Source organism: Actinocatenispora comari, assembly GCF_017312725.1.
Classification (GTDB): domain Bacteria; phylum Actinomycetota; class Actinomycetes; order Mycobacteriales; family Micromonosporaceae; genus Actinocatenispora; species Actinocatenispora comari.
On the sequence record NZ_BOPO01000078.1, the window covers coordinates 1 to 57,164 of the forward strand.

General features: G+C 73.5%; 50 protein-coding genes, 1 tRNA gene and 1 pseudogene (1 of these 52 running past the window's edge). 27 read left to right on the forward strand and 25 right to left on the reverse strand.

What is annotated here, in order from left to right; all coding sequences use genetic code 11:
- Positions 1–126: 126 nt before the first annotated feature.
- The 3 genes from NUM_RS20805 to NUM_RS20815 form a co-directional block, all read right to left on the reverse strand.
- Positions 127–546, reverse strand: coding sequence for a type II toxin-antitoxin system VapC family toxin (locus tag NUM_RS20805; RefSeq protein WP_207126584.1), 420 nt, complete (start codon positions 544–546; stop codon positions 127–129).
- 19 nt (positions 547–565) lie between these two features.
- Positions 566–838, reverse strand: a complete 273-nt coding sequence (locus NUM_RS20810; protein ID WP_207126585.1) for a type II toxin-antitoxin system Phd/YefM family antitoxin — start codon at positions 836–838, stop codon at positions 566–568.
- Between the two features lie 108 nt (positions 839–946).
- Positions 947–1,843 carry an ornithine cyclodeaminase family protein gene (locus NUM_RS20815; protein ID WP_207126586.1) on the reverse strand — a complete coding sequence of 299 codons (897 nt, stop codon included), beginning with the start codon at positions 1,841–1,843 and terminating at the stop codon, positions 947–949.
- Between the two features lie 159 nt (positions 1,844–2,002).
- Between NUM_RS20815 and NUM_RS20820 the strand changes: the two genes are divergently transcribed.
- Positions 2,003–2,869, forward strand: coding sequence for an aldo/keto reductase (locus tag NUM_RS20820; protein WP_207126587.1), 867 nt, complete (start codon positions 2,003–2,005; stop codon positions 2,867–2,869).
- Between the two features lie 60 nt (positions 2,870–2,929).
- Here the strand turns inward: NUM_RS20820 and NUM_RS20825 are convergent, their stop codons facing one another.
- Positions 2,930–4,096 (reverse strand): hypothetical protein, encoded by a 1,167-nt coding sequence (locus tag NUM_RS20825; RefSeq protein WP_207126588.1) that lies wholly within the window; start codon positions 4,094–4,096, stop codon positions 2,930–2,932.
- 139 nt (positions 4,097–4,235) lie between these two features.
- Between NUM_RS20825 and metG the strand changes: the two genes are divergently transcribed.
- The 8 genes and pseudogenes from metG (at position 4,236) to NUM_RS20865 (ending at position 14,994) form a co-directional block, all read left to right on the forward strand.
- Positions 4,236–6,014 (forward strand): methionine--tRNA ligase, encoded by a 1,779-nt coding sequence (gene metG / locus NUM_RS20830; RefSeq protein WP_207126589.1) that lies wholly within the window; start codon positions 4,236–4,238, stop codon positions 6,012–6,014.
- Between the two features lie 193 nt (positions 6,015–6,207).
- Positions 6,208–7,533: pseudogene (locus tag NUM_RS20835) on the forward strand (hemolysin family protein); the annotation flags it as partial.
- Positions 7,534–7,811: 278 nt separating this feature from the next.
- Entirely contained in the window at positions 7,812–8,843 is a 1,032-nt protein-coding gene (locus NUM_RS20840; RefSeq protein ID WP_207126591.1) for a hemolysin family protein, read from the forward strand.
- A 12-nt stretch (positions 8,844–8,855) separates the two neighbouring features.
- Complete coding sequence (locus tag NUM_RS20845) at positions 8,856–9,707, forward strand: TatD family hydrolase (protein ID WP_207126592.1); 852 nt, start codon at positions 8,856–8,858, stop codon at positions 9,705–9,707.
- Between the two features lie 71 nt (positions 9,708–9,778).
- On the forward strand, positions 9,779–10,888 hold the full coding sequence (locus tag NUM_RS20850; protein ID WP_207126593.1) for a resuscitation-promoting factor: 1,110 nt from the start codon (positions 9,779–9,781) through the stop codon (positions 10,886–10,888).
- A 167-nt stretch (positions 10,889–11,055) separates the two neighbouring features.
- A complete protein-coding gene (gene rsmA / locus NUM_RS20855; RefSeq protein WP_207126630.1) occupies positions 11,056–11,982 on the forward strand; it encodes a 16S rRNA (adenine(1518)-N(6)/adenine(1519)-N(6))-dimethyltransferase RsmA in 927 nt (308 codons plus the stop codon).
- A gap of 37 nt (positions 11,983–12,019) precedes the next feature.
- Positions 12,020–13,039: a 4-(cytidine 5'-diphospho)-2-C-methyl-D-erythritol kinase gene (locus NUM_RS20860; RefSeq protein ID WP_207126594.1), complete on the forward strand. Its 1,020-nt coding sequence runs from the start codon at positions 12,020–12,022 to the stop codon at positions 13,037–13,039.
- A 140-nt stretch (positions 13,040–13,179) separates the two neighbouring features.
- Positions 13,180–14,994, forward strand: a complete 1,815-nt coding sequence (locus NUM_RS20865; protein ID WP_207126595.1) for an ABC-F family ATP-binding cassette domain-containing protein — start codon at positions 13,180–13,182, stop codon at positions 14,992–14,994.
- 9 nt (positions 14,995–15,003) lie between these two features.
- Here NUM_RS20865 and mgrA read toward each other — a convergent pair whose 3' ends face one another.
- Positions 15,004–16,035: an L-glyceraldehyde 3-phosphate reductase gene (mgrA, locus tag NUM_RS20870; RefSeq protein ID WP_207126596.1), complete on the reverse strand. Its 1,032-nt coding sequence runs from the start codon at positions 16,033–16,035 to the stop codon at positions 15,004–15,006.
- Between the two features lie 203 nt (positions 16,036–16,238).
- On the opposite strand from mgrA, the gene NUM_RS20875 reads away from it, so the two are divergent.
- Positions 16,239–16,691, forward strand: coding sequence for a DUF4383 domain-containing protein (locus NUM_RS20875; protein ID WP_207126597.1), 453 nt, complete (start codon positions 16,239–16,241; stop codon positions 16,689–16,691).
- A gap of 48 nt (positions 16,692–16,739) precedes the next feature.
- On the opposite strand, the gene NUM_RS20880 is transcribed toward NUM_RS20875, so the two are convergent.
- Complete coding sequence (locus NUM_RS20880; protein WP_207126598.1) at positions 16,740–17,384, reverse strand: TetR/AcrR family transcriptional regulator; 645 nt, start codon at positions 17,382–17,384, stop codon at positions 16,740–16,742.
- Between the two features lie 101 nt (positions 17,385–17,485).
- Here NUM_RS20880 and NUM_RS20885 point away from each other — a divergent pair, with 101 nt between their 5' ends.
- The 10 genes from NUM_RS20885 to NUM_RS20930 all read left to right on the forward strand — a co-directional run bounded on the left by NUM_RS20885 (position 17,486) and on the right by NUM_RS20930 (position 27,908).
- Positions 17,486–18,421 (forward strand): helix-turn-helix domain-containing protein, encoded by a 936-nt coding sequence (locus tag NUM_RS20885; RefSeq protein WP_207126599.1) that lies wholly within the window; start codon positions 17,486–17,488, stop codon positions 18,419–18,421.
- 41 nt (positions 18,422–18,462) lie between these two features.
- Positions 18,463–18,534 (forward strand) — tRNA-Gln (locus NUM_RS20890).
- A gap of 130 nt (positions 18,535–18,664) precedes the next feature.
- Positions 18,665–20,296, forward strand: coding sequence for a bifunctional UDP-N-acetylglucosamine diphosphorylase/glucosamine-1-phosphate N-acetyltransferase GlmU (glmU, locus tag NUM_RS20895; RefSeq protein ID WP_308440582.1), 1,632 nt, complete (start codon positions 18,665–18,667; stop codon positions 20,294–20,296).
- A gap of 26 nt (positions 20,297–20,322) precedes the next feature.
- Positions 20,323–21,306: a ribose-phosphate diphosphokinase gene (locus tag NUM_RS20900; protein ID WP_207126601.1), complete on the forward strand. Its 984-nt coding sequence runs from the start codon at positions 20,323–20,325 to the stop codon at positions 21,304–21,306.
- Between the two features lie 402 nt (positions 21,307–21,708).
- Positions 21,709–22,344 carry a 50S ribosomal protein L25/general stress protein Ctc gene (locus tag NUM_RS20905; RefSeq protein WP_207126602.1) on the forward strand — a complete coding sequence of 212 codons (636 nt, stop codon included), beginning with the start codon at positions 21,709–21,711 and terminating at the stop codon, positions 22,342–22,344.
- A gap of 105 nt (positions 22,345–22,449) precedes the next feature.
- Entirely contained in the window at positions 22,450–23,034 is a 585-nt protein-coding gene (pth, locus tag NUM_RS20910) for an aminoacyl-tRNA hydrolase (RefSeq protein ID WP_207126603.1), read from the forward strand.
- Between the two features lie 133 nt (positions 23,035–23,167).
- Positions 23,168–24,622, forward strand: coding sequence for a sugar transferase (locus NUM_RS20915; protein ID WP_225918733.1), 1,455 nt, complete (start codon positions 23,168–23,170; stop codon positions 24,620–24,622).
- 31 nt (positions 24,623–24,653) lie between these two features.
- Positions 24,654–25,505: a 3'(2'),5'-bisphosphate nucleotidase CysQ gene (locus tag NUM_RS20920; protein WP_207126604.1), complete on the forward strand. Its 852-nt coding sequence runs from the start codon at positions 24,654–24,656 to the stop codon at positions 25,503–25,505.
- A gap of 174 nt (positions 25,506–25,679) precedes the next feature.
- The gene (cysD, locus tag NUM_RS20925) at positions 25,680–26,588 is read left to right on the forward strand and encodes a sulfate adenylyltransferase subunit CysD (RefSeq protein ID WP_207126605.1); all 909 of its coding nucleotides are present in this window, start codon (positions 25,680–25,682) and stop codon (positions 26,586–26,588) included.
- Positions 26,589–27,908 carry a sulfate adenylyltransferase subunit 1 gene (locus NUM_RS20930; RefSeq protein WP_370467025.1) on the forward strand — a complete coding sequence of 440 codons (1,320 nt, stop codon included), beginning with the start codon at positions 26,589–26,591 and terminating at the stop codon, positions 27,906–27,908. It begins immediately after the preceding gene.
- 26 nt (positions 27,909–27,934) lie between these two features.
- Here NUM_RS20930 and NUM_RS20935 read toward each other — a convergent pair whose 3' ends face one another.
- Positions 27,935–28,591, reverse strand: coding sequence for a TetR/AcrR family transcriptional regulator (locus NUM_RS20935; protein ID WP_225918734.1), 657 nt, complete (start codon positions 28,589–28,591; stop codon positions 27,935–27,937).
- A 91-nt stretch (positions 28,592–28,682) separates the two neighbouring features.
- On the opposite strand from NUM_RS20935, the gene NUM_RS20940 reads away from it, so the two are divergent.
- On the forward strand, positions 28,683–29,660 hold the full coding sequence (locus NUM_RS20940) for a zinc-binding dehydrogenase (RefSeq protein ID WP_207126606.1): 978 nt from the start codon (positions 28,683–28,685) through the stop codon (positions 29,658–29,660).
- Positions 29,661–29,678: 18 nt separating this feature from the next.
- Here NUM_RS20940 and NUM_RS20945 read toward each other — a convergent pair whose 3' ends face one another.
- Together NUM_RS20945 and NUM_RS20950 are read right to left on the reverse strand one after the other, a co-directional pair.
- Positions 29,679–30,320, reverse strand: a complete 642-nt coding sequence (locus NUM_RS20945; protein WP_207126607.1) for a TNT domain-containing protein — start codon at positions 30,318–30,320, stop codon at positions 29,679–29,681.
- A gap of 297 nt (positions 30,321–30,617) precedes the next feature.
- On the reverse strand, positions 30,618–31,073 hold the full coding sequence (locus tag NUM_RS20950) for a MarR family winged helix-turn-helix transcriptional regulator (RefSeq protein WP_207126608.1): 456 nt from the start codon (positions 31,071–31,073) through the stop codon (positions 30,618–30,620).
- Positions 31,074–31,182: 109 nt separating this feature from the next.
- On the opposite strand from NUM_RS20950, the gene NUM_RS20955 reads away from it, so the two are divergent.
- A complete protein-coding gene (locus tag NUM_RS20955; RefSeq protein ID WP_207126609.1) occupies positions 31,183–32,031 on the forward strand; it encodes an NmrA/HSCARG family protein in 849 nt (282 codons plus the stop codon).
- Between the two features lie 75 nt (positions 32,032–32,106).
- Here NUM_RS20955 and NUM_RS20960 read toward each other — a convergent pair whose 3' ends face one another.
- Together NUM_RS20960 and NUM_RS20965 are read right to left on the reverse strand one after the other, a co-directional pair.
- Positions 32,107–33,081: a glycosyltransferase family 2 protein gene (locus tag NUM_RS20960; protein ID WP_207126610.1), complete on the reverse strand. Its 975-nt coding sequence runs from the start codon at positions 33,079–33,081 to the stop codon at positions 32,107–32,109.
- Positions 33,078–34,040 (reverse strand): sulfotransferase family protein, encoded by a 963-nt coding sequence (locus NUM_RS20965; RefSeq protein WP_207126611.1) that lies wholly within the window; start codon positions 34,038–34,040, stop codon positions 33,078–33,080. The genes NUM_RS20960 and NUM_RS20965 overlap by 4 nt, the downstream gene beginning before the upstream one ends.
- Before the next feature lie 157 nt (positions 34,041–34,197).
- Between NUM_RS20965 and NUM_RS20970 the strand changes: the two genes are divergently transcribed.
- On the forward strand, positions 34,198–35,019 hold the full coding sequence (locus NUM_RS20970; RefSeq protein ID WP_207126612.1) for a WecB/TagA/CpsF family glycosyltransferase: 822 nt from the start codon (positions 34,198–34,200) through the stop codon (positions 35,017–35,019).
- 94 nt (positions 35,020–35,113) lie between these two features.
- Here NUM_RS20970 and NUM_RS20975 read toward each other — a convergent pair whose 3' ends face one another.
- Positions 35,114–36,508: a glycoside hydrolase family 16 protein gene (locus tag NUM_RS20975; RefSeq protein ID WP_225918735.1), complete on the reverse strand. Its 1,395-nt coding sequence runs from the start codon at positions 36,506–36,508 to the stop codon at positions 35,114–35,116.
- 191 nt (positions 36,509–36,699) lie between these two features.
- Positions 36,700–37,569: an SDR family NAD(P)-dependent oxidoreductase gene (locus tag NUM_RS20980; RefSeq protein WP_207126613.1), complete on the reverse strand. Its 870-nt coding sequence runs from the start codon at positions 37,567–37,569 to the stop codon at positions 36,700–36,702.
- Between the two features lie 113 nt (positions 37,570–37,682).
- Between NUM_RS20980 and NUM_RS20985 the strand changes: the two genes are divergently transcribed.
- Positions 37,683–38,321, forward strand: coding sequence for a TetR/AcrR family transcriptional regulator (locus NUM_RS20985; RefSeq protein ID WP_207126614.1), 639 nt, complete (start codon positions 37,683–37,685; stop codon positions 38,319–38,321).
- Positions 38,318–38,755 (forward strand): nuclear transport factor 2 family protein, encoded by a 438-nt coding sequence (locus tag NUM_RS20990; RefSeq protein ID WP_207126615.1) that lies wholly within the window; start codon positions 38,318–38,320, stop codon positions 38,753–38,755. The genes NUM_RS20985 and NUM_RS20990 overlap by 4 nt, the downstream gene beginning before the upstream one ends.
- A 91-nt stretch (positions 38,756–38,846) precedes the next feature.
- Here the strand turns inward: NUM_RS20990 and NUM_RS20995 are convergent, their stop codons facing one another.
- The 7 genes from NUM_RS20995 to NUM_RS21025 all read right to left on the reverse strand — a co-directional run bounded on the left by NUM_RS20995 (position 38,847) and on the right by NUM_RS21025 (position 47,402).
- Complete coding sequence (locus NUM_RS20995; protein ID WP_207126616.1) at positions 38,847–39,641, reverse strand: SGNH/GDSL hydrolase family protein; 795 nt, start codon at positions 39,639–39,641, stop codon at positions 38,847–38,849.
- A gap of 215 nt (positions 39,642–39,856) precedes the next feature.
- Positions 39,857–40,591 carry a methyltransferase domain-containing protein gene (locus tag NUM_RS21000; protein WP_207126617.1) on the reverse strand — a complete coding sequence of 245 codons (735 nt, stop codon included), beginning with the start codon at positions 40,589–40,591 and terminating at the stop codon, positions 39,857–39,859.
- Positions 40,581–42,143, reverse strand: coding sequence for a lipopolysaccharide biosynthesis protein (locus NUM_RS21005; protein WP_207126618.1), 1,563 nt, complete (start codon positions 42,141–42,143; stop codon positions 40,581–40,583). Before NUM_RS21005 ends, NUM_RS21000 begins: the two co-directional genes overlap by 11 nt.
- 1 nt (position 42,144) lies before the next feature.
- On the reverse strand, positions 42,145–43,017 hold the full coding sequence (locus NUM_RS21010) for a sulfotransferase domain-containing protein (RefSeq protein WP_207126619.1): 873 nt from the start codon (positions 43,015–43,017) through the stop codon (positions 42,145–42,147).
- A gap of 1 nt (position 43,018) precedes the next feature.
- Positions 43,019–44,275 (reverse strand): hypothetical protein, encoded by a 1,257-nt coding sequence (locus tag NUM_RS21015; RefSeq protein WP_207126620.1) that lies wholly within the window; start codon positions 44,273–44,275, stop codon positions 43,019–43,021.
- Positions 44,272–45,831 carry a hypothetical protein gene (locus NUM_RS21020; protein ID WP_207126621.1) on the reverse strand — a complete coding sequence of 520 codons (1,560 nt, stop codon included), beginning with the start codon at positions 45,829–45,831 and terminating at the stop codon, positions 44,272–44,274. The genes NUM_RS21015 and NUM_RS21020 overlap by 4 nt, the downstream gene beginning before the upstream one ends.
- Before the next feature lie 5 nt (positions 45,832–45,836).
- Entirely contained in the window at positions 45,837–47,402 is a 1,566-nt protein-coding gene (locus tag NUM_RS21025) for a Wzz/FepE/Etk N-terminal domain-containing protein (protein WP_207126622.1), read from the reverse strand.
- Positions 47,403–47,665: 263 nt separating this feature from the next.
- On the opposite strand from NUM_RS21025, the gene NUM_RS21030 reads away from it, so the two are divergent.
- Positions 47,666–49,105, forward strand: a complete 1,440-nt coding sequence (locus NUM_RS21030) for a glycoside hydrolase family 26 protein (protein WP_207126623.1) — start codon at positions 47,666–47,668, stop codon at positions 49,103–49,105.
- Between the two features lie 41 nt (positions 49,106–49,146).
- Here the strand turns inward: NUM_RS21030 and NUM_RS21035 are convergent, their stop codons facing one another.
- From NUM_RS21035 to wrbA, 5 genes are all read right to left on the reverse strand, one after another.
- Positions 49,147–50,073 carry a sulfite exporter TauE/SafE family protein gene (locus NUM_RS21035; RefSeq protein ID WP_225918736.1) on the reverse strand — a complete coding sequence of 309 codons (927 nt, stop codon included), beginning with the start codon at positions 50,071–50,073 and terminating at the stop codon, positions 49,147–49,149.
- Positions 50,070–51,581, reverse strand: a complete 1,512-nt coding sequence (gene cysC, locus NUM_RS21040) for an adenylyl-sulfate kinase (protein ID WP_207126624.1) — start codon at positions 51,579–51,581, stop codon at positions 50,070–50,072. The genes NUM_RS21035 and cysC overlap by 4 nt, the downstream gene beginning before the upstream one ends.
- A gap of 229 nt (positions 51,582–51,810) precedes the next feature.
- On the reverse strand, positions 51,811–54,555 hold the full coding sequence (gene ppc / locus NUM_RS21045) for a phosphoenolpyruvate carboxylase (RefSeq protein ID WP_207126625.1): 2,745 nt from the start codon (positions 54,553–54,555) through the stop codon (positions 51,811–51,813).
- 197 nt (positions 54,556–54,752) lie between these two features.
- Positions 54,753–56,177 carry an MFS transporter gene (locus tag NUM_RS21050; protein WP_207126626.1) on the reverse strand — a complete coding sequence of 475 codons (1,425 nt, stop codon included), beginning with the start codon at positions 56,175–56,177 and terminating at the stop codon, positions 54,753–54,755.
- A 23-nt stretch (positions 56,178–56,200) separates the two neighbouring features.
- A complete protein-coding gene (gene wrbA / locus NUM_RS21055) occupies positions 56,201–56,842 on the reverse strand; it encodes an NAD(P)H:quinone oxidoreductase (RefSeq protein WP_207126627.1) in 642 nt (213 codons plus the stop codon).
- Positions 56,843–56,920: 78 nt separating this feature from the next.
- Here wrbA and NUM_RS21060 point away from each other — a divergent pair, with 78 nt between their 5' ends.
- On the forward strand, positions 56,921–57,164 hold the 5' portion of the coding sequence (locus tag NUM_RS21060; protein WP_207126628.1) for a MarR family winged helix-turn-helix transcriptional regulator. Its footprint extends 206 nt past the window's final position; the window shows 244 of its 450 coding nt (coding positions 1–244); the start codon lies at positions 56,921–56,923; its stop codon lies beyond the right edge, outside the window.

Below are 57,164 nucleotides of genomic sequence, written 5' to 3' on the forward strand. Positions count from 1 at the left end.
CCCAGGGTGCGGCCCGGCCGCGCCTGGCCGCGTCCGGCCGGGCCGCGATGATCGGCCGGATCGCGCCGTGCGGCCCGGCCAGCCTGGCCGGGTCCGGCCGGGCGCCCGGTGGTCCGGCCGACCGCGTCAGGCCGGCGCGAACTCGAACGGGTTGAGGATCGGGGCTCCGGTGCGGGCCATGTCCCGCACGTTGCGGGTGACCAGGGTCCAGCCGTTCGCCATCGCGGTGGCGGCGATCAGCCCGTCGACCTCCGCTGTCGGGGTCGCTGCGCTGAGTTGCCCCCACAGTTGCGCAACGGCCGGATCCACCGGTGCGATGTGGTCGCCGAAGGTCGCCAGCAGTGCGTCGTGCCAGAGTTCGTACCTGGCGGCCCGACTCGGGTCGCGGAGTGCGAGTCGGGTGATGCCGTGCCGGATCTCCCCGATCGTCAGCACGCTGAGAAACACCTCGGCGGCGGAAACCGAGTCCCACCACGCCAGCACGGCCGCGGCCGGCCGCGGCTTCTGGATCTCGGACACGACGGTGGTGTCGAGCAGATACGCCATCTCAGTCCCCGAAGTCGACTCAGTCTCCGAAGTCGACGGTGCGGGCTGGTTCCGACGAGCGGCGGATGTCGAGCTCGTCGATCGGCGGGCCGGACGCCAGGAACTCCTTGAAATCCGGCCGTGCCTTGTCCTGGTAGTCGTGCCAGGAGTCGATGTCGACGATCACCGCGATCTCCTTCCCGTGCCGGGTGACGAACTGCGGGCCGTCGGCCTCGGCGGCCCGCAGCACCTCGCTGAACCGCTGCTTCGCCTCCTGCGCCTGCCAGTGCCGGGGTTCGGTCGTGTGCGCCATGTCTGGACAGTCCAGACAGATTTCTGGACAGAATCCAGGCCGGCGCGGTACCGATCGCGGTCGCGTGGCTCGGATCGGCGGGCGCCGGCCGGTGCGGGTCGGTGGAGGTCAGTGCGGCTCGGCGAGCAGTGCGCGCAGCAGCGCCGGGCCGGTGCCGGCCAGCCCGACCGAGCAGTACAGCCGGATCGCCGCCGGGTCGGCCGGCAGTGGCCGCTCGCCGGTCAGTACCGCGCCGAGCCCGACCACGCGATCCCGCGCCGGGGTGCCGGCCAGCACGAACGGCGGATCGTAGCCGTCCAGCTGCCGTACCGAGTCGGTGGTGACCAGGCCGGCGGCCTCGGCCAGCGCCGGTTCGAACTCGCTGCGGCCGACCTGCTTCGGCCCGAGCGTGGTGACCGCGGTACCGGGGGACAGCCAGGCCGGGTCGAGCACCGGCGTCGGGCTGTTGGTGGCGAGCACGACGAGGTCGTGGTCGCGTACCGCGTCGGCCGGTGCGGTGGCGGCGATCGCCGGCAGCCCGAGCTCGTCCCGCAGCCGCCGGGCGAAGCCGGCCCGCCGGTCCGGATCCCGGCCGTACACGGTGACCGCGGTCAGCTCGCGCACCGCGCGGATCGCCCAGGCCTGCGCGTACGCCTGCGCACCGGTACCGACGATGCCGAGCCGGTGCGCGTCCGGCCGGGCCAGCGCGTCCGCCGCGACCGCGCCGAGCGCGCCCACCCGGTACTCGCCGAGCCGGTCGCCGACGCCGACCGCGCGCAGCCGGCCGTCCTCGATCAGCACCACGACCTGATCGGCCGGCGCGCCGACCAGGTAGGTGCGGTACCCGTGCCAGCGGTCGGTGCCGCCGGCGGTGACCATCAGTCGCCCGCCGGCCAGGTCCAGCGCGGCGCGTGGCGGGGCGACGAGCTCGCCGCGGTGGGCGGCGAGCACCGCGTCGCGCATCGCGGCGATCGCGGTGGCCGGGGACAGCTGTTCGACCTCGCGGTCGGTGACGATCGTGATCATGCGCTCAGCGTGCACCCTGTACCTGGCTCGACGTCAACGCGCGCGCACCGCTCCGCGGTGCCGGGCCGGCGCGGCGGCGGGCGTGGGCCGGTCCCGGGAGCTGCGCCGCTGTCGCCGATCCTTGACCTGGAGCGCGGTCCAGGTGGCAGGCTCGACGGCATGCAGACACGCACACTGGGCAGCCTCGACCAGCGCAGTTCGGTGCTCGTCTACGGCGCGGCGGCACTGTCCGACGTCGACCAGGACACCGCCGACGCGTCCATCGCCGAGGCGCTAGACGCCGGCATCAACCACTTCGACGTGGCGGCCTCGTACGGCGACGCCGAGCTGCGGCTCGGCCCGGCGATGCCCGCCATCCGGGACCGCATCTTCCTCGCCACCAAGACCGGCGAGCGCTCCGCCGAGGGCGCGTACCGGCAGATCAACGAGTCGCTGGAACGGCTGCGGACCGACCACGTCGACCTGCTGCAGCTGCATGCGGTCGGCGACCTCGCCGAGCTGGACCGGGTCTGCGCGCCGGACGGTGCGCTGGCCGGCGCGGTCCGGGCCCGCGACGAGGGCCTGGTCGGCGCGGTCGGGATCACCGGGCACGGGCACCAGGCGCCGGCGACCCACCTGGAGGCGCTCCGCCGGTACGACTTCGCGACCGTGCTCACGCCGCTCAACTACACGCTCGGCCAGCGCGCCGACTACTACCGCGACTGGCAGGCGCTGGCCACGGAGACGCAGCGCCGCGGCGTCGGGCTGCTGACGATCAAGAGCGGCGCCCGGCGCAACTGGCCGGACGGCGCCGACCAGCGCTACACCACCTGGTACGAGCCGCTCGACGAGCAGGCGTACATCACCGCGTCGGTGTCCTGGGTGCTCTCGCACCCGGAGATCACCGGCATCCCGACCCCGTCGGACGTGCGGCTGCTGCGCTACTTCGTGGCCGCCGAGCGCTCGCTGCAGTCGCGTGCCGAGGCCGAGCAGGTGCTGGCCACCGTGCCGGACTACTCGTCCCCGTTCCTGCGCCAGGTGATCTGACCCGGCGAGGCCGGGCCGCGCGGCCGTCGGCGCCCCGGGCCGAACGGGAGTCGGCGGCGGTCACCAGGCGGCGGCGAGGATGCCGGCGGCGATCACCAGCGGGGCGAGCAGGCTGATCGACACCGCCGCGGCGCGACCCCGGCCGGGCAGCCGCCAGGCGCCGGTGGTCAGCGCGATCAGCAGCCCGCACAGCAGCACCAGCGCCAGCGGTACCGCCCAGCGCAGGGTCAGCCCGGCCCGGTCGCCCAGGTACGCCTTGCCGGCGGTACGCGACACCATCCGGGCTTCGTGGCTGGTGTGCGCCCGCACCGGCGCGCCGAACACGGTCACGTGCCGCGCCGAGTACCGGTGGCCGTCGGCGACGAAGTCACCGACGCAGTGCCGGGACCAGCCGGCGCCGGTACACCAGGTGATGCGTACCGTGCCCTGGTCGCTGTGCCCGGCCGCGAGCCAGGCCGGCTCCGCACCCAGCCACGCGAACAGCGCCGCGAGCAGCGCGAACACCACCAGCAGCGGGATGCCGACCGCCGGCCGGCGGGGTCGCCGGGGCAGCTGCGGGCGGGCCGGCGCGGCCGGCTTGGCCGAGCGGGTACCGGCGGTGTCGGTCGGCCACAGCGGGAAGTTGCTCGCCGGCGCCTCGTCCGCCTCGACGGCGCCGGAGGGCTCCGCCGCGGCGCCCGTCGCCTCGGCCGCGCTGCCGGGAGCGACGTCACCGCGGAGGACCGCGGCGTCGCCGTCGTCGGCGTAGGCGGTCGCCACCGTGCCGCGGATGCCGGCCTCGTCGACCGCCGACCGGTTCGGCATCGCCGGGTCCGCCCCGGCGTGCGTCGCCCGGTCCGCCGCGGCCCGGCCCGGCTCGGCCCGGGCTGCGGCGCGATCGGCCGGGGTCTGGTCCGGCCCGCTCCGGGCTGCGGCGCGATCCGCCGGGGTCTGGTCCGGCCCGCTCCGGGCTGCGGCGCGATCCGCCGCGATCCGGTCCAGCTGGGCCCGGGCTGCCGCCAGGTCCGCCATGGCCCGGTCCGGCCAGTCGGCCGCCGGGTCGATCAGGTCCTCGGCGCCGGCCAGGTCCCCGGCGCTCGCCGCTGCTCCCTTCGCCGCCGGTTCGGCGGGGAGCGCCGGCGACGGCTCGGCCGGGGGTTCGGCCGCGGGCTGGTCGGCCGCGGCAGGCTGGGGCGGCTCCGGCGCGACGGGCGGCGCGGGCTGGCGGTCGGCGTCCTGGGCGGTCACCAGCCCATTCGACACCGCCGGGCCGGTCGGGGCGAGCTGCCACACCGGCCGGGTCGGGACAAATCCCGCGGGGGCGGTGCGCCGGCGCCGGCCGTACGCGGCGAGAAAAGCGCTCGCCGGCCCCGATAGGCTTTCCGGTATGAGCAACGTCTTGACGGCAGTCGCCTGGCCGTATGCGAACGGCCCGCGACACATCGGCCATGTGTCCGGTTTCGGGGTTCCCTCCGATGTCTTCAGCCGGTACATGCGGATGGCCGGCCACGACGTGCTGATGGTCTCCGGCACCGACGAGCACGGCACCCCGATCCTGGTGCAGGCCGAGCAGGAGGGCGTGTCGCCGCGGGAGATCGCCGACCGGTACAACCGGGTCATCGTCGAGGACCTGCAGGCGCTGGGGCTGTCGTACGACCTGTTCACCCGCACCACCACGCGCAACCACGCGGCGGTGGCGCAGGAGCTGTTCCGCACGGTGCACAGGAACGGCTACCTGATCGAGCAGAAGACCTCGGGGGCGATCTCGCCGTCGACCGGCCGCACCCTGCCCGACCGGTACATCGAGGGCACCTGCCCGATCTGCGGGTACGACGGGGCGCGCGGCGACCAGTGCGACAACTGCGGCAACCAGCTCGACCCGACCGACCTGATCAACCCGCGGTCCCGGATCAACGGGGAGAAGCCGAAGTTCATCGAGACCGAGCACTTCTTCCTCGACCTGCCGGCGCTGGCCGACGCGCTCGGCGACTGGCTGCGCAGCCGGCAGGGCTGGCGGCCGAACGTGCTGAAGTTCTCCCTGAACCTGCTCGACGACCTGCGGCCGCGGGCGATGACCCGGGACATCGACTGGGGCATCCCGGTGCCGATGGCGGGCTGGGAGGACAACCCGAACAAGCGGCTGTACGTCTGGTTCGACGCGGTGATCGGCTACCTGTCGGCGGCGATCGAGTGGGCCCGGCGCAGCGACGACCCGGACGCCTGGCAGAAGTGGTGGAGCGACCCGGCGGCGCTGCAGTACTACTTCATGGGCAAGGACAACATCACCTTCCACTCCCAGATCTGGCCGGCGGAGCTGCTGGCGTACGACGGGAAGGGTGCGAAGGGCGGCACGCCGGGGAAGTACGGCGAGCTCAACCTGCCCACCGAGGTGGTCTCCAGCGAGTTCCTGACGATGGAGGGGCGCAAGTTCTCCTCGTCCCGGCAGGTCGTCATCTACGTGCGCGACTTCCTCGCCCGCTACCAGCCCGACGCGCTGCGCTACTTCATCGCGGTGGCCGGGCCGGAGACCCACGACACCGACTTCACCTGGTCGGAGTTCCTCCGCCGCACCAACGACGAGCTGGTCGCCGGCTGGGGCAACCTGGTCAACCGGTCGATCTCGATGGCCGCGAAGAACTTCGGCGCGGTACCGACCCCGGGCGAGCTCACCGAGACCGACCGGGCGCTGCTGGCCAAGTCCGCGGCGGCGTTCGAGCCGATCGGTTCGCTGATCGGTACGCACCGGCAGAAGGCGGCGATCACCGAGGCGATGCGGGTCGTCGCGGAGGCGAACAAGTACATCTCCGAGTCGGCGCCGTGGAAGCTCGGCGAGGACCGGGAGCGGCAGGGCACCGTGCTGCACACCGCGCTGCAGGTGGTCAGCGACTGCAACACGCTGCTGTCGCCGTTCCTGCCGCACTCCGCCCAGCGGGTACACGAGCTGCTCGGTGGGGCCGGGGTGGTGGCGCCGCAGCCGGAGATCCGCGACGTGGACGACCTGGACGGCGGCCCCGGCTACCCGGTGCTGACCGGCGACTACGCGGACGCGCCGGCGTGGGGGTCCACGCCGCTGCCGGCCGGTCGCGAGCTGGCGAAGCCGAAGCCGGTGTTCACCAAGCTCGACCCGTCCATCGTCGACGAGGAGCTGGCCCGGCTCGGCGGCTAGCGGTGTTCGTTCGACGGCCTCCGGCAGCAGTTGCGGGGTGTTTGCCCTGGTATTGGCGGTGAAAATGCCAGGGCACGCCTAGTTGATCTTGTTAATCTTGGCGCATGCAGCCCTGCAGTAGTCAGCCGGGTTCGGCCCGGCTCTCCGCCTTCCCGGCGTCCGTCGTGCGACTACGACGGACGCCCGCCCGCTCATGGTGACCGCGCTCGGCGTCCTGCTGCTGGTGCTGGTCACCGCCGGTACCGGCTACTTCGTCGCGCAGGAGTTCGCCTATCTCGGTGCCGACCGCGGTCGGCTGTCCCGGCTCGCCGCCGAGGGCGACCCGGCCGCCGCCCGCGCGGTCGAGCTGACCGGGCGGCTGTCGTTCGTCCTGTCCGGTGCCCAGCTCGGCATCACCGTCACCGCGCTGCTCGCCGGGTACCTGGCCGAGCCGTTCCTCGGCGGCGGCCTGCGCGACGGGCTCACCGCGATCGGGCTGCCCGCCGCACTGGCCGGGCCGGCCGCCGCGCTGCTCGCCCTGGTACTCGCCACGGTCGTGCAGATGGTGCTCGGTGAGCTGGCGCCGAAGAACCTCGGCATCGCCCGCCCGGACCGGCTCGCGCTCGCCCTGTCCGGCAGCACCCGGGCGTACCTGCGGGTCGTGTCGCCGCTGGTCCGGTTGCTCGACGGGGCCGCGAACCGGCTGCTGCGCCGGCTCGGTATCGAGCCGGCCGAGGAGCTGCCGGTCGGTGTCACCGCCGACGACCTCGGCGGCATCGTCACCGACTCCGCCGCGCAGGGCCGCCTCGCCCCCGACCTGGCCGCGGCGCTCGGCCGCGGGCTGGCGTTCGGCGAACGTACCGCCGGGCAGGTGATGGTGGCCCGGGTCGACGTGCACACGCTGCCCGCCGACGCGCCCGCGAGCGCGGTACTGGACGGGCTGGACACCGGCCACGCCCGGTTCCCGGTGCTGCGCGACGGGGTGGACGACCTGGTCGGCGTCGTCGGCCTGGCCGAGGTACTGGCCGTGCCGGCGCGGCGCCGCGCCGTCGTCCCGGTGGCCGCGCTCGCCGCGCCGCCGCTGCTGGTACCGGCCAGCCTGCCGCTGCCCAAGCTGCTGGAGTCGCTGCGCGCCCAGCGCCGCCAGCTCGCCTGCGTGATCGACGAGTACGGCGGGTTCGCCGGCATCGTGACGCTGGAGGACGTGGTCGAGGAGCTGGTCGGCGACATCCGTGACGAGGACGACACCGAGCTGCCGCAGCCCCGCCGTACCGCGACGGGCTGGCTGGTGCCGGCCCGGCTGCGGCCGGACGAGCTGGCCGCGGTGACCGGCGTCGAGCTGCCCGCGGACGGCCGGTACGACACCCTCGGCGGCTGCGTGCTCGCCGCGCTCGGCCGGCTGCCCCGGCCCGGCGACCGGGTGCGCGTCGGCACCGTCGACGGCGGTGCGGTCGAGCTGACCGTCACCCGCGTCGCCCGCCGGGTACCGGCCGAGCTGGCCCTGGTCCGGCTGGCCGACACCGACACCGGCATCGACGCCGGCAGCGCGACGGACGACCCGGCCACCGGTGCCTCGGCGACGAACGACCCGATGTCGGACGGCTCGACCGTCGGCCATGCGGCATCGAACGGCTCGACCGTCGGCGATGCGGCATCGAACGGCTCGGCGGTCGGTCCGGTGGCGTCGGTCTCGGCGAGCGCGACGGCGGGTGGCCCGGTCGTGTCGGGGTCGGCGAGCGCGACGGCGGGCGGCCCGGTCGCGTCGGGGTCGGCGGGCGCGACGGCGGACCGGTCGGCGCGGCGCGAGCAGGTGTCGGCATGACCGCGCTGCTGCTGTCGCTGCTGCTGCTCGCCGGCAACGCGTTCTTCGTGGCGGCCGAGTTCGCGTTGACCGCGAGCCGGGCGCACCGGCTGACCCAGCAGGCCGAGCAGGGCAGCCGGGCGGCCCGGGCCGCGCTGACCGGTACCCGGCAGCTGACGCTGATGCTGGCCGGCGCGCAGCTGGGCATCACACTGTGCTCGCTGGGGCTCGGTGCGCTGGCCGAGCCGACCATCGCGCACGCGCTGGAACCGGTACTGCACGCGCTCGGCCTGCCGGCCGCGGTGTCCTGGGGCGTGGCGTTCGTGGTGGCGCTGGCGGTGGTCACCGTCGTGCACATCGTGGTCGGTGAGATGGCGCCGAAGTCGTGGGCGATCAGCCGGCCGGAGACCGCGGCGCGGGCGCTGGCGTTGCCGTTCCTCGGCTTCGTCCGGGTGCTGCGGCCGGTGCTGACCGTCCTGAACGCGGCGGCGAACGGCGCGCTGCGGCTGGTCGGCGTGACTCCGGTGACGCATCGAGAGACCGCGCGCGGGCCGGCCGAGCTGCGGGTGCTGCTGCGCGACTCCACCGACGCCGGACTGATCCCGGCCGACCAGCACCGGCTGCTGGACGGGCTGCTCGCGCTGCGTACCGGCACGCTGGCGGCGGTGATGGTGCCGGCGGCGGCGATGGACACGGTGCCGGCGCACGTCGACGGGGACGGCGTGGTCGCCGCGCACCGGCGTACCGGTCGGTCCCGGTTCCCGGTCACCGACGGCGGCCGGGTGCTCGGCGTGGTGCACGTACGGGACGCGGCCCGGGCACCGTCGGCCACCGCCGCCGCGCTCGCCACCGCGGCACTGCGGCTGCCGGTCGGCATCGACCCGCACACCGCACTGACCGCGATGCAGCGCGACCGCCGGCAGCTCGCGGTGGTCACCGACGGCACCGCACTGGTCGGCCTGGTCACGCTGGAAGACCTGGTGGAGCAGGTGATCGGCGAGTTCGCCGACGAGACCGACCGGCAGCCGGCCGCGGTCACCGGTGTGTGATGCTGAACCATCATGACTGACCGCCACGGGCGGCGGGGCGACCCGCCACCGGCGCCGGAACCGCTGCCGGTGCCGGTCGCCGACGCACACACCCACCTGTACCTGCAGGGCGCCGAGGCGTCCGCCGCGCTCGCCGCGGCCGCCGCCGTCGGGGTCGACCGGATCGTCGAGGTCGGCTGCGACGTCGCCTCGTCGAGGGACGCGGCGGCCCTCGCGGCGGCGCACCCGGCGGTGCTGGCCGCGGTCGCGATCCACCCGAACGACGCGGCCGAGCTGGCCGACCTGCCGGCCGCGCTGGCGGTGATCGACGAGCTCGCCGGCCAGCCGCGGGTGCGCGCGGTCGGCGAGACCGGCCTGGACTACTACCGCACCGGCCCGGCGGGCCGGCCGGTCCAGCAGGAGTCGTTCCGGGCGCACGTCGACATCGCGAAGCGGCACGGCAAGGCGCTGATGATCCACGACCGGGCCGCCGAGCCCGGCAGCGACGCCCCCAGCTCGCACGAGGACATCTTCGCGATCCTCGCCGAGGGTGCGCCGGAGACGGTGATCTTCCACTGCTTCTCCGGCGACGCGGAGATGGCGCGGCGCTGCGCCGAGCGCGGCTGGTACGCGAGCTTCGCCGGCAACGTGACCTTCCGCAACGCCGGAGCGCTGCGCGAGGCGGCGGCGGCGATGCCGACCGAGCTGATCCTGGTCGAGACGGACGCGCCGTACCTGACCCCGATGCCGTACCGGGGGCGGCCGAACGCGCCGTACCTGGTGCCGCTGACGGTGCGGGCGCTGGCCGAGGTGAAGGCGCTGCCGGTGGAGCAGCTGTGCCGGGCGTTGTCGGACAACGCGGACGCCGCCTTCGGCGGCTGGTGAGTGCCGGATGAGCCACGCCGGCGGCACCCGGGGCAGCGCGCGCGGCGCGGAGTTCGTACAGTGTCGTGTTCGTGAAGCAGGCATACCGCGCTCGCCGTCGCCAGCAGGCCGGCTGGAAGTCGTACGGGGCGCTCGCAGTCCAGCTCGTCGCCGTGCTGGCGGTGCTGGGTACGGGCGGCTTCTTCCTGCTCCGCACGCATGCGGTGACGATCGTGGATGACGGCGCGCGCCGGCTGGTGCGCAGCCACTCGTTCACCGTCGCCGGGGTGTTGCAGCAGGCCGGGGTCACCCTCGGGCCGCACGACACGGTACGGCCGGGCCGCGACTCGCTGGTGCGCGGCGACGTGGTGGTCGGCCGCGGCCGGCAGGTGCGACTCACCGTGGACGGGCGGCAGAGCCGCCGCTGGGTCACCGCCCGCACGGTGCCCGCGCTGCTCACCGACCTCGGGTACCGGCGGGACGCGGTGCGGGTCTCCGGCGTCGACGGCGTCATCGACCGGGACGGCGCCACCGTGACCATCCGTACCCGCAAGCATGTGACTCTCGTCTCGCACGGCAGGAAGACGACGTACACCACGTACGCCGCGACGGTGCGCGAGCTGCTCGCCGAGCACGAGGTGAAGCTCGGCCACGACGACGAGACCGAGCCGGCGCTGGCGCACACCCTCGCCGGGGTCACCGACGTCGACCTGTTCACCGTGTCCCGCAAGGTGAAGACCGAGACGGTCACGGTCGACGCGCCGACGAAGACGCAGCAGCGCGACGACTGGATGCTCGACCAGCAGGCGGTAGTCGACGAGGGCCACGACGGCAAGCGCACCGAGAAGGTGGAGTACGTCTACCGGGACGGCAAGCAGTACCAGCGCAAGGTGCTGTCCAGCAGCTGGGTGACGAAGGCGTCGCCCCGGGTGATCGCCAAGGGCACCACCCCGTACCCGCCGGACCCGACCGGGCTGAACTGGTCGGGGCTGGCGCAGTGCGAGTCCGGCGGCAACCCGCACTCGGTGTCGGCCAACGGCGAGTACATGGGGCTGTACCAGTTCAGCCAGAGCACCTGGGAGCGGATGGGCGGCATCGGCCGGCCCTCCGACGCCACCGCGCGCGAGCAGACCTACCGCGCGATCAAGCTGTACCAGGCGTCCGGCAAGGGGCAGTGGCCGGTCTGCGGAGCGAACCTGTGACCCGACGCCGGCCCGCGTCCGGCCGGCCGGACCGCGCGGACCCGGCCGGCGCCGCTGACCCGACCGGTGCGGCCGACCCGACCGGTGCGGCCGGCCCGGGCGCGGATCCGGCCGGTCAGGCGGCGCCGCCCGCCGATGCGACCGGTGGTCGCCCGGCGCCGTCCGGGCTGCTCGGACCGGCACAGATCCGGGCCCTCGCCGCCGAACTCGGCGTCACCCCGACCAAGACGCTCGGCCAGAACTTCGTCATCGACCCGAACACGGTGCGCCGCATCGCCGCCACCGCCGACCTGACCGCCGACGACGTGGTCGTCGAGGTGGGACCGGGGCTCGGCTCGCTCACCCTGGCGCTGCTGCCGGCCGCCCGCCGGCTGTACGCGGTGGAGATCGACCCGCGGCTTGCCGACCGGCTGCCGGGTACGGTCGCCGCGCACGCGCCGGAGCACGCCGACCGGCTGCGGGTGCTCGGCGCGGACGCGCTGCGCATTCGCGCCGACGCGTTCGCCGAGCCGCCGACGGCGCTGGTCGCGAACCTGCCGTACAACGTGGCCGTACCGGTGCTGCTGCACCTGCTGGCGCAGCTGCCGACGCTCGCGCACGGGCTGGTCATGGTGCAGCAGGAGGTGGCCGACCGGCTCACCGCCGGCCCCGGCTCCCGCACCTACGGGGTGCCGTCGGCGAAGCTCGCCTGGTACGCAGCAGCCCGGCCGGCCGGTTCGGTCGGCCGCTCGGTGTTCTGGCCGGTACCCAACGTCGACTCCGGCCTGGTCGCGTTCGCCCGGCACGACCCGCCCACGGCAGCGGTGCCCGGCGACGGGGCGTCGCGCGCCGCGGTGTCCCGGGAGGCGGTGTTCGCGGTGGTGGACGCGGCGTTCGCGCAGCGCCGCAAGACGCTGCGGGCGGCGCTGGCCCGATGGGCCGGCAGCCCGGCCCGGGCCGAGCAGCTGCTCCGCGCCGCGGACGTGGCCCCCTCAGCCCGCGGCGAGTCGCTCACCATCGCCGACTTCACCCGCATCGCCGCCGCCGATCGACCCCGAGTTGATCACCGGGTCAGGTTGGCGGACGGCGGTTGCGGGACGGCACAGCACCAGTGATCAACCCCGGCGGTGCCGGGTCGGCGGAAGGGGACGGGTGGCGGAACCAGCGGGGGCCAACGACCCGGTCCGAGTGCGGGTACCGGCCAAGATCAACCTGCGGCTGTCGGTCGGCGCGCCGCGGGCCGACGGGTTCCACCCGCTCGACACCGTCTACCAGGCGATCTCGCTGTACGACGAGATCACGATCAGACCCGCCGACCGGCTGCGACTGACCCTCGACGGGGTCGGCGCCGACACCCTGCCCACCGACGGCGGCAACCTCGCGGTCCGCGCCGCCACGCTGCTCGCCGACCGGCTCGGCGTGCCCCCGAACGTGGCCATTCACCTGCACAAACGCATCCCGCTGGCGGGCGGGCTGGCCGGTGGCAGCGCCGACGCCGCCGCCGTGCTGGTCGGCTGCGACGCCCTCTGGGGCGGCGGACACGACCCGGCCGCCCTCGCCGTCCTCGCCGCCGACCTCGGCAGCGACGTGCCCTTCCTGGTGATCGGCGGTACCGCCCGCGGCACCGGTCGCGGTGAGCTGGTCGAGCCGGTGCCCGCCGCCGGCCCCTGGCACTGGGTGGTCGCCGCCGCCGACGGCGGCCTCTCCACCCCCCGGGTGTACGGGCAGCTCGACCTCCTGCGCGCCGCCGGCGCGGCACCACCAGCCGCCCTTGCGTCGGAACGTGACGCCGCAGCGTCGTACGGTGACGCCGTCGGGTCGGCGCGTGACGGTATCGCGGCGGAAGCGACCGGTCACACGCCGTCGCCGGTACCGGACCGGTTGCTGGCGGCGCTGCGGTCCGACGACCCGGCGGACCTCGCCGCGGCGCTGGCCAACGACCTGCAGCCGGCCTCGATCGCGCTGCGCCCGGCGCTGCGACGTACGCTCGATGCCGGGCTCGCGGCGGGCGCACTCGCCGCCATGGTGTCCGGCTCCGGCCCGAGCTGCCTGTGTCTTGCCGCCGACGCGGCCGACGCCGCCCGCATCGCGGCCGAGCTCACCGAGCGAGGGGTGTGTTCGGCGGCACACGTCGCGGTCGGCCCGGTGGCCGGCGCCACCGTGCTGGCCTGACCGCCGTGCCTGACCGCCGGGCCGCCCTGACCGCTGGGATGCCCTGAACCGCCGCACCGACCTGAACCGCCGTACCGACCTGAACGCTGTACGACCTGAACCGCCGCCGTACGACCGAGCACCGAGGAAGGACCGCCCGCGTGGCCAACATCGTCAACCTGGACCGGGTCGCCAAGCAGTACGCCTCCGGGGTGCTGTTCGACGACGTCTCGCTCGGGCTCGACGACAGCGACCGGGTCGGCGTGGTCGGACTCAACGGCGCCGGCAAGTCGACCCTGCTGCGGCTGATCACCGGCGCCGAGGAGCCCGACTCCGGCCGGCTCACCCGCCGCCGCGGCCTCGCCGTCGGGTCGCTGCCGCAGCAGGTCGACCTGCCGCCGACCGCGACCGTGCGGGACGTGGTGGTCGGCGACGCCTGGCTGCCGGCGCTCGGCGCGGACAGCGAGCACGGTCCGGCCGAGCACCTGTGGGCCGGCGACGCCGCGGTCCGCGCGGTGCTGCGCGGCCTCGGCATGCCCGGCCTCGGCCTGGACACCGAGACCGGCCCGCTCTCCGGCGGCGAGAAGCGCCGGGTCGCGCTCGCCGCGCTGCTGATCCGGCCGGCCGACCTGCTGATCCTGGACGAGCCGACCAACCACCTGGACATCGCCGGGGTGTCCTGGCTCGCCGCCTGGCTGACCCGCGAGCACCGCGGCGCGCTCGCCGTCGTCACGCACGACCGCTGGTTCCTCGACGCCGTGTGCACCGCCACCTGGGAGGTCGCCGACGGCACCGTCCGCTCGTACGAGGGCGGGTACGCGGCGTGGACGCTCGCCCGGGCCGAACGCGTCCGCCGGGAGACCGTCACCGAGCAGCGCCGGCAGAACCTGCTGCGCAAGGAGCTCGCCTGGCTGCAGCGCGGCGCCCCGGCCCGTACCAGCAAGCCGAAGTTCCGCATCGACGCGGCCAACGCGCTGATCGCCGACGTCCCGCAGCCCCGCGACAGCGTCTCGCTGCACCGCCTCGCCACCGCCCGCCTCGGCAAGCAGGTGTACGACCTGGAAGACGTGACGGTGGCGCACGGCGACAGGCAGATCCTCGCCGACGCCACCTTCCGGGTCGGCCCCGGCGACCGGATCGCCCTGGTCGGCGCGAACGGCGCCGGCAAGACGACGCTGCTGCGACTGCTCACCGAACAACTGACCCCCGCCACCGGTACCGTCCGGGTCGGCCAGACCGTCCGCGCCGGCTACCTGTCCCAGCAGCTGTCCGAGCTGCCCACCGACGCCCGGGTGCTGGAAGCGATCGAACAGGTCGCCCGCCGGGTCCGGCTCGGTGACCGGGAACTGACCGCCGCGCAGCTCGCCGAGCTGTTCGGCTTCGGCGAGTCCCGGCTGTGGTCGGTGGTCGCCGACCTGTCCGGCGGCGAACGACGCCGGCTGCAACTGCTCCGGCTGCTCGCCGGCGAACCCAACGTGCTGCTGCTCGACGAGCCCACCAACGACCTGGACACCGACACCCTGGCCGAACTGGAGGACCTGCTCGACTCCTGGCCGGGCACCCTGATCGTCGCCAGCCACGACCGGTACCTCGTCGAACGGGTCTGCGACACGGTCTTCGCGCTGCTCGGCGACGGCGCCGTCACCCACCTGCCCGGCGGCATCGAGCAGTACCTGACGCTGCTGCCCGAGCCGGGCGACAGCGACCAGACCCCGGTCACCGCGACCCCGGCCGGCAAACCCGAGCGCACCGGACCCAGCGCCGCCGAGGTACGCGCCGGCAGGAAGGAGCTGGCCCGGCTCGAGCGCCTGGTCGCCCGGCTCGAGACCAAGGAGTCCGACCTGCACACCCAGCTGGCCGAACACGCCACCGACTACGCCAAGGTCACCGAACTCGACGCGCAGCTCGCCCAGCTGCGCTCCGAGCGCGCCGCGGCGGAGGAGGAATGGCTCACCCTCGCCGCCTCCCTCGACTGACGCCTCCGGTCAGTCCGCGGTCTTGGAGGAGCGGGCCCACAGGTTCAGGCCGGAATCGACCGCGTACCGGTCGATCTCGGCCAGCTCGTCGTCGGTGAACGACAGGTTCCCCAGCGCCGCGACGTTGTCCTCCAGCTGCCGCACGCTGCTCGCCCCGATCAGCACGCTGGTCACCCGCTCGTCGCGCAGCGCCCATGCCAGCGCCAGCTGCGCCAGCGACTGACCGCGCCGACCGGCGATCTCGTTCAACGCCCGGATCCGGTCCAGCGTCTGCTCGGTCAGCAGCTCCGGCGACAGCGACTTCCCCTGCGCCGCACGCGAATCCGCCGGCACCCCGGACAGGTACTTGTCGGTCAGCATGCCCTGCGCCAGCGGCGAGAACGCGATGCAGCCGGCGCCCACGTCCTCCAGCGTGTCCAGCAGATCCGGCTCGATCCAGCGGTTGAGCATCGAGTACGACGGCTGGTGGATCAGCAGCGGCGTCCCCAGCTCGCGCAGGATCTCCGCCGCCCGCGCGGTGTCTGCCGGCGAGTACGACGAGATCCCCACGTACAGCGCCTTGCCCTGCTGCACCGCCGAATGCAGCGCACCCATCGTCTCCTCCAGCGGAGTGTCCGGGTCGAAGCGGTGCGAGTAGAACACGTCGACGTAGTCCAACCCCATCCGGGACAGCGACTGGTCCAGGCTCGCCAGCAGGTACTTCCGCGAACCCCACTCGCCATACGGGCCCGGCCACATGTCGTAGCCCGCCTTCGTCGAGACGATCAGCTCGTCCCGGTAGCGGCGGAAGTCCGACGCGAACAGCAGGCCGAAGTTGCGCTCCGCCGACCCGTACGGCGGGCCGTAGTTGTTCGCCAGATCGAAGTGCGTCACACCCAGATCGAACGCCCGCCGCAGGATCGCCCGCTGCGACTCCAGCGGCCGGTCACCGCCGAAGTTGTGCCACAGCCCCAACGACACCGCCGGCAGCCGCAGCCCGCTGCGCCCACTCCGGCGGTACTGCATCGACTCGTACCGGTCCTCCGCGGCAAGGTAGTCCATGCCCGGCATCCTGCCACCAGAGGCTGTCTCGACGTCGGCGGCCGCGGACTTCGAGACCGGCCCCGGCCGCCGACCGCGCCACGAGTTGCCGGGGTATCGACACCGCCGGAACGCCCATGGTGAACAATCCGTGCTGGAACGGGTTCGCGCGGCCCGCACGCACCGACCCGTAACACCGGTGACCAGCATTCGAGGGGACCGACATGGCCAGCCATCTGCCCGTCAACCACCACATGCGCGGCTTCTGGCGCGTGCTCTCCACGCTGGCCGGGCTCTACATCCTGATCTTCGGCATCGTCGGCGTCATCCAGACCAGCGGCATGGACACCTTCGCCACCGAAGGCAAGCGGGTGCTCGGGCTCACCACCAACCCCGGCTTCTCCGCCATCTCCATCGCCGTCGGCGCGGTGATCTTCCTGGCCTCGGTGATCGGCCGCAACATCGACGTGGTCGTCAACCTGATCTTCGGCTGCATCTTCGTGCTGGCCGGCCTGTTCAGCCTCGCGTTCCTGCGCACCGACCTGAACTACTTCGCCTTCTCCGTCACCAACTGCATCGTCTCCTACCTGCTGGGCGGCATCGTCGGCCTCTCCTCGCTGTACGGCCGCACCCGCCGCACCGCGCCCAGCCGCGCCGGGCAACACGCCGCCGCCTGACCCTGCCGCCGACGCCCCACACCCCGTCGTGGGCCGCACCGCCGGCGGTCAGGCGTCGGCCGCCGGCGCCACGTTCGGATGCGGCTCGTGCTCCAGGTGCGCCAGGCCGTTCCACACCAGGTTCACCAGGTGCGTCGCCACCACCTCGCGCGGCGGCTGCCGCACGTCCAACCACCACCGCCCGGTGAACGCCACCAGCCCGGTCAACGCCTGCGCGTACAGCTCCGCCAACCCCCGGTCGTACCCGCGCGCCGCGAACCCGGCCGCCACGTGGTGCTGCACCCGGTGCGCCACCTCGTTCAGCAGCCCGGCGAAGCTGCCGCCGTCGGACATCATCGGCGAGTCCCGCATCAACACCCGGAACCCGTCGGTGTCCTCCTCGATGTAGCGCAGCAGCGCCAGCGTCGCCTGCTCCAGCAGCCGCCGCGGATGCCCCGCCGTCAATGCCGCCGTGATCTGCTCCAGCAGCGCCCGGACCTCCCGGTCCACCACCGCGTGGTACAGCTTCTCCTTGTCGCCGAAGTGCTCGTACACCACCGGCTTCGACACGCCGGCGCGGGCCGCGACCTCCTCCATGCTGGCCCCGTCGTACCCGCGCTCGGCGAACAGCTGTCGCCCCACCCCGAGCACCTGCTCGCGGCGCTGCGCGGCCGTCATCCGTACCCGGCGACGTTCGCCGCCCACCTCAGCCATCCGCCCATCCTCGCAGAGTCCGCAGCTCACCCGCGGTTGTCGCACCCCCGCCGTAGCGTCACCTCGATACCGGACGGCAACCAGGAAAGGACGCGGACGGCATGACAGCAGACACGGGGGACGCCACCGCCCGACAGGCCCGTATCGCCGAGGCCAGAAGGCTCCGCGCCGAGGACGGCCTCTCCAAGAGCCAGATCGCCGGGCGACTCGGCGTCTCCACCGGCCTGCTCTCTCAGTGGCTGCGCGGCGTCGACCCGCCCGCCTGGACCAAGCGCCCCAACGCCAAGGACGACCTCCGCGAACGCGCCCGCGAGCTGCGCCGGCAGCACCACTCGGTGCCGGAGATCGCGACCGAACTCGGCATCGTGAAGTCCACCGCGTACCAGTGGGTCCGCGACATCCCGCTCGACGCCGATGCCCGCAAGGCGCTGTTCGCCCGGGAACACTCATCCACTACCGGCCACGGCCAGATGATGGCCGAGGCCCGCTGGTCCGAATACCGAGCCGAGAGGGACGCCCGCCAAGTCGAGCGTGTGAACAACGCTGCAGAATCGGTGAGCTGTATGACCCGCGATGAACTCATCCGGATCGGCGCGATGATGTACTGGTGTGAAGGCACCAAAGCCAAGCCCTGGAACTCCACCCGGCGCATCACCTTCGTGAACAGCGACGCCGGTTTGATCTCGGTCTTCCTTGCCTTCCTGCGTGCCATCGGGGTGGAACAGGCCAGCATCGACTTTCGCGTCCAGATCCACGAGACGGCCGATGCTGAGGCGGCCGTCCAATGGTGGGCGGCGAGCGTCGGTGTCGAGCCGGAGACTTTCCGGCGGACCTCGCTCAAACGCCACAATCCCAAAACGGTTCGCCACAACACCGGAGCGGACTATCACGGCTGTCTGATCGTCTCCGTGCGGCGAAGTCGCGCGATCTACGACATGGTCGAGGGCTTGGTGATCGGGGTGGTGCGTGCAGCAGGCCTCCCTTCCGCTCCATGCGACCCTGACCGCAGTGACGGTAGCGTGATCGTGGGAAGATGACCGTCGATCGCTCGCCCCCGGCCACGGAGAGCGGTTCGTTATGGGGTGTGGGGTAACGGCAACCCGCAGACCTTTGGAGTCTTGAGCTCCCGGTTCGAATCCGGGCACCCCAGCATTGAGAGGATGCATCGGTGGAGCGTGTGGCGTATCCAGCGAGAGGTTCACCCGCGGGGTCCGAGGGGCTGAACGGCGGTTAGCATGGGCTCCGGTCCGATGACTCGGCGCCGAAAGGGAGCCCGCAGCGTGAGCGAGCCAACCAGTCGCCCCGACCCTGCGTACGACGCGGATGGTGGCGGGCGCACCGTCATCGTGCTGGCCGCGGGTCTCGGCACCCGGATGAAGTCGACCAAGCCCAAGATGCTGCACGCCCTGCTGGGGCGAACGCTGCTCGGGCACGTGCTGGCCGCGGCCGAACCGCTGGCCGCGCAGCGCACCCTGGTGGTGGTGGGCGCCGCCGCCGACCAGGTCACCGCGCACCTGGCGGAGATCGCGCCGGCCGCCGAGCCGGTGCACCAGGCGGAGCAGCGCGGTACCGGGCACGCCACCCGGGTGGCGGTCGAGCAGGCGCCGGCGGCGCACGGCACGGTCGTGGTGCTGACCGGCGACGTCCCGCTGTTGCGGGCCGAGACGCTGACCGAGCTGGTGGCGGCGCACGAGCGGGCCGGCGCGGCGGCGACGGTGCTGACCGCGGCGCCGCCGGACGTGACCGGGCTGGGCCGGATCGTCCGAGACGAGCACGGCGCGGTGGTCGGCATCGTCGAGGAGCGGGACGCGTCGCCGGAGCAGCGCCGGATCCGGGAGATCAACTCGGGCATCATCGCGTTCCGGGCGGACGCGCTGCGGGCCACGCTGGCCGAGCTGCGCAGCGACAACGATCAGGGCGAGGAGTACCTGACCGACACGATCGGCCTGCTGGTGAAGGCCGGCGAGCGGGTCGGCGCGTACGTGGCGGCCGACGTCACCGAGACGATGGGTGTCAACGACCGGGCGCAGCTGGCCGCGCTGGGTGCGCTGCTGCGGGACCGGGTCAACGGGGCCTGGATGCGGGCCGGGGTGACGATGGTCGACCCGGCGAGCGTGTGGCTGGACGTGACGGTGACGCTGGCGCCGGACGTGCTGCTGGAGCCGCAGGTGCAGTTGCGCGGTGCGACGTCGGTGGCGGCCGGTGCGACGGTCGGCCCGGACACCACGCTGGTGGACACCGAGGTGGGTGCGGGCGCGTCGGTGGTGCGGGCGCAGGCGACCGGTGCGGTGATCGGGCCGGACTGTTCGGTCGGCCCGTTCGCCTACCTGCGGCCGGGTTCGCGGTTGCACGCCGGGGCGAAGGTCGGCACGTACGTGGAGACGAAGAACGCGGAGATCGGTGCGGGCAGCAAGGTGCCGCACCTGTCGTACGTGGGTGACGCGACGATCGGCGAGCAGACCAACATCGGCGCGGCGACGGTGTTCGTCAACTACGACGGGGTGCACAAGCACCGCAGCCGGATCGGCAGCTTCGCCCGGACCGGTGCGGACAACATGTTCGTGGCGCCGGTGGAGGTCGGCGACGGCGCGTACACCGGGGCCGGTGCGGTGATCCGGCGGGACGTGCCGCCGGGCGCGCTGTCGTACTCGGCGGCGCCACAGCGGGTGGTGCCGGACTGGACGGTGGGGCATCGTCCGGACACTCCGGCGGCCGCGGCTGCGATCAAGGCCACCGAGCGGGATGCTGTCGAGGATGCGGCAGCGGCGGCGGGGCAGACTTCGCCCCGGCCGGGGCTCGCCGTTCCCGGGAGTACCGAAACCGGCGGCACCGACGGCGGCTCCGCCGGTGGGGCCGTGGACACCGGCTCTACCGACGGTGCCGGTTCCACCGGCTCTGCCGGTGAGTGTTGATTTCCATCGCTAGGGGGGCGGCCGTCATGGGCAGCATCGTCGCGGAGAACCACAAGTCGTTGATGCTCTTCTCGGGCCGGGCGTACCCCGCCCTGGCGGAGGAGATCGGCCAGGCGTTGGGGGTTTCGCCGACGCCGACCGATGCGTACGACTTCGCCAACGGCGAGATCTACGTGCGTTACAACGAGTCGGTGCGCGGCTCGGACGCCTTCGTGGTGCAGAGCATGACGGAGCCGATCAACCAGTGGGTGATGGAGACCCTGCTGATGATCGACGCGTTGAAGCGGGGTTCGGCGAAGCGGATCACGATCGTGGTGCCGTTCTACCCGTACGCGCGGCAGGACAAGAAGCACCGCGGCCGGGAGCCGATCTCGGCGCGGCTGGTGGCGGACCTGTTCCGGACCGCGGGTGCGGACCGGATCCTGACGGTGGATCTGCACACGGCGCAGATCCAGGGTTTCTTCGACGGCCCGGTGGATCACCTGTTCGCGCTGGATCTGCTGGCCGACTACGTGCGGAACAAGTACGACGGCCGGGACATGACGGTGGTGTCGCCGGATTCGGGCCGGGTGCGGCTGGCGGAGCGCTGGACGGAGCGGCTGGGTGGCTGCCCGCTGGCGTTCATCCACAAGACCCGGGACATCACCCGGCCGAACGAGGTGTCGGCGAACCGGGTGGTCGGTGAGGTCGAGGGCCGGGTGTGCGTGGCGATCGACGACATCATCGATTCGGGCGGCACCATCTGCAAGGCGGCGGACGCGCTGTTCGCCGCGGGCGCGGCGGACGTGATCGTCGCGGCGACGCACGGGGTGCTGTCGGATCCGGCCACGGAGCGGTTGAAGAACTCGCAGATCTCCGAGGTGATCCTGACCAACACACTGCCGATCCCGCCGGAGAAGCGGTTGGACAAGATCACCCAGTTGTCGATCGCGCCGTTGATCGCGCGGGCGATCCGGGAGGTCTTCGCGGACGGCTCGGTCACGACGCTGTTCGGTGGTTTGTCCGGCTAGGGGCGTCGGCCCCTGGCCCGAGCGCCCGACCGGTCCGGTGCTCGTCGCGGCGGGTGTACGGCGTGGTCACGTCGCCGTGACCCGCGTCCCGGCGGCCGCCGTTCGGGTGCGTGCCGCGTCTCATCGGTGGACCCGGGGACACGTGCGCGAGGGCCGGGGCTAGACTGGGTGGGTTGCCATGGCGAGGGTGGCCACGGTCCGGTTTCGATCCTGATCGGTCTGGTTCTTCGAGAGCCACTGTTTCGGTCGGCGTGATCGGCCTCGTGGCCGTCGTTATCGACACGGTGTTGAGCCAGCACGGTTGACCCGGGTCGCGCGCGCTCCCGCCCGGCACCGCAGCGCTCGGCGCCCCGCCGGGCCAGTTCGCAATCAGGCCGCAGCATCGTTTACAGGAGTACTCCCGTGTCCGAGGTCCGTATCAGCGCCGAGCCCCGCACAGAGTTCGGCAAGGGTGGTGCCCGCCGTACTCGTCGGGCAGGGAAGATTCCCGCCGTGCTGTACGGCCACGGCGAGAAGCCGAAGCATGTCGCACTGCCCGCGCACGAGTTCACCAACGCGTTGCGTCACGGTGGGGCGAACCAGCTGTTCACGATCGAGTTGGCGGACGGCGCGCGCACTCTGGCGCTGCCGAAGGCGCTGCAGCGCGACCCGATCAAGGACACCATCGACCACGTCGATCTGCTGATCGTGCGGCGCGGCGAGAAGGTCGCGGTCGAGGTGGCGGTGCACATCACCGGCGAGATGGCCAAGGAGGCCGACGGCCTGGTGGTGCAGGACCTGGACACGCTGTCGGTGAACGTCGAGGCGACGCACGTGCCGGAGCAGTTCGAGGTGTCGATCGAGGGTCTGGGTGTCGGCGACCGGGTGCTGGCGGGGCAGGTCCCGCTGCCGGAGGGTGCCGAGCTGACCGGTGACCCGGAGGCGACCGTGGTGTCGATCGTGGCGGCGCCGAGCGCCGCGCAGGTCGAGGCGGAGACCTCGACCGAGGCCGCGGCCGAGGCGCCGGCGGCCGAGGAGGCCGAGAAGGTCGAGGCCTGAGCCGCGGTTCGGCGACAGGCCTGAGCGGGCCCGGCAGCGGGGTCTCGTAGTCTCGACGGGGGCGTGCGTTCCGCACGCCCCCGTTTCGTGTGCGTGGGAGGGCTGGTGTCCGGACCGTTCGTGGTGGTCGGGTTGGGCAATCCGGGCCCGGAGTACGCGACCCACCGGCACAACGCCGGGTTCATGGTGGCGGAGCTGCTGGCCGGCCGGTTGGGGGCGACGTTCAAGCGGCACGGTCGGGCGAAGGCGCAGGTGGCGGAGGGCTGGCTGGGTGGCCCGGGCGGTACCAAGCTGGTGTTGGTGAAGCCGCAGTCGTTCATGAACCTGGCCGGCGGGCCGGTGTCGGCGGTCGCGGCGTTCTACTCGGTCGGGGTGGATCGGCTGGTCGTGGTGCACGACGAGCTGGACCTGCCGTACGGGTCGATCCGGCTCAAGCGCGGCGGCGGCGAGGGCGGCCACAACGGCCTGCGGTCGATCTCGCGGTCGCTGGGCAGCAAGGAGTACGCGCGGGTCAGGTTCGGCATCGGCCGGCCGCCGGGCCGGCAGGATCCGGCCGACTTCGTGTTGAAGCCGTTCTCCTCGGTGGAGCGCAAGGAGCTCGACGTGCTGTTGGAGCAGGCCGCGGATGCGGCCGAGGCGGTCGTGGAGCACGGCGTGGAGTGGGCGCAGAACTCGTTCCACGCAACGTAATAGCAACGTTACGTGTTGTCGCCGTGACGAAGTGATCCGTCTCGGCGTTGTCTTCGCTGGATGGGTCGGTGTGGCGGCGGAGGCATGGCCGATGGTGGACGTGGCGGCGCCCGCGGCGCGTCCGTTGCCTGCCGTGGACCTTCCGGTGGCCGTCGGCCCGGCGCGGACCCGGGTGCGGCGCCGGCCGTGGGAGTCCCGGTACCTGCTGGCGATGCTGGCCGGTGACCTGACCGTCGGGCTGCTGGCCGGCGCGATCGGTTTCTCCGCCCGGTTCGGGCCCGACGTGACCGCCTACAACCGGGTGTACCTGCTGGTCGTGGCGCTGTTGCCGGTGGGCTGGGTGGCGGCGCTGGCGGCGAACCACGCGTACGAGAAGCGCCGGCTGTTCGTCGGTACGGCCGAGTACGAGCGGGTGCTGCGGGCGGGCGTGACGCTGGCCGCGGTGGTGACGGTCGGGTCGTACCTGGCGGAGGTGCGGCTGTCCCGCGGGTACGTGCTGATCGTGTTGCCGCTGGCGGTGGTGGCGACGGTGCTGGTCCGGTTCGCGCTGCGGCAGCGGCTGCACCGGCGGCGGGCGGCGGGCCGGCACCTGCGCCGGGTGGTGGTGCTGGGGCACCGGCGGGCGGTGGCGCAGGTCTGCCGGCAGTTGCATCGCGAACGCCACCACGGGCTTTCGGTGGTGGGCGCGTGCGTACCGCGGCGGCGGCCCCGGCCGACCCTGGGCCCGGCGCCGGACCTGGGCGTACCGGTGCTGGGTACGTTCGCCGACGCGGGCGCGGCGGTGGCGGCGGTGGAGGCGGACACGGTGATCGTGCTGTCCTGCCCGGAGCTGGACGGGGTGGCGCTGCGCCGGCTGGCCTGGCGGCTGGAGCGGGTCGACGTGGACCTGATCGTGGCGAGCGCGCTGATCGACGTGGCGGGGCGGACCACGATCCGGCCGGTGGACGGGCTGCCGATGCTGCATGTCGACCACGCCCGGCTGCGGGGGTCGGCGCGGGCGGCGAAGGCGCTGGTGGACCGGTGCGGCGCGGCGCTGTTGCTGCTGGTGCTGGCGCCGCTGCTGGCCGCGGTGGCGGTGGCGATCAAGCGCGACTCGCCGGGCCCGGTGCTGTACCGGCAGAGCCGGGTGGGCCGGGACGGCGCGGTGTTCTCGATCTGGAAGTTCCGCAGCATGTACGTCGACGCGGACGCCCGGTTGGCCGAGCTGGCCCGGTTGGACGAGGGTGCCGGGGTGTTGTTCAAGATCCGGGACGATCCGCGGGTGACCCGGGTCGGCCGGTACCTGCGCCGGTTCTCCCTGGACGAGCTCCCCCAACTGGTGAACGTCCTGGTCGGGCAGATGTCGCTGGTCGGGCCGCGGCCGCCGCTGCCGGCCGAGGTGGCGCGCTACCCCGCGGACATGCTGCGCAGGCTGGTGGTCAAGCCCGGTTTGACCGGGTTGTGGCAGGTGTCGGGACGGTCCGACCTGCCGTGGGAGGAGGCCATCCGGCTCGACCTGCGCTACGTCGAGACCTGGTCCCTGTCGTTGGACCTGGTGATCCTGCTGCGTACCGTTACGGCCGTGGTACGAACGTCCGGAGCCTACTGAGTTCCCGACCGACTTTGGCAGGAGTGGCGTCATGGAGGAGCAGTCGGCGCTCGCCGGCAGCGGCGTGGTGGCGCCGGCCAGCGATGCCGCGTTCGCCCGCTGGCTGGCCGACCGGGCCGGCAGCGCGCTGGCCGAGTTGCGTGCCGAGCTGGGGTTCGGCGATCCGGCGGCGCTGCGCGCGGCCGGTGACCGCCGGGCGCACGAGTTGCTGGTCGACGAGCTGGCCCGGTGGCGGCCCGGCGACGCGGTGCTGTCCGAGGAGGGCGAGCGGTACGACCATGCCCGGCTCGCCGCCGAGCGGGTCTGGATCGTCGATCCGCTGGACGGCACCCGCGAGTTCGCCGAGGCCGGCCGATCCGACTGGGCGGTACACGTCGCGCTCTGGCAGCGCGGTGCCGCCGGCGGCGACCGGCCGGCGGACGCGGGGCGGCTGGTCGCCGGTGCGGTGGCGCTGCCCGCGCAGGCCGGCGGGACGGTGCTCGGCACCGACGCCCCGCCGACGTACCCGCCGATGCACGCCGGACCGATCCGGCTCGCCGCGAGCCGCACCCGGCCGCCGGGGTTCCTCGCCGACCTGTGCGAACGGGTCGACGGCGAGGTGGTACCGATGGGGTCGGCCGGCGCGAAGATGGCCGCCGTGGTGCAGGGCCGGGTCGACGCCTACGTGCACGCCGGCGGGCAGTACGAGTGGGACTCGGCGGCGCCGGTGGCGGTGGCCCTCGCGACCGGGCTGCACGCGTCCCGGGTGGACGGCTCGCCGCTGCAGTACAACCGGCCCGATCCGTGGCTGCCGGACGTACTGGTCTGCCGGCGCGACCTGGCGCCGCGGCTGCTGGAAGTGTTGGCCGAGCTAGGTGTCGGCCTGGAAGATGATGTGATGTGAGTTTCCCCGTGGACGCCTGACCCGGCGATCCGGCAGCATGGGTGGATCGACGACCCGCGCCCGCTTCGCCGTGGTGGCCCCGGAGACGGCTGCCGTGCCACGGATCGTTCGTGCGTCGCCGGGCCGGCTGGCCGCAGACCTCTGATCGACGTCGATACCGGACAGGAGTGGACGATGGGTTCCACCGACTACCGCTTCAGCCAGCTGGACGCGCTGGAGGCGGAGAGCATCTTCGTGTTCCGCGAGGTGGCCGCCGAGTTCGAGCGTCCCTGTCTGCTGTTCTCCGGTGGCAAGGACTCGATCGTGATGCTGCACCTGGCGCAGAAGGCGTTCTGGCCGGCGCCGATCCCGTTCCCGGTGATGCACGTCGACACCGGGCAGAACTTCGCCGAGGTGCTCGCGTTCCGGGACCGCCGGGTGGAGGAGCTGGGCGTCCAGCTGATCGTGGCGAGCGTGCCGGAGGCGATCGAGTCCGGCCTGGTGGTCGACCCGGCGAACGGGATGCGCAACCGGATCCAGACCCCGGTGCTGCTGGAGGCGGTGGAGAAGTACCGGTTCGACGCGCTGTTCGGGGGCGCCCGGCGGGACGAGGAGAAGGCCCGGGCCAAGGAGCGGATGTTCAGCTTCCGGGACGAGTTCGGCCAGTGGGACCCGAAGAACCAGCGACCCGAGCTGTGGTCGCTGTACAACGCGCGGGTGCAGCCGGGCGAGTCGATCCGGGTGTTCCCGCTGTCGAACTGGACCGAGCTCGACATCTGGCACTACATCGCGGCCGAGCGCATCGGCCTGCCCGACGTGTACTTCGCGGCCGACCGCGACGTGGTCGAGCGCGACGGCATGCTGTACGCGGTGAACGAGTTCATCGTGCCGGCCGACGGCGAGGCGGTCCGCACCGAGCGGGTCCGGTACCGCACCGTCGGCGACGCGACCTGCACCGCGGCGGTGCCGTCCGAGGCCGACACGGTGGCGAAGGTGATCGACGAGGTGGCCGCCACGCGGATCACCGAGCGGGGTGCGACCCGCGGCGACGACAAGCTCAGCGAGTCCGCGATGGAGGACCGCAAGCGGGAGGGCTACTTCTAAATGAGCACGGACCAGCTGAGCACGGACTCCTCCGACGGCGGGCGGACCGGCGCCGAGCCCGACCCGATCGACCTGCTGCGGTTCGCCACCGCGGGCAGCGTCGACGACGGGAAGTCGACGCTGATCGGCCGGCTGCTGTACGACTCGAAGTCGATCTTCACCGACCAGCTGGCCGCGGTCGAGTCGACCTCGGCGGCGCGCGGCGACGAGTACACCAACCTGGCGCTGCTGACCGACGGGCTGCGCGCCGAGCGGGAGCAGGGCATCACGATCGACGTGGCGTACCGCTACTTCGCGACGCCGCGGCGCAAGTTCATCATCGCCGACACCCCGGGGCACATCCAGTACACCCGGAACATGGTCACCGGCGCGTCCACCGCCGACCTGGCGCTGATCCTGGTGGACGCGCGCAAGGGGCTGGTCGAGCAGTCCCGCCGGCACGCGTTCCTGTGCTCGCTGCTGCGGGTGCCGCACCTGGTGTTGTGCGTGAACAAGATGGATCTGGTCGACTACTCGCAGCAGGTCTTCGACGACATCCACGCCGAGTTCACCGCGTTCGCCACCAAGCTCGACGCGCCGGACCTGACGGTCATCCCGATCTCCGCGCTGCACGGCGACAACGTGGTGTCCCGGTCGGCGAAGATGCCCTGGTACGAGGGGTCCTCGCTGCTACACCACCTGGAGAACGTGCACATCGCGTCGGACCGCAACCTGGTCGACGCGCGGTTCCCGGTGCAGTACGTGATCCGGCCGCAGTCGTCCGCGCATCCCGACTACCGCGGGTACGCGGGGCAGATCGCGTCCGGGGTGTTCAAGCCGGGCGACGAGGTGATGGTGCTGCCGTCCGGGTTCACCACCCGCATCGCCGGCATCGACACCGCGGACGGCCCGGTCACCGAGGCGTTCGCGCCGATGTCGGTGACGATCCGGCTGGACGACGAGCTCGACGTGTCCCGCGGCGACCTGATCTGCCGGCCGAACAACGCACCGGCGCAGGCGCAGGACATCGAGGCGATGGTCTGCTGGATGGACGAACAGCGACCGTTGCGGCCGCGCGGCAAGTACGCCATCAAGCACACCACGCACTCGGCCCGGGCGATGGTGCGCGACCTGCACTACCGGCTCGACGTCAACACGCTGCACCGGGACGAGTCGGCGGATTCGCTGTCGCTCAACGAGATCGGCCGGATCAAGCTGCGCACCACCCGGCCGCTGCTGGCCGACGAGTACCGCCGGAACCGCACCACCGGCGGGTTCGTGCTCATCGACGAGCAGACCAACCGCACCGTCGCCGCCGGCATGATCGTCGCCACCGACTGACCCGCGGCGCGTCGCACCGTCGCCGGTCAGCCGCCGAACGCCAGCCGGCCGACCGGGGGCAGGGGCGGGTGGTCCGGCGCGGCCCGGAACGCCTCGACGGCGAGCGCGACGAAGCGTCGCGAGGCGGCGACCCGGGCGGCGGTCGAGGTGCCCCGGATGCCCCTGTTGGCCATGATGATCAGGATCAGGTCGTCGAGGACGAAGTCGGCACGCAGCTGCCCGGCCCGTTGGGCCCGGGTGGCCAGCGTGTGCATCGCGGTCATCGTGTGGCTGCGTTCCGCGGCGAAGTCCACCGCCTTCGGGTACGTGGCGACGAAGGCGTCGGTGAATCCCCGGTCGCCGGCGTGCAGCACGCAGATCTTCTCCAGTACCAGGCAGAAACCGTGCCAGGGATCGGGATCGGCCAGGCCCTCGTCGACGATGGCGCGGCAGGTGTGCAGCTGGTCGGTGAACGCCTCGGTGACGAGGCTTTCCTTCGTCGGGAACCGTCGGTAGAGGGTGGCCGGGCCGACCCCGGCGCGCCGCGCGACCTCGCGCATCGGTACGTCCAGGCCTTCGGTGGCGAACAGCGCGCGGGCCGCGTCGACGATCCGGTCCCGGTTGTCCCGGGCATCCGAGCGCAGCGGGTCACGGCGCGTCCCGGCGCGCGCGCCGGCGCCCGGCTGAGGCAAACCATCGGTCACGACTCTCACTTTAGCTAAGTGGACGCCGGCGTCCGTTACGTTCGAGGTCGCCGGTCGGGAGCACCCGATCCACGAGTACGAGGAGACGCCGGTGCGGGCAGTCACGATCCAGACGTTCGGCGACCCGGCGGGCCTGGCCGTCGTCGACCTCCCGGCGCCGGTACCGGCGGCCGGCCAGGTACTGATCGCCGTCGAGGCGATCGGGGTCTCCGGCGCCGACGCGATGATCCGCCGCGGCACCCTGGACGGGTACGGCTTCCGGCCCGGCCACGTGCCCGGCAGCGAGGTGGCGGGGGTGGTCACCGCGGTCGGCGGCGGCGTCGACGGTTCCTGGCTGGGTCGCCGGGTGTGGGCGTTCACCGGCCTGAGCGGCGGGTACGCCCAGCAGGCGGTCGCCCCGGTCGGGGAGATCCTGCCGCTGCCCGGCGGGCTGTCCGCCGCCGCGGCCGTGACGCTGGGCAGCTCCGGCGTGGTCGCCCACTTCGCGCTGGCGCACGCCCGCTTCGCCGCCGGCGAGTCGGTACTGGTGCGGGGCGCCGCCGGCAGCATCGGGATCACCGCCGTCCAGCTCGCGGCCGCGGCCGGCGCCGGCGCGGTGGCGGTCACCACCTCCTCGGCCCGGCGCGGCGAGCGGCTCCGCGAGCTCGGCGCCACCCACGTACTCGACCGCGCCGGCACCGTGGGCCGTGCCGGAGCCGGCGCCGACGCGCCGGACCACTACGACGTGGTGCTCGACATCGTGGCCGGCCCGGACCTGCCGTCGTTCCTCGGTCGGCTCGCCCCGAACGGCCGGCTGGTCGCGGTGGGCGCGATCGCCGGCCCGCCGCCCGCGGACTTCGGCATGACCCTGTTCGCGGCGTTCCAGCGGTCGCTGTCGTTCGGTACGTTCAGCGCCGACACGGTGCCGCTGACCGACCGCCAGGCAGTACGGGCGGAGCAGTTCGCCGCCGCGGGCCGCGGCGAGCTGCGCACCGTGGTACACGAGGTGCTTCCGCTGGCGCAGGCGGCATCGGCACATCGCAGCATGGACGCCGGCGAGGTCTTCGGCCGCATCGTGCTGACCCCGTAGGGCCCCGACCGGCGGAGCTCACGCCCCGCGCGTGGCCGCCGGGTTCTCCTCGGTGAGGTAGTGGTTGGCGAGCAGCCAGGTGACGGTGAGCGCGGTGCCGGCGGCCGGGACGTAGGCGGGGTCGAGCTTGAACTGACGGCCGTGCCCGGGCTGGCCGAACCAGGCCGCGATCGGCCCGGCGTCCACGTCGAACGGCCGGACCACGCAGTACTCGTGGTAGTTGCTGCCCGGGGTGCCGTCCGGGGTGTCGAGGTTCTGCGGCGGCAGCGCCCGCTGCGCGAACGGGGTACCGGTCGGGGCGAGGTACCCGCCGCCCGGGTAGCCGAACCGGTCGAGGTGTTCGCCGGGCAGCAGCGTCTCGCGGTGTTCGACCGGCCGGCCGTCGCGGACCACGAACCCGTCGTCCGGCGGGTACACCCACCGGTCGCCGTCGCGGTAGCGCGCCTCGAACGTCGCCTCGGTCATCCCGCCGAGCCGCCGGTACCCGTGCAGCAGCGCGCCGACCGGCCGGTGGTGCGGCAGCGGCTGCGGGCCGAGGTACGCCTTGTCCCGGAAGTACCGCCGGGTCGGCTCGGCGTTCGCCGGCGTGCCGGCATGGCAGCCGCTCGCCGGGCGCGTCTCGCCGGCGGGACGCGCCGCGCCGGACCCTGGTGAGCGCACGGAGTCGGTCGCGGGACGGGCGATGCCGGATCCCGCCGGGCTCGCGGATCCGGTCGCGGGACGGGTGAGGGCGGAACTGGTCGGGCTCGCGGATCCGGTCCCGGGACGGGCGGCGGCGGGACCCGCTGGGTGCGCGGCCGCCGGGACGGCGGGGACGGCGACGAGTGCGGCGGTGGCGGCGGCCACGACCAGGCGACGGATCCTCACGAACGAACCTCCGGCGGACGACGACGGTGTCCGCCTCATCTTCCCGATTCGGCCGGTGAATGACGGCCATTCGCCAGAAAAGTGGCGAGGTCAGTCGTCGTCGCGGGCGGCCTGCAGGGTCGCTTCCATCCGGCGCATCAGCCGTACCGCGTCGGCGCGCTGGCGCGGGGTCATGTCCCGGGTGGTGATGGTCTCCAGGTCGGCCCAGACCCGTTCGACCGCGGGCCGCAGGTCGCGACCGGCCCTGGTCAGCGACACCACCCGGGCGCGCCGGTCGCTGGGCGACCCGGTACGGGTGAGCAGGCCCTGCTGTTCGAGGCTGCGGACGGTGCGGGCGACCGTGGACGGGTCGAGGCCCAGCGCCTTGGCCAGCTCGGACTGGGACCGGTGGTCGGTCTCCCACAGCTGCATCAGCAGCAGCTCCTGGCCCGGGTAGAGCCCGACCCGCTGCAGCAGCTCGCCGGCGACCAGCCAGTGCGCCCGGGCCAGCCGCGGCACCATCGCGCTGACCGGGCCGACCGGGGTCGGCTGTTGGTTGGTGGGCACACCACACGATAACCCGGCTCCGGGCCGGCTATGAGAATCCTCTCGGCCGGAATAGATGGCATGCCACCTATTATCGATGGCATGCCAATCAACTCCGACGGAGGTAGTCATGGCTGACGATGTGATCGTGGTCCTCGGCGGTACCGGCCGGCAGGGCGGCGCGGTGGCGCGTGAGCTGCTGCGCCGCGGCCACCCGGTCCGGGCGGTGGTGCGCGACCCGGCGAAGGCGCGGCCACTCGCCGCCGCGGGCGCCGAACTGGTCCGCGGCGACCTGGACGACCCGGCGTCCCTCGACGCCGCGCTGACCGGCGCGCACGGGGTGTTCAGCGTGCAGACGTTCACCGGCCCGGACGGCCTGGCCGGCGAGGTACGGCAGGGCCGGGCGGTCGCCGATGCCGCGGCCCGCGCCGGCGTCCGGCACCTGGTGTACGCCTCGGTCGCCGGCGCCGAGCGGGACAGCTGCATCCCGCACTTCGAGAGCAAGTACGAGGTGGAACGGCACATCGCCGAGCTGGGGCTGCCCGCGACGATCCTGCGGCCGGTGTTCTTCCTGGACAACTTCGCCGGGATGGGGCCGCAGCCGGCCGACGGCGGTGGTCAGGTGCTGACGCTCGCGCTGCCGCCGGACGTCCCGCTGCAGATGATCGCCAGCCGCGACATCGGGGTGTTCGCCGCGGACGCGTTCGAGCAGCCGGAGACCTCCCTCGGCAGCGCGGTGGAGATCGCCGGCGACGAGCTGACACCCACCCGCATCGCCGAGGTGTTCACCGAGGTGACCGGCGAGCCGACGACGTTCCGCTCGCAGCCGGTGGAGGAGCTGCGGGCGTACTCGGCCGAGATGGCGACGATGTTCGCCTGGTTCGCCGAGGCGGGCTTCCGTGCCGACCTGCCCGCGCTGCGCCGGCTCCACCCCGACCTGACGACCCTCGCCGACTGGCTCCGCGCCCGTACCGACTGAGCCGTGCCGCCGCCATTGCCTTGCCGCGTGGGCGATTCCGGCGCGGGCGGCGGCACGGTCGACCGGCCGCGGGGGTCAGATGCCGCGGCCGCGACGGTGCAGGGTGGACAGGACCGACTCGACGCGGACCAGCCGGGCCGCGGCGGCCAGCGCGATCGCGGCGCGCGGCTCGCGCGGGTTGCGGCGCAACGACCGGCCCGCGTACCGCACCGCCGCGCGCCGTTCGCCGGCCGCGGCGTGCCAGCAGGCGAGCTGCCCGTACAGCCGGGCGGCGCCGGGGCGGCAGGCGGACAGCTCGGGATGCCGGTCCAGCATCCAGTGCAGCGAGTCGATCTTCGTCCGGTACTGGTGGGTGAAGAACGAGCCGCCCCACCGCACCCGGGTCAGCGGCCGGTCGACGTGCACGATCGGGCGCCGCCGGGCGGCGCGCAGCAGCAGGTCGTAGTCCTCGTTCTGGCTGCCGGGGGCGTCCTCGGCGACCAGTCCGAGCCGGTCGGTGGCGAGCGCGTCGGCGCGGATCAGGAACGTCGACGCGTGCAGCATGGACATCCGGGACCGCGCCAGGTCGGCCAGGTCGACCACGTCGGTGCCGGCGAGCCGGGGCCGCACCGCCCCGCCGTACTCGACCTCGATGCCGCAGGTGGCGAACTCGGCGCCGGGATGCGCGGCGAGCGCGGCGACCTGCGCGGCGAGCTTGCCCGGCAGCCACACGTCGTCGTCGTCGCAGAACGCCACCAGCGGTACGTCCATGGTGGACAGTGCGGCGATGCCGGTGTTGCGGGCTCCGGCCAGCCCGGCGGTACGGTCGTTGCGCAGCACGGTGACCCGCTCGCCGGCGAGGTCGCTGTCCGGCTCGGCCCGGTCGAAGACCACCACGACCCGCACCGCGCCGCGGTAGCGCTGCCCGAGCACCGACGCGATGGCCTCCCGCACCTGTACCGGCCGGTCGTGCGTCGCGATCACCACCCCCACCGCCGGAGCAGCCGCTGCGAGCGGCCGGTGCGTGCCGGTGCCGTCATCCACTGTGGACGGTCCGCGGTGGTCGGTCATCGGGACGCTCCGGCGGGGACGGGACGGCGGACGGTGCCCAGCGAGTAGCCGTACGCGCCGAGCAGCGGTGCGGTGAGCGCCCCGACCAGCCGCCGGCTCGGCGCCGGCAGTTCGGCCCGCCAGGCGTCGTCGCAGCGCAGTTCGATGTCGCCGGTGAGGAACCGCATCGGGTTGCCCGCGGCGCTGTGGCAGCGGCCCAGCCGGGCGCCGCGGTCGGTCAGGAACTCCGGCGGGCGCGGCTGCGGGGGCAGGTCGGCGAACCGGCGGATCTCCTCCACCGCGGCGGCCGGTGCCGCGACGAACTGCTCGTACCGCACCCGGTGCACCGGGGTGCCGAGCCGTTCCAGTACGCCGAACGCCGCGTTGTGCGCGTTCCACAGCAGCGCCGACCGGGCCGGCGGGTAGCGGGTCATCTCGGCGCTGCCGTCCGCCTCCGGCCGTACCCGGGTCCGGGTCCACGAGTACGCGACGCCGCGCGGGTCGCGTACCACGTGCACCACCCGCAGGTCGACATCGCGCTGCCAGCGCAGGCAGAACGCCAGCGACGCGTGCTTGGACGAGTCGACCACCACCGACGCGTCCGCGACCGTCGCCGCCGCGCGGTAGATCCGCAGGTACGCCTCGGTGTACTCGGCGACCAGCCGGGCCCGCACGGTGCGCAGCCGGGGCGCGGCGAGCTCCGGCAGGTACCGGGTGCGTTCGATCGCGTCGCGCAGCCCGATCACCCGCAGCGCCAGGTCGGCGTTCCAGCCGCCGAACGCCTCGATACCGACCTCGCGCCAGAACGCGCAGCGGGAGAACCGTTCGCCGCAGCCGCACCGCTCGTCGTCGAGCACGTCGCGGCGCCACAGGTGCACGACCTCGCCGAGGCCGCAGACGCCGGGCAACTCGCCCAGGATCCGTTCGATCAGCGTGGTGCCGCTGCGGCCGAGCCCGCCCAGGAACAGCACACGTACCACGGATGTCCTCGCTTCCCGCGCTCGGTGTCCGGCCGTGGGGCCCCGGATCCGCAGGCCCGGGTACAGCGCCCCCGGGTACAACGACGGTTCGCGAATGTAGTCACTATCGGTATGTACTTGCGAACGATGTGTAGTTTCTCGGCTAGGGTCTCGGCTCATGCCGGTCCCCGTCACCGATCGCGTCGTGCTCGCCGACGTCGCCTTCCACCCGTACACCGAGGCCGAACTGGTCGCCGCCGTCGCCGCCGAGTCCGCTGCCGGCCGGGGCGGCACGATCGTCACACCCAACATCGACATCCTGCGGCTGACCAGGCGCGACACCGAGGCACGCGGGCACGTCGCGGCGGCCAGCTACGTGGTCGCGGACGGTACCCCGCTGGTCTGGGCGAGCCGGCTCGCCGGCGCGGCGCTACCGGAACGGGTGGCCGGCTCGAACCTGATCTGGTCGCTGTCCGCCGCCCTCGCCGCCCGAACCGGCTCGGTGTACCTGCTGGGCGGGCCTCCGGGCGTCGCCGACCGGGCCGGCACCGTGCTCGCGCAGCGGTACCCGGGGCTGTCGGTCGCCGGCACGGCGTCCCCGTCGTACGGTTTCTTCGACGATCCGGCCGAACTCGACGCGGTGTGCGCCGCCGTCGTCGCCGCCCGGCCCGACCTCGTGTTCGTCGGACTCGGCTTCCCCAAGCAGGAACGGCTGATCGCCCGGCTGGTACCGGAGCTGCCGCGCTGCTGGTTCGTCGGCTGCGGCGCCGCGATCGGGTTCGTCGCCGGCGAGCAGCGGCGCGCGCCGGCGTGGATGCAACGTACCGGGCTGGAATGGTTGCACCGGTTGGCATCCGAGCCGAGCCGACTGGCCCGCCGGTACCTGGTGCACGACCTGCCGTTCGCGGCCCGGCTGCTGCTGGCCGCCGCCGCGCACCGGGCGCCGTGGCCCGGCGGGCCCCGACCGTCCGCGGTGGCTTCCGCCGGCGACCGCCCCTGAACCCCCGGCCCGGCCGGCGCTCGACCAGGGGCTCCGCCGACGACCGACCCGGAACCGCCGGCCCGGCGGGATCGCCGCCGGGCCGGCGCGGTGGTCAGTGGCCGAAGGTGAACCAGTTGACGTTGACGAAGTCGGCGGGCTGGCCGCTGCTGAACGTCAGGAAGACCGTGTGCTTGCCGGTCACCCCGGTGATGTTCGCCGGGATCGTCTGCCAGCTCTGCCAGCCACCGGTGTTGGCGAGCGCGAAGCTGCCGATCGGGGCGGCCGACCGGGAGTCGAGCCGTACCTGCACCAGCCCGCTGATGCCGGCACCGGCACCCGACGCGACCCGGGCCCGGAACTGGGTGGCCGCGCTGGATCCGAAGTCGACCCCGTCGTACTCGGCCCAGTCGCCGTTGGCGATCCAGCCGACGTCCTGGCCGCCGCCGGCGTCCGTGGTCGTCTCGGTCGCCACGCCGGACGCCGCCGAGTACCCCTCGGCCTGGATCGTCGAGTACGCGTCGGTGCCCCCGCCGGTGGGCGGCGGGGTCGACGACGAGGTGGCGTAGGCGGCCACGTAGTCGACGCTCATCCCGGCGCCGGAGGAGGTCGACCCGGTCGGCGTGCCGCAGCCGCACACCCCGTTCGGGAAGCCGCCGCCCATCGCCACGTTCAGGATGACGAAGAACCCGTGGTCGACGGCGGCCTGCCAGGTGCTCGTACCCACCTGGCTCTCGTTCACGGTGAAGAAGTTGGTCCCGTCCAGGTACCAGCGGATCTGCTCGGCGGACGTGTTCCGCCGGTCGATGACCACCGAGTACGTGTGGTAGCCGGTCTGGCAGCCGGAACAGGCGCGCAGCCCGCTGCCCAGCCCGTTCGTCTCGTTGCACGGGCCGCCCGGGTTCACGCCGCAGTGCAGCGTCCCGGCCTCCTCGCTGAGCGCGTTGACGTCCTCCATCACGTCGATCTCGCCGATGCTCGGCCAGTTCGTCGCGCCGACCGGCCGCGCCGCGGCGCCGAGCATCCAGAACGCCGGCCAGTACCCGAGGCCGTTCGCCGGGCTCGGCTGCTTGATCGAGGCGGTCACCTGCAGTTGGCCACCGGCCGGCGCGGCGAGGTCGGTACGTTGCGTCTCGATCCGGCCCGAGGTCCAGCTTCCGTTGCTGTTGACCGGCTTGATCACCAGGTGGCCGGAGCCGTCCTGGTAGACGTTGGTGGTGCTGTCGGTCATCGTCTCGACCTCGCCGGTGCCCCAGTTGCCGGCGCCGCCGGGATAGCCGGTACCGGTGTCGTAGAGCCAGTCGGACCGGTTCACCCCGGTGCCGGCGGCCCCGCCGAAGTCGTCGCTGAACACCGTGCTCCACCCGGTCGGCGGCGCGGGTACCGCCCGCGGAGCCGCCGACGGCGTCGGGGCGGCGTCGGACGGTACGGCTGCGCCGAAGGCGGCGAGGGCGAGTGCCGCCCCCGCGACGAGTGCCAGCCCGATTCGGTGCCTGATCGATCTGCTCACGGTGACCTCCGCGGTGCATCCGAGGCGAGCGCGGGCGGGTCGTCGAGGGGGCGCCGCCCGCAGGGGAACACCTCCGTACACATCGGGGTGAATGCGGACGGAAGCGCTTACGGAGGAGTACACCGCCGAACCGCGCTATCTGTCAAGTAACCTCACAGTTTCCCGGCCGGGGCCGAGCGGCCCCGGTCGGATCAGTGCTGAGCGAGTGGATCGAGGTCGGCCGCCGTCGCGTCGGTGGCGGTGGTGGACTCGCTCAGTGCCCGCCACCGTTCGTCGGTGGCGAGCAGGGCGCGGCCGGCGGCGGTCGCGTACCGGAACGCGTCGGCGCCGGCGAGCAACCGCAGTGGCGGCTCGGGCAGCGCCACGACGTCGAGTACCAGCCGGGCCACCTTCGCCGGATCGCTGGCCGCGGTGGCCTCGCCGGCGCCGTGCATGGCCGCCGCCCGGCCGACGGTCTCCGCGTACTCCGGGCGGATGTCGGCGACCCGCATCGACGAGCCGGCCCAGTCGGTCCGCATGCCGCCGGGTTCGAGCACGGTGACCGCGATGCCGAGCGGGGCGACCTCGGCCGCCAGTACCGACGAGAAGCCGCCGACCGCCCACTTCGCGGTCTGGTACGCGCCGAGGCCGGGGGTGGCGAGCCGGCCACCGACCGACGAGATCTGGATGATCCGGCCGGCGCGTTGCTCGCGCATGACCGGCAACGCCGCCTGGGTGAGCCGGACCACGCCGAACAGGTTGGTCTCGACCTGCGCGCGGAAGTCGGCCGCCGCGACGTCCTCGATCGATGCGACGTTGGCGTAACCGGCGTTGTTGACCAGCACGTCGAGCCGGCCGAACCGGTCGACGGCGGTACGCACCGCGGCGCGTGCGGCGTCGTCGTCGGTGACGTCCAGCGGCACGGCGACGAGCCGGTCCGGGTACGCGGCGGCGAGGTCGTCGAGCGTCGACGTGCTGCGGGCACCGGCGACGACGCGGTGGCCGTCGGCCAGCGCGGTACGGACGATCTCGCGGCCCAGGCCGCGCGACGCGCCGCTGACCAGGAAAACCAGGGACGACATGGAGCCCACTTCCCCTCGTGGAGGTTCTAACTAACCGGTTGATTAGCTCTGGCTCCAGTGAAGCGCCCGGGAGGCGAGTCGTCAACTAAATGGTCAGTTGATAAGCTGCCGGTGTGACCAGAGACGCAGCGGCGACCCGGCAGCGCCTGCTCGCCGCGGCGCGCGACGAGTTCGCCGCCCGGGGCATCGCCGGCAGCCGGGTGGACCGGATCGCCGACGCGGCCCGCAGCAACAAGGCGCAGATCTACCACTACTTCGGCAGCAAGGACGGGCTGTTCGACGCGGTCTTCGACGACATGTGCCGGCAGACCGTCGACGCCGTCCCGATCGACGCCACGGACCTGCCCGAGTACGCCGGCCGGTTGTTCGACTCGTACCGGCAGCGCCCCTGGGTGCAGCGCATCGCGAGCTGGTACCGGCTGGAACGGGCCGGCACCGGCGACCTGGCGCAGGGCGTGCTGGCCAGCAACCGGGCCAAGATCGAGGCGGTGGCCGCGGCGCAGGCCGCCGGTGCCGTGCCGGCCCGGTTCGCGCCGGACGTGCTGCTCGGCCTCGTCCTGCACCTGTCGGGTTTCTGGGACGCGAACGTGCCCGAGTTCGACGCGGTCGTCGAGGTCGACACCGTCAAGGCACGGCGCAAGGTCGTCGTCGACGCGGTCGCCGCCCTCCTCGGGCGCTCGGCTGCCGGCCAGGACGACGCCGGCCCGCACCTGCCGGCGCGACAACCCGCATCCACGAAAGGCGAGCGATGAGCTCGGACCACCGCGCCATCGAGGCGCTGATCTTCCGGTACGCGCAGCTGGTCGACGACGGTGACCTCGACGGCCTCGGCGAGCTGCTGGCCGAGGCGGTCTTCACCGGCAGCGGCGCGCCGCTGCGAGGGCGGGACGAGATCGCCGGGATGTTCCGCCGCACGGTGATCATCCATCCGGACGGGACCCCACGTACCCAGCACGTCGTCAGCAACCTCGTCGTCGAGGTCGCCGATGACCGGGCGAGTGCGGCGGCTCGCTCCTACGTCACGGTCTTCCAGGCGCTGCCCGACGTGCCGCTGCGGCCGATCGCCGCCGGCCGGTACGCCGACCGGTTCGTGCGGCGGGACGACGGCTGGCGGTTCGCCGCCCGGACGGTGGACATCCGGTTGGTCGGTGACGTCGGTCGTCACCTGCGGGTGGACCGCGCCTGACCGTGCCCCCCGTACGCGAGCGGCCCGTGGCCCCGGCGCGCGAGCGGCCCGCCAGGGGGTCGGCGGGCCGCTGCGGGGGGAGCGCGGTGGGTCAGGCGTTGCTGGTGAAGGCCGGCAGGTAGCCGCTGGACTGGCCGGTCGCGGTCGGGTGGTACGACTCGGTGATGTCGGAGAAGTTCAGCGCGTGCAGCCACTTGTCGCCGCTGCACAGCTGGTGACCGACGAAGATGTCGCGGACGTCGGCGAAGACGAAGCCGTGCCGCTGCGCCGCCGCCTGGATGGTGGCGTCGAGCAGGTTGATGCCCTCGTCGATCTTGGCGTGCGACTTGGCGCTGAGCCCGACGCAGAACGTACCGAGCTGGTAGAAGACCGGGTAGCTGAGCACCACGACGCGGGCGTTGGGCGCGTGCTGGTGGATGCCGTTGTACGTGGTGTCGAGCTTGCCGGGCAGGGTGCTCTGCACGGCGTCCTCGGCGCTCTGCACCGCGGCCACGCACGCGTCGGTGCCCTGCAGTGCGCAGGTGGTCATGATGTTGGAGAAGCCGATGTCGTTGCCGCCGATGGTGAGGCTGACCAGGGAGGTGCTGCTGTTCAGCGCGGACAGCTGGGACGAGTTGACGTCGCTGGTGGTCGCGCCGGAGCAGGCGACGGAGCTGTACGAGCTGGGCGAGTGCGCCGCGGCCCACAGCGCCGAGTAGGCCTTGGTGCTGCGGTCACACGAGCCGCTGGAGTCGATGTACGACCCGGCGCCGACACCGGACGAGTACGAGTCGCCGAGCGCGACGTAGTTGACGGCGGCGGCCTGCGCCGGAGCGGCGAACGCCAGGGTGGCGCCGGCCGCCGAGAGCAGGCCGGCCAGTGCCGCGACAAGGCGGGATCTGCGCATGTTTACCTCCGGGTAGGGGATCCGGGATCGTGTCTCGTATCACAGCATTACCGGCAAGTAATCCGAAAGACCCCGAGGCAAGAATTTTCTAAGTAATTGCCTTGATGACGCTAATTTCCACCGGCGCCACCCCGCGGCGGCGCGGTCGACCAGCGCCGTCACGGCAGGTGGCAAGCGCTTGCCCAGCGCGGCGCCAGGATCGCCGAGCGGCGGCGTCAGGTGGTGCGGCGGGCCAGGTAGAGCACGTTGGTGGCGACGGCGGGCAGCCGGTGCGCCAGCCGGTCGTCGAGCAGCCCGGCGACGGCGCGCAGCCCGGGCCGGCGGTACCAGCCGCGCGAGGTCAGTGCACAGCCGCGCCGCCCGACCAGCCGGAACCCGTGCCGGGCCAGCAGGTCGGTGACCGCGCCGTCGGTCAGCTCGGCGAACCACGCCTCGCCGCGCCGGCGGCGGGCGCCCAGGTGCCGCAGCGACGGCGACCGGCCGTGGTTCTCCAGTACCAGCAGGCCCGACTCGGCGGTCGGCAGCGCGGCCGCGGCGAACGCGAGCGCGCGGTCGCGTACCGCCGGGGCGGCGTTGAGCAGCAGCCGGAACATCGTCACCAGCGCCGGGCCCTCGGTACGGACCGGCTCCGGCGTCGGACCCTCGATCGGCACCCGGTGCAGTTCGGCGGTGCTGCCGGCCTCCCGGGCGGCGCGCAGCATCGCCGGTGACACGTCGTACCCGTGCGCGGACGAGACCAGGTCGTCGAGCATCAGCAACGCCCGGCCGGTACCGCAGGCGAAGTCGTGCTGCACCGGCGGCGTGGCGAACTCGCGGGTGACCAGCTCGCGCAGGAACGCGCGCTGCCGGGCGCTGATCGCCGCGGCGTAGCCGCCTTTCGCGTACACCACGTCGCGGTACCGGTCGACCACGGTGTCGTCGAGGAACAGGTTCGGGTAGTCAGTGCGCACGGGACAACCTTCCCAACAGTGCGGTGGGGGACAGGCGGAGCTGGTGCCGGCAGGCGAGGCAACCGGCGGCGTAGGCCGGGACGGCCACGGCGAGCGCGACGGCCAGGCCGGCCGGGCCGGCGCCGAACAGCAGCCGGGCCGCGATCGCCGGCACGCCGACGCAACCGGCCGCGAGCAGGGCGGCCCGGATCGTCCCGGGGCCGAACGGGTGCAGCCGCAGAACGGCGGCGATCTGGCCCAGCGGCACCAGGTTCTTCGCCAGCAGCGCGAGCGCCCAGCCGAGCGCCGCGCCGAGAATGCCGAGCCGGGGAATCGCCACCAGGTCGACGGCCAGGTTCACGCCGAACGCGAGTGCCACGTTGGCGAGGTTCCAGGTGGTACGGCCGCCCATGGTGAGCACCATGTCGACCATGCCGCAGGCGGCGGCGACGAGCATCGCGGCGCACAGCAGCGCCACCACGACCGCGGCGGAGCCCTGCCGGTACCCGGCGCCGAACGCCTGCAGGTAGGCCGGTGCGAACACCGCGACGAGCAGGTACAGCGGCCAGGTCAGCGCGACCACCCAGCCGGTCGAGGTCTGGTACAGGCTGCGCACGGCCGCGGTGTCGCCGCGGGCCAGCAGCTCGGCCAGCCGGGGTTGCACCGCGGCGCCGATCGCCTGGTTTGCCAGCTGGCCGACCACGATGAACCTGGTCGCCACCGTGTACACGGCAGCGGCCCGGAAGCCGAGCAGCGCGGCGACCAGCAGTACGTCCAGCCGCTGCAGCCCGACCTGCGCGATCGAGGACAGCGCCCGCGGCGCGGTGAACCGCCACACCGCCCGGGTCAGGTCCGCCGGCAACCGGTGGTCGGCGACCTGCTCGTCGACCGGCCGGGACCGGGCCCTGCGGTCCACAGTGGACAGAAACCAGCCGGCGACCAGCATGCTCACCGCGTACGGGGCGGCCCAGGCGGCGACGTCCGCGGTGAGGCTGCCGGCGAGCAGCACCACCAGCAGGCCGGCCAGTTGCAGGCTCGGCCGCAGTACCTTCTCGGTCAGCGCGGTCGGCCGCATCGTCCGGTACCCGCGGGTCGCCGACAGCAGCGCGTCGGACAGCGCGGCGAGCGGCAGGAACAGCGCCAGCAGCCGCAGCTGGCGGGCGAACTGCGGTGCGTGCGCGACGTCCGCGCCGAAGCAGCCGGTCGTCGCGAGCCGCGGCGCGGCCAGCATCAGCAGCGCGGCCATCGCCACCGAGGCGACCAGTACCGGCAGCAGCATCGAGCGCAGGCACCGGTGCAGCAGGTCGAACCGGCGCAGCGCGCGCAGCCGGGCCAGCCAGTACACCAGGCCGGTGTCGGTGCCGAGCTTCGCGATCATCTGCGCCAGCAGGAACGCCGAGGTCGCCGCGAAGAACACGCCGGCCTGGGTGTGCCCGAGCCCGCGCGCGATCAGCATCGTGACGGCGAGCCCGGCGGCACCGGAGAACCCCGCGGCGACCAGGTTCAGCGCGCCGGACCGGGCGGTACTCGCGAGCACCGTGCCGTGTTCCGGGGTGGCCCGGGTGAGCGCCACCTCAGTGCTCCAGATAGGACGGTCGGTAGCCGAGCCAGTCGGCCAACCGCTCGTCGTAGGGCGCGAAGTGCGCCGCCAGCCGGCGCCGCACCCGGTCCGGCATCGGTCCCCGGGACCGCGCGTTGTGCCGCTCGAACGGCGGGTGGCCGAGATCCGGCAGGTCCAGGAAGGACAGTACCGAGTCGTAGACCGGCGCCGGGTCGGTGAAGAACAGTTCCGAGTCGACCACGTGGATGCGGTCGCGGCCGAACACCTTCTCCAGCCGTACCAGGTGATCGACGTACTGGCCGCGCTCGGTGTAGGCGTGGTGCTGGTGGGCGTGACTGTGGTAGGTCGGGTCGTCGCGCAGCCGGGCCGCCTCCCCGGCCAGCCGGCCGGGTTCGCGGGCCAGCGCCAGCGCGAAGTCGCGTTCGGTCTCGAAACCGCGCGCCACCTCGTGCGCGTGCTGCGAGTACGCCCGCTCGACCGGGTCGCGGATCAGCACGATCAGTTTCACGTCCGGCAGCGCGGCGGCGATCCGCTCCGCGGCGAGCGGATGGTACATGTAGTAGGGGCTGGACTCGAACGTCTGCACCCGGGCACCGATCCGGCGCTCCCGCCGGCCCGCGGTGCGGCACAACGGGAAGTGCCCGCGATACCAGTCCGGTCCGTGCTCGTAGCCGACGTCGAAGTAGTGCACACCCTTGTGCCACACGGCTTTCAGCACCGCCGGATGCGCGGACAGGGCCCGGTACAGCGACGTGGTGCCGCACCGCTGGCCGCCCGCGATCAGGAACGAGGGCAGCATCCGGTGCGCCGCGGTGAGCCGTCCGAAGCCCACCGATCCGGTGTGCGCCAACCGTTTCACTCCGGTCGGCAGCGTCGTACCCAGCATCTCACCGACACCCTTCCACGTCCGGCACCGCGGCCACGGCGGCGACCAGTTCCGGCAGCAACCAGGTACCCAGCACGCCGAGGCGCGCGCCGGCCTCCGCCTGCCGGTCGGCGAGGTAGCGGGCGGCCAGATCGATCAGGTAGAGCAGCGTGGTGGTGCGAGCCGAACCGCCCGGCACCCCGAACCCGTACAGCAGCGGGCCGCACATGGTGAGCAGGTCGGCCACCGCGTCGCGCGGATCCCGGCCGTCCCGGACGATCGCGGCCTGCAGCCGGTAGTGCAGCGGATCGAACCCGACCGGTACCTCGGTGCCGAACCGTTCCCAGTCCCAGACCAGCAGCCCCTCGCTGGTGCTGGTCATGTTCCACGGCGTCCAGTCGCCGTGCCAGCAACCGAAGTCGATGCGTTGCGCGCCGGTCCGGCCGACCAGATCGCGCGCGGCCGCGGCGAGGGTACGGCCGTCCTCGACGTCGGTGAGACCGCCGAGCCGGGCCCGCAGCCGGGCCCAGTACTCGGATTCGGCCAGCGGTTGCCGCCGGACCCCGGCCACCCCGCACACCTCGCGCATCGCCGCGGCCAGCGTCTCGTGCCGCAGCGGTACCCGCGAGGCGTCGATCGGCAGCGCCGACGCGGCGACCAGCTCGTTGCCGTGCCACTGCCCGGTACCGAGCACCGCCGGGATCCGCAGGTGCCGCAGCCCCGCCTGGGCGAGCGTGAGCATCGCCCGTGCCTCGGTCCGGACCAGGCCGCGGGTCAGGTCGTTCACCCCGATCTTCACGAACGCGATGGACCGGCCGGCGTCGTCCAGCAGTTGCAGCACCGGTTTCCGGTTGGCCCGCGCCGGTCCGATGTGGACGGACGGGGTCAGTCGGACGCCGAGCAGCCCGGCCAGGTACGACTCGATGTGGTCGGCGTCGGCGGGCGCCGACACCCGGATCCGGTCGCGCAGCAGTACCGCGCTCGCGCCGGTCCGCAGCGCCGCCGTCACCGCGGAGCGCTTCATCCTCGACGCCAGCGACTGCGGCTCGGAGTACCGCCGGACCGCGCCGACGGTGACCCGGGTACTGCCCAGCGGGGCGAGCAGCCGGGCCCGGCGCAGGTCCGGCAGCACCACGAAGCTGCGCGTCGGCTGCGGTACGGATCCGGTGCGGGGCAGCGCGATCCGGCACGGCTGCGGGTACAGCAGCGGTAACACCTCGGTCAGGTAGGCGGTCCGTCTCGCCGCCGTGTCGGCGGTCAGTTCGGCCGGCGCGTTCATGCGGGCTCCTCGACTGGGTTCGGGAGAGGCCCGGACGATACGAGGTCCGTCGGGCTCCGACGGTCCTCTCCGCCGGGACCTCTGAAGCGACGGCCCGGCAGGGATCGGGCCGCGTCGTTGCGCCACAGCAGCGCGTACGACAGGAAGGTGAAGGCGAGGGGCGTGACGAGAGCGTTGTAGTAGAACATCGAGGCGAGCGACACGACGATCGCGCCGCTGCCGGCCAGCCCGATCGGGCTGGCGTCGCGGCGGTGCCGCCACAGGATCGCGGCGAAGAACCCGAGGTAGAGCAGGGTGCCCAGCCCGCCGTGCAGGTAGAGCACCTGCCACAGCTGGCCGTTGCCGCCGATGGTGTGGCCGCCGCAGCGCTGGCAGTCCGGGGTGCCGCCGACCGCGATCGACTGGTCGCTGCCCTGCGTGTTGCGGGTGGTACCGAGCCCGATCAGCGGGGAGGCGACGACCCCGTCGATCGCCTTCTCGGTGACGAACATCCGCACGTTGTTGCTCTTGCCGTTCTCCAGCCGGCCGTGCACCACGTCGCCCAGCGGCGTGGCCAGCAGCAGTACGCCGAGGACCGCGGCACCGGCGATCCCGGCGCCGAGCGCGAGCAACCGGCCGCGCAGCGCGAGCCGTACGGTCAGGTAGCCGGCGAGCAGCGCCAGGTCGATCCACAGCCCGCGGTTGAGCGAGGTCACCACCGGCACCACGGCGAGTACCAGGAGCACGAACGCCGCGATCCGCCGCCCGGTCAGGAAGGTGGGCCGGGGTGCGTCCTTGTCGCCGGTGCGCCGAAGCGCCCGGGGCGCGCCCGCGAGCCGGGCGTGCCGGCCGCGCAGCGCGAACGCGGCGACCACGAACCAGCCGATCAGCAGCGCCAGGTTGTTGCCCCAGGTGTTGGTGTAGCCCCAGGGTGCGGCCGGCCGCGGCGCCTGGTAGCCGAGCACGTCCATCAGCTGCGCGGCGGACGGGTGTACCAGCGAGGCGACGAAGTTGTTGTGCCGCACGTGCTGCGGCAGCAGCAGCTCGACCGGCGAGGTGAACTGCAGGTGCCCGGCGAACGTGCCGAGCAGCCCGCCGGCCACGGTCACCACGAACAGCCATCCGAGCAGCGCCACCAGCCGCCGCTGCGGCAGCTCGCGGTGGGTGCGGCTCAGCGCGTACAGCAGCAGCACGGTCAGCGAGCCGTACTCGACGAGCCGGAACGCGACGCCGGGCAGTCGACCGATCGGATCGCCGGGGATCGTACCGGGCGGGTCGATGCCCAGAGCCGCGATCCCGACCACGGTGGTGGCGAGGAATCCGAACCACAGCAACAGTTCCGGCGGCAGCCGGCGGGGCGGCCGGCGGACCAGCGCGACCGCCATCGGCACCGCGAGCAGCGGGAAGATCAGGACGCCGAGGCCGAGCGCCCACCAGATCGGGTAGCCGCCGAGCAGCCAGGTCAGCGGCCATGCCGCGGTGAGCCGGGGCCGCAGCCGGCGCAGCCGGCCGTACCGTCGCGCCGGCTCGTCCGTCCGGAGTGGACGGTGTGCGGTCGGCGTGCCTGCCGTCGACACGGGTGTTACGCCCGGGCCGAGCTGCCGACCGGCGCGGCCTCGGCACCGTCCTCGGCCACCTCGTCCGGCGCCCGGTGGGTACCGCTGGAGTCCGACCGCTCGACGTCGGATCCGGCCGCACCGGTGCCGGTGCTGTCGTCGGCGGCGGTGTCACCGGGCGCGGTGAGCACCGCGCCCAGCAGCGTGGTACCGACCCGGTGCAGATGCTCGGCCGCGTCGCGTACCACCGCGTACCGGGCGGTGCGTCGGGGCACCGCGAGGATCGCGGCGTCGGCCAGCGCGGCGAGCGCCTGCGTCTCCGGCCCGTCGGCGGCGTCCGGCGTGGCCAGCAGCACCGTGGTCCGCTGCTCCCGCAGCCGGTCGAGCACCGCACCGACCGCGGGGATCGGCAGTGCCCCGGTCGTGCCGTCCGCCGGCAGTACGGCGAGGCCCGGCCGGCCGTCCACCGGGTGCAGCGCGGTCGGCAGCCCGACGGTGCCGGCGAGCACGTCGGTCAGGCCGGGCCGGTCGGGTACCGCCGGGAGCCCGCCGCCGGCCGCGGCGACCAGCACCGTGTCCTGGCCGGCCCGGGCGAACGCCGCGGCGAGCCGGGAGGCCACCGCCGCCCCGGTGCCGCCGGCGCCGACGACCGCCAGTACCGCGGGGCCGCCGTCGCCGGCGCTCAGCTCGTTGCGCAGCCGGCCGAAGCTGCGGTCCGCGGCCGGGCCGGTGGGCAGGTCGGCGAGCACCGGCACCCCGGTACGGCGGGTCAGGTTGGCGGCGCTGCGCACCCGGCGGCCGAACCGGGCCGCGGCGAGCGCGGCGGCGGCGCCGGCGAGCAGCCCGACCAGCAGCCCGGCGGCGAGGTTGACCGGTACCGACGGGCTGGTCGGCCGGGTGGGTGTGGCGGCGTCGGTGATGATCCGGCCGGCGGAGGCGGCCGTGGTGGTGGCGTCGTTGATCCGGTTGCCGAGGGTGCCGAGCTGGCCGGTGAGGTTGCGCCGCTGGGCGTCCAGCAGCGCGTGCGCGGAGGAGTTGGGTTCGGCGTTGGCGAGCTTGCCGGTGGTGCTGCGCAGCTCGGCGTTGACCCGGTTGGCCTGCTCGCGCAGCGCCCGTACGGTCGCGTTCGTGGCTGCCTGCGCGCTGTCGGAGCGGTTGGCCAGGTACGCGGTGGCGAACGCGTGCGAGCCGACGCGGGCGGCGGCCGGGTCGGTGGCCGAGTAGGCGATCTGCAGCACCGTGCTGTTCGGCGGTACCGACACGTCGACGGCCTCGGCGAGTTGCGCCGGCGGCGTCGTGACGTGCAGCAGGGTGCGGGCCCGCTCGGCCACCGCGGTGGACTTGACCAGCTGCGCCTCGGTGTCGAGGTTGATCGACTCCTTGGTCCGGCCGCCGGTGGCGTTGACGTCCTGCGCGCCGGTGGGCAGCACCAGCACCGCGGTGGTCGCCCGGTACCGGTGCGGCAGCAGGGTGGTGACCACGCCGGCGGCGATCAGGCCGAGCAGCGCGGCGCAGGCGAGGACGAACCAGCCGCGGCGGAGCGCCGTGAGGTGGTCGGCGAGATCGCCGGGCGCGGGGGTGGTGACGTCCATCGAGCGGTGCCTTTCGCCGGGAGCACTTCGTCTCGCCGTGACGCCTCTCGCGGTGAGTGGCCGAGTGATGACGATGAGGACGCCACGGATAGCCTCACACCATAAGTGATCGGTCGGATACTAATCGTGGCGGCCCGGCTCGGTCTCGATTCGACTCGCAGGGCATCACTCAAAAGTAAGACAAAAGGTAAATGTCCGGCCGGCGCCCCTGCGGCGCTGCTACCAGTGGAAACATCCACCGCCGGTGGGAGGGAGGCCGAAGGATGCGACGCCGGAAAGCCACCGTACTGATCGTGGTGGCGGTCGGCGCGGTCCTCACGATCGGCCTCGGCGGTTATGGACTGCTCAGCCCGGAGGCAGGCAACGCGGTCCGTCCCGTCCCGATCGCGAGCGAGCCGACGCCCACCGACACCGGCCCGTCGGACTGCACGGTCGGCGAGAAGCTGGTACCGACCTGCAACGTGCTGTGGGGCGCCGCCACCGGCGGCCACACCGGCCGCTCGCTCACCGCCTCGCTGCACGAGTTCGAGCAGGAGACGCGGCGCACCCAGGCCGTCTTCCACACGTACCACCGGGGGATCGGGACGCTGTTCCCGACCGCGGAGGAGATCGCCACCGCGGACGAGTCGGGCCACCCGCGGATCCCGTTCATCAACTGGAAGCCGGCCGTCGCGAGCTGGGCGGACATCGCCGCCGGCGACCCGAAGGTGGACGACTTCATCGACCGCCTCGCCGCCTACCTCCACAAGCGATTCCCGGGGCCGTTCTTCCTCACCATCCACCACGAGCCGGAGAACGACGTCGACGAGACGAAGGGGTCCGGCTACACCGCGGCCGACTACGCGGCGATGTACCGGCACGTGGTGCAGCGGCTGCGCGACGACGGCGCCACCAACGTGGTCACCGTGATGACCTACATGGGCTACGCGAAGTGGCCGGCGCAACCGTGGTTCGACCAGCTGTACCCGGGCGACGACGTGGTCGACTGGATCGCGCTGGACGTCTACGCCTACAGCACGCCCGGCTACGGGTACGGCGACTTCGGCGAGATGGTCAACCGGGGCGGCGACGGCTCGTCCCCGCCACCGGCCAGCCCGTCGCCGTCCCCGACGTCCGGTGCCCCGTCCGCGTCGCCGTCCCCGCCCTCGTCCGGCTCGCCGAGCCCGTCGCCGTCCCCGTCCAGCCCGACCCCGGCCTCCCCGACACCGGCCTCCCCGACGCCGGGCTCGCCGTCGCCGGGCTCGCCGTCGCCGTCGGGCGCGGCGCCCTCCCCGTCCGGCACCGCCTCGTCCGGGCCGCCGTCCGCGAGCCCGTTGCTGGCCGGTGCCCAGCGGCGGAGCGGCTGGACCGGGTTCTACAACTGGGCGGCCGCCCGGTTCCCGGACAAGCCGCTGATGATCGGCGAGTGGGGCGTGTGGAGCGGCAGCGACGCCAAGCACAAGGCATGGTTCTACGACAACGTCGGTACCGAGATCGCCCGGTTCCCGCGGATCAAGGCGTTGATCTACTTCGAGACGCCGGACGACAACGGGCACGACTCGCGGGTGGACCACCCGGCGGACGCGCTGCCCGCGTACCGCAAGCTCGGTGCGTTGCCGATCTTCCAGGTCACCGTGCCGGCAGCGAGCCCGCCGGCGTTGCCCACCGTGCCGCCGAACCTGCCGAGCGAGGGTCCGGTACGGCCGCTGAAGCCGCCACGCTGACCGGCCGCAGCGAACAAACTGTTCCGACCGAATTAGTGGGTTTATTGGGCACGACCATCGGCCCCGGTCGCCGGCGCGGTGCGCGGGGCAAACCGCGCGGCCAGCACCGGCCGCAGCAGCAGCCAACCCGGCACGCACACGAGCAGGCCGCCGGCCACCGCCACCAGCAGCGCCAGGTTGCCCACCCCGAGCATCTTCAACCCGCTCGCGAGCAGCACCAGCCCCAGCGCCCGGCGGACCACCGCGCCCGGCGCGCGCGACGACAGCTTGGCGCCGACGTACACCCCGGGCAGCGCGCCGACCAGCAGAAACGCCGTCAGTGACAGCCGGAAGTCGCCGAACGCGAGGTGCGCCAGGGTGGCCGCCGCGACCAGCGGCACCGCCTGCACCAGGTCGGTACCGACCAGATCCCGCGCGGACAGCATCGGGTACAGCACGAGCAGCGCCACGATGATCAGCGAGCCGGAGCCGACCGAGGTCATCCCGACGATCAGCCCGCCGACCGCACCCACCAGCACCGTCGGCAGCGGTCGGACCCGTACCGGCCGGGGTGGCTCGGCGGGCGCCCCGCGGCCCCGGTCACGGACCCCGACGAACGCCTTCGCGGCCAGCCCGGCCACCGCCAGCAGCAGCGCGGCACCCAGCGCCAGCTGCACCACCTGCTGCATCCGCTCGCCGTCGCCGAACGACCTGGCCACCAGCACGCCGCCGAACGCGCACGGCACGCTGCCGGCGCACAGCCACCCCACCAACCGCTTGTCCACGGTGCCGCGGCGCAGGTGCACCAGCCCGCCGACCGGCTTCATCACCAGGCTCGCCATCAGGTCGCTGGACACCGCGGCGAGCGGCGGCACCCCGAAGAACAGCACCAGCAGCGGCGTCATCAGCGCGCCGCCGCCCATCCCGGTCAGCCCGACGACGACACCGACGCCGAGGCCGGCGATGATCAGCAGCAGGTCGGTGCTCACAGGGTGTCCAGCCAGCCGCCGGAGACGAGGAAGTCGAGGACCTCCTCGACCGCTTCCTCGACGCTCAGCTTGCTGGTGTCGAGGGTCAGGTCCGCGTCCGTCGGCTCCTCGTACGGGTCGGTCACGCCGGTGAACGACGGGACCATGCCGGCCCGGGCCTTCGCGTACAGCCCCTTGCGGTCGCGTTCCTCGCAGACCGCGAGCGGCGTCGCCACGTGCACCAGCACGAAGTCGGCGCCGACCGCGTGCACCATCTCGCGCACCTCGGCCCGGGTTCGCGCGTACGGGGCGATCGGAGCGCACAGCGCGATCCCGCCGTGCCGGGCCACCTCGGCGGCGACGAAGCCGATCCGGCGGATGTTGCGGTCCCGGTCCTCGGCCGAGAACCCCAGCCCGGCGGACAGCATCCGCCGCACCACGTCACCGTCCAGCGTGGTCGCGCGCCGCTCGCCGGACTCGGCCAGCGCATCCCCGACGCCGCGGGCCACGGTCGACTTGCCGGCCCCGGACAGCCCGGTGAACAGCAGCACCAGGCCGCGCTGGTGGCGCGGCGGCCGGGCCTTGCGCAGCTCCCGGGCCACCGCCGGCGGGGTGTGCCACTCCGGCAGCGGCGAACCGCGGTCGAGCAGGTCGTTGATGTCGTCGACGGACATCGCGGTACGGCGCTGCCGCGGCGGCACGTCGTCCATCGGGCGCCACTGGCCGTCCCGGTTGTCGTACGCGAAGTCGCGCGGCACCACGACCCGGATCGCACCGCCGACCGCGACACCGGTGGACAGCAGGTGGGTGGCGCCGTAGTTGGCCGCGACCCGGGCGCGCAGCAGGCCGTCGCGCACCTCGTCGCCGCGCGAGGCGAGCGGTACCGCGACGATCGTGGCCGGCGGGATCCGGTCGCTCGCGGCCAGGATCGAGCGCACCAGCACCTCCGGCGCGAGGCCCTCCGGGCCCGGACCGGCCACCGGGACGAAGATCAGCACGTGCGCGCCGATGGTGCGCGCGGCGTTGCCGATCTGCGCCAGCTGTGGGCGGTGCAGCGGCCGGGTGGCGATCACCCCGAGCACCCGGCCGTCCGGCAGCCCGGCCCGCACCTCGTCGGGGGTGCGGCGCAGCCGGCGGAACGCGCCGTGCTCCGGGGCGCCGACCCGGCGCACCGGCCCACCGACCCGGAACCAGCCGTCCCGGATCTCGGTGAGCTCCATCGCCTCCACGGCGGCGACCGGCGCACCCTCCGGGTCGGTCAGGATCAGCAGCCGGCGCACCGGCTGGCCCGGATCGAGCCGCTCGGCCACCTCCACCGGCACCACCAGGGTGACCGGCACCGGCCACGGGGTGCCGTCGGCGAGGGCGCCGCGGCGGGCCACGCTCGTCGCGTCGTCGCCGGCCAGGAACCCGGTGAGCGGCGCGTACGCCCCGGAGAGCAGGAGTTCGAGGTCGGCCAGCTCGGCGGGCCGCGGGGTGTAGGACGGCGCGTCGCGCAGCACCCCGTCGGGCAGGACCCAGTCGGTCATCGCACCCCCAATCGGCAGGTCTGCACAGTCTCGCAGCCCATCCTGAGTAGCACCGACCGCCCCCGCCCGCTCACCGCTGCGGGTACCCCGCCGTGGCATCGATCGAGGCACTGTGGCGTTGATCGAGGCACTGTGGCGTGATCGAGGCATGTGGCGTTGATCGAGGGATTGGCGCACGTCGTCCCGGGGCGACGGGACGCCATCCCTCGATCACGTCGGTGCCGGTGGGTCAGCCGGTGTTGCGCAGGCCGGCGGCGATGCCGTTGACCGTACTCAGCAGGGCCCGCTGGAGCGCCTCGTCGCCGGCGTCCGCCCCGCCCGCCGCCGCGTACTTGGCCAGCAGCGAGACCTGCAGGTGGTGCAGCGGCTCCAGGTACGTGTCGCGCACCGCCAGCGTGCGCTGCAGTACCGGCTGGGCGTCGAGCAGGTGCGCCTCGCCGGTGATGGCGAGCACCTCGCGCACCGTCGCGGTGTACTCCGCCTCGATCTGGTCGAAGAAGTGCTTCAGCTCGTCGGGTACCAGGGCGTCGACGTAGCGGCGGGCGATGGACAGGTCGGTCTTCGCGAGCATCATCTCCACGTTCGAGACGAAGGTACGGAAGAACTGCCATCGCTGGTACATCGCACGCAACGTGTCGGTCAGCCCGGCCGCGTTGGCGGCGGCCAGGCCGCTGCCCACCCCGTACCAGCCGGGGACGATCTGGCGGGTCTGGGTCCAGCCGAAGACCCACGGGATCGCGCGCAGCCCGTCCAGCCCGGCGTCGGTGTTCGGGCGCTTCGACGGCCGGGAGCCGATGTTGAGCGAGCCGAGCAGCGCGGTCGGTGTGCAGGCCCAGAAGTAGTCGGGCAGCCGCGGGTGCTCCACCAGCTTCCGGTAGGCGCTCTCGCCGGCGCCGGCCACGGTGTCCATCACCGAGTCCCAGACGGCGAGCTCGGCGGCGGGCTGCCGCGGTTCGGTGTGCAGCAGCGTCGCCTGCAGCACGGCGGAGACGGTCAGCTCCAGGTTCTCCCGGGCCAGCGCCGGCAGCGTGTACTTGTCGGAGATGACCTCGCCCTGCTCGGTGACCTTGATCGAGCCGTCCAGGGTGCCGTACGGCTGGGCCAGGATCGCCTCGTGCGTCGGACCGCCGCCGCGCCCGACCGTACCGCCGCGGCCGTGGAACAGCCGCAGCGTGACGCCGTGCTTCGCGGCCGCGTCCCGCATCGCGCGCTGGGCCTGGTGGATCGACCACTGGCTGGACGCGATCCCGGCCTCCTTGTTGGAGTCGGAGTAGCCGAGCATGATCTCCTGCACGTCGCCGCGGGCGGCCACGATCTTGCGGTACTCCGGGATGCTGAGCCACGCGTCGAGCAGCTCGCCGGCCGGCTTGAGCTCGTGCACCGTCTCCAGCAGCGGCACGAAGTCCAGCCTGGAGTGTCCACTGTGGACATCGACCAGGCCGTTCTCCCGGGCCAGCACCACCGCGGCGAGCAGGTCGTCCACGCCGTGCGTCATCGAGACGATGTAGCTCTCGATCACCTTCGGCCCGAACGTGTCCTGCACCTCGCGGATCGTCGCGAACACGTCGTAGGTGCGCCGCTCCGCGTCGCCCAGCGCCACGTCCGGAGTGGACAGTGGCCGTCGCCCGGCGAGCTCGGCGGCGAGCAGCTCGGTGCGGGCCGGCCGGTCCAGGCGCGCGTAGTCGACCTCGCCGACCGCCTGGTAGAGCTGCGCCAGCACCGCGTGGTGCTTCTCCGAATGCTCCCGGACGTCCATCGTCGCCAGCTGCAGGCCGAACGCCTGCGCCGCCCGGATCGCGTCCGCCACCCGGCCGTCGGCGATCAGCGCGCCGTCGTGCTCGGCCAGCGAGGTGCGGATCAGCTCCAGGTCCGCCACGTACTCCGCGGTACCCAGGTAGTCGCGGCCCGGCTCGTGCGGGCGCCGGGCGGCGAGCCGGGCCCGGGTGTTCGCCAGCTTCTGCTTGATGCACCGCGCCTTCAGCCGGTACGGCTCCTCCGCGTTGACCCGGCGGAACCGGGCCGGCAGCTCCGGCAGCGCGGCCAGGTCGGCGTCCAGGCTGGCCGCCAGCGGCTCCGACAGGTGCGCGTGCCGCGCGGACAGCGACAGGTCGCTGACCAGCCCGTCCATCGCGTGCTCGGCCGCCCGGATGCCGTACTCGTGCTGCAGCAGCAGCACGTTCGCGGTGACCTCGGGCGTCACGTACGGGTTGCCGTCCCGGTCGCCGCCGATCCAGGTACCGAAGGTGAACGGCTGCGCCGTCACCGGCACCTCGGCGCCCAGATCGGCCAGCGTGTCGTGTAGGTCGGCGAGCACCCGCGGCGCGGCGTTCGCGTACAGCTCGGTCAGGTAGTAGATCGCGTTGCGGGCCTCGTCGGTCGGCTCCGGCCGGGTCAGCCGCAGCTCGTCGGTCTGCCACAGCAGGTCGATCAGCTCCGCCAACCGCCGGTCGTACGCGGCCGTGTCCGCGCCGCCGCCGAGCGCCCGCTCGGCCGCCTCCGCGTCCAGCGTGTCGGCGATCGCGCGCTGCTTGACCAGGATCGACCGCCGGGCCGCCTCGGTCGGGTGCGCGGTGAACACCGGCCGGATCGCGAGCCGCCGGACCGCCGCGTCGACGTCCGCGGCCGGGGTGCCGGCCTTGCGGATCAGCTCGGCGGTCTCCCGCAGCCAGCCGCCGGTGATCGCGCGGGCCGCCCGCAGCTCGCGGGCCCGGTGCACCTGCTCGGTCACGTTCGCCAGGTGGAAGTAGGTGGAGAACGCGCGGCCCAGCTTGGTACCGGTCGCCACGTCCAGCGCGGCCAGCCGCTGCGCGGCGGTCGCCGAGTCGGTGCGCACCAGGGCGCGGACCTCCTCGACCTCGGCGAGCAGCTCGCCGCCCTCCTGCCGGACCAGTGCCTCGCCGAGCAGCGTGCCCAGCCGCCGGATGTCCGCCCGCAACGCCGCGTCCGGCGCGTCGGTGTTCGACTGATCGGTCATCGAAGCTCCCTCCCGATGTCCAGGGTGCCTCCGACGACGCTGTCGGGAGATCGTTTGTCGCAGCGATCCTAACGAGACCCGCCGACCCGTCCGCGACGGTGTGAGATCGTCCACTCACCGACCGGCCGTCCGGCAAGGCGGCACCTCGCCCGGTTCGGACCGGTTCGGTACGCCACGCGGACGGTGCCGGCGCGCCGTCAGTCCCGCGTCGGCCGCGGCAGCAGCACGCTCAGTAGCGCGATGCCCACCGCGAGCCCGGCGGCGGCGAGGAAGACCCGGTCGTACCCGGCGGCGAGGGCGGCCGGTGAACTCGGGTGCCGGTCGGCCGCCGAGACGGCGCTCGCGACCGTGGCGAGCACGGCCAGGCCGATCGAGGAACCCACCTGGTTCGCCGTGGTGGCCACGCCGCCGACCACCCCGGCGTCCCGCTCCGGTGCGTCCGCGGTGGTCACGGCCATCACGGTGGGAAACACCAGGCCGATCCCGACGGCGACGAGCAGGGTCGGCCCGAGCACGCCGGGGAGGTACCCGGTGCCGGCGTCGGCCCGGGCGAGCCAGCCGAAGCCGACCAGGAACAGCGCGGCGCCGGCCAGGATCGACCGCCGCGCGCCGAGCCGCGGCAACAACCCGGCCGCGGCCCGCGCGACCAGCAGGAACGCCACCGCGGCCGGGGTCTGGCCGAGCCCGGCCCACAACGCGCTGTAGCCGAGCACGTTCTGCAGCAACAGCGAGGTGAAGTACCACATCGCGATGGCGACACCGCCGAACAGCACCAGCATGCCGGTGCCGACCGCGACCCCGCGTACCGCGAACAGCCGCAGCGGTACCAGCGGCCGGGCGGCGACGCGCGCCTGCACCACGGTGAACGCGACGAGCAGCAGCACACCGGCGGCGACCGGCCCGACCACCCACCCCGACCGCCAGCCGTGGTCCGCGGCCCGCATCACGCCGTGGATCACCGCCGCGAGCCCCGCCGTACCGGTGATCGCGCCGGCCAGGTCGAGCGAGGGACGGCCGGGCGGGCGCACCGCGGGCAACGACGTCGCGGCGACGGCGATCAGCAGGACGCCGATCGGTACGTTGACGAGGAAGACCCACCGCCAGGACAGGCCGGTGGTGATCACCCCGCCGGCGAGCGCGCCGGCCATGCCGCCGATGCCGCCCGCCGCCGACCAGGCGCCGAACGCCCTGGCCCGGCTGCGCGACTCGGGGAAACCGGTGTTGATCACCGCGAGGGTGGCCGGAGCCATCAGCGCGGCCCCCACGCCCTGCGCGCCGCGCGCCACCACCAGTACGCCGGGGTTCGGCGCCAGGCCGCCGACGAGGCTGGCCGCGGAGAACAGCGCCAGCCCGGCGAGGAGGACCCGTCGCGGCCCGACGACGTCGGCGACCCGGCCACCGAGCAGCATCAGGCCGGCGAACGTGAGCAGGTACCCGTTCACCACCCAGGCCAGGCCGGTCGGGGTGAAGCGCAGCTCCGCCCCGACCGAGGGCAGCGCGACGTTCACGATCGCCGAGTCGAGGATCACCATGAACTGGCTGGCGCAGACCAGCGCGAGGACCAGCCGGCCGCGGTCGGTGTTCCGGCCGGCCCGGGCCGGTTCGGTTCGGATGCCTGTCATGCCTTCCCTCCCAGGTCCGGTACTCAGGCGGTCTCGAGGACCTGGTCGGCGGCGTGCCGCCCGGCCAGCAGCACGGCGGTGGTCCGGGCCAGCCGGCGACCCTGGTACCGGGCCGCGTCGAGCGTCGCGGTGTCCGGCGCGCCGTCGTTCCCGGCACTCGCCGCGAACGAGGTGCCGTACGGGTTCCCGCCGGCGGCGTACACGGCCGGATCGGTGTAGCCGGGCGGGACGATCAGCCCGCCCCAGTGGTAGAAGACGTTGGCCAGCGAGAGGATCGTCGCCTCGGTACCGCCGTGCGTGTTCCACGCGGAGGTGAACGCGGTCATCGGTTTGTCGGCGAGCCGCCCCTCCCGCCACAGCCCGGCGGTCTGGTCGATGAACTGCTTGAGCGGTGCGGCCGGGGTGCCGAACCGGGTCGGCGTGCCGAACGCCAGCGCGTCGGCCCACTCCAGGTCGGCCGGCGACGCCTGGGCGGTCGCCGCGGTGGCGTCGACGTGCCGCCGCCACCGCGGGTTCTGATCGATCTCGTGGTCCCCCGCCAGCTCGGCGACGGGCCGCAGCCGCACCTCGGCGCCGGTCGCGGCCGCGCCGTCGGCGACCGCCTCGGCGAGTGCGTGGACGGCGCCGGTGGCGCTGTAGTAGATGACAGCGATCTTGACGGTCATGCCCGGCCCCTCGGGTCGTGTAGAGTTAGTTATGCGGATAACATTATCCGCATAACTAACTGGCGCCAAGGGGTTTCCATGAACTTCGACCAGGCCGACGCGATCAACCAGGCCATCCGCCGGCTGAGCCTGTGGCACCGGGCCCGGGTCGGCGAGCTGCTGGCACCGCTGGGCCTGCACCCCGGCCAGGAGGCGCTGCTGCTCGAACTGGCGCGTTCCGGGCCGATGATCCAGGCGGCGCTCAGCACCGCGCTCGGCTGCGAACCACCCAGCGTGACCCAGATGAGCCGCAAGCTGGAGGCCTCCGGCCACGTTCTCCGCC

Bases quoted from the DNA above. Each gene is read 5' to 3' on its own strand.
- NUM_RS21025 (WP_207126622.1), bottom strand. From the start codon at position 47,402: ATGGACGTCACCACCCCCGCGCCCGGCGATCTCGCCGACCACCTCACG.
- mgrA (WP_207126596.1), bottom strand. From the start codon at position 16,035: ATGGACTACCTTGCCGCGGAGGACCGGTACGAGTCGATGCAGTACCGC.
- NUM_RS20815 (WP_207126586.1), bottom strand. From the start codon at position 1,843: ATGATCACGATCGTCACCGACCGCGAGGTCGAACAGCTGTCCCCGGCC.
- NUM_RS20970 (WP_207126612.1), top strand. From the start codon at position 34,198: ATGCCGGTCCCCGTCACCGATCGCGTCGTGCTCGCCGACGTCGCCTTC.
- NUM_RS20920 (WP_207126604.1), top strand. From the start codon at position 24,654: ATGGAGGAGCAGTCGGCGCTCGCCGGCAGCGGCGTGGTGGCGCCGGCC.
- NUM_RS20820 (WP_207126587.1), top strand. From the start codon at position 2,003: ATGCAGACACGCACACTGGGCAGCCTCGACCAGCGCAGTTCGGTGCTC.
- ppc (WP_207126625.1), bottom strand. From the start codon at position 54,555: ATGACCGATCAGTCGAACACCGACGCGCCGGACGCGGCGTTGCGGGCG.
- NUM_RS21015 (WP_207126620.1), bottom strand. From the start codon at position 44,275: ATGAACGCGCCGGCCGAACTGACCGCCGACACGGCGGCGAGACGGACC.
- NUM_RS20960 (WP_207126610.1), bottom strand. From the start codon at position 33,081: ATGACCGACCACCGCGGACCGTCCACAGTGGATGACGGCACCGGCACG.
- NUM_RS20955 (WP_207126609.1), top strand. From the start codon at position 31,183: ATGGCTGACGATGTGATCGTGGTCCTCGGCGGTACCGGCCGGCAGGGC.
- NUM_RS21050 (WP_207126626.1), bottom strand. From the start codon at position 56,177: ATGACAGGCATCCGAACCGAACCGGCCCGGGCCGGCCGGAACACCGAC.
- NUM_RS20880 (WP_207126598.1), bottom strand. From the start codon at position 17,384: ATGGCTGAGGTGGGCGGCGAACGTCGCCGGGTACGGATGACGGCCGCG.
- cysD (WP_207126605.1), top strand. From the start codon at position 25,680: ATGGGTTCCACCGACTACCGCTTCAGCCAGCTGGACGCGCTGGAGGCG.
- NUM_RS20810 (WP_207126585.1), bottom strand. From the start codon at position 838: ATGGCGCACACGACCGAACCCCGGCACTGGCAGGCGCAGGAGGCGAAG.
- NUM_RS20930 (WP_370467025.1), top strand. From the start codon at position 26,589: ATGAGCACGGACCAGCTGAGCACGGACTCCTCCGACGGCGGGCGGACC.
- NUM_RS20885 (WP_207126599.1), top strand. From the start codon at position 17,486: ATGACAGCAGACACGGGGGACGCCACCGCCCGACAGGCCCGTATCGCC.
- NUM_RS20995 (WP_207126616.1), bottom strand. From the start codon at position 39,641: ATGCGCAGATCCCGCCTTGTCGCGGCACTGGCCGGCCTGCTCTCGGCG.
- NUM_RS20990 (WP_207126615.1), top strand. From the start codon at position 38,318: ATGAGCTCGGACCACCGCGCCATCGAGGCGCTGATCTTCCGGTACGCG.
- NUM_RS20980 (WP_207126613.1), bottom strand. From the start codon at position 37,569: ATGTCGTCCCTGGTTTTCCTGGTCAGCGGCGCGTCGCGCGGCCTGGGC.
- wrbA (WP_207126627.1), bottom strand. From the start codon at position 56,842: ATGACCGTCAAGATCGCTGTCATCTACTACAGCGCCACCGGCGCCGTC.
- NUM_RS21010 (WP_207126619.1), bottom strand. From the start codon at position 43,017: ATGCTGGGTACGACGCTGCCGACCGGAGTGAAACGGTTGGCGCACACC.
- NUM_RS20840 (WP_207126591.1), top strand. From the start codon at position 7,812: ATGACCGCGCTGCTGCTGTCGCTGCTGCTGCTCGCCGGCAACGCGTTC.
- metG (WP_207126589.1), top strand. From the start codon at position 4,236: ATGAGCAACGTCTTGACGGCAGTCGCCTGGCCGTATGCGAACGGCCCG.
- NUM_RS20875 (WP_207126597.1), top strand. From the start codon at position 16,239: ATGGCCAGCCATCTGCCCGTCAACCACCACATGCGCGGCTTCTGGCGC.
- NUM_RS21030 (WP_207126623.1), top strand. From the start codon at position 47,666: ATGCGACGCCGGAAAGCCACCGTACTGATCGTGGTGGCGGTCGGCGCG.
- NUM_RS20900 (WP_207126601.1), top strand. From the start codon at position 20,323: ATGGGCAGCATCGTCGCGGAGAACCACAAGTCGTTGATGCTCTTCTCG.
- NUM_RS20845 (WP_207126592.1), top strand. From the start codon at position 8,856: ATGACTGACCGCCACGGGCGGCGGGGCGACCCGCCACCGGCGCCGGAA.
- cysC (WP_207126624.1), bottom strand. From the start codon at position 51,581: ATGACCGACTGGGTCCTGCCCGACGGGGTGCTGCGCGACGCGCCGTCC.
- NUM_RS20805 (WP_207126584.1), bottom strand. From the start codon at position 546: ATGGCGTATCTGCTCGACACCACCGTCGTGTCCGAGATCCAGAAGCCG.